Source organism: Pasteurella oralis, assembly GCF_042681465.1.
Lineage (GTDB): Bacteria > Pseudomonadota > Gammaproteobacteria > Enterobacterales > Pasteurellaceae > Pasteurella > Pasteurella oralis.
Genome location: NZ_JBHUFP010000015.1, coordinates 1 through 47428, shown reverse-complemented (window position 1 = coordinate 47428; position 47428 = coordinate 1). Strand labels below are relative to the sequence as shown.

General features: G+C 36.1%; 53 protein-coding genes, 1 tRNA gene and 1 pseudogene. 46 read left to right on the top strand and 9 right to left on the bottom strand.

Annotated features, from left to right (window positions below; all coding sequences use genetic code 11):
- Positions 1 to 28: 28 nt before the first annotated feature.
- From ACFSAV_RS08830 to ACFSAV_RS08760, 15 genes are all read left to right on the top strand, one after another.
- Positions 29 to 115, top strand: a tRNA-Leu gene (locus ACFSAV_RS08830).
- Between the two features lie 394 nt (positions 116 to 509).
- Positions 510 to 728, top strand: a complete 219-nt coding sequence (locus tag ACFSAV_RS08825; RefSeq protein WP_379098663.1) for a Flp family type IVb pilin — start codon at positions 510 to 512, stop codon at positions 726 to 728.
- A gap of 100 nt (positions 729 to 828) precedes the next feature.
- Positions 829 to 1017, top strand: coding sequence for a Flp family type IVb pilin (locus tag ACFSAV_RS08820; RefSeq protein WP_379098660.1), 189 nt, complete (start codon positions 829 to 831; stop codon positions 1015 to 1017).
- Between the two features lie 19 nt (positions 1018 to 1036).
- On the top strand, positions 1037 to 1468 hold the full coding sequence (locus ACFSAV_RS08815) for an A24 family peptidase (RefSeq protein WP_379098856.1): 432 nt from the start codon (positions 1037 to 1039) through the stop codon (positions 1466 to 1468).
- Between the two features lie 68 nt (positions 1469 to 1536).
- A complete protein-coding gene (locus tag ACFSAV_RS08810; RefSeq protein WP_379098657.1) occupies positions 1537 to 2340 on the top strand; it encodes a flp operon protein C in 804 nt (267 codons plus the stop codon).
- Positions 2340 to 3749, top strand: a complete 1410-nt coding sequence (locus tag ACFSAV_RS08805) for a type II and III secretion system protein family protein (RefSeq protein WP_379098654.1) — start codon at positions 2340 to 2342, stop codon at positions 3747 to 3749. Before ACFSAV_RS08810 ends, ACFSAV_RS08805 begins: the two co-directional genes overlap by 1 nt.
- Positions 3746 to 4249 carry a protein RcpB gene (locus ACFSAV_RS08800; protein ID WP_379098651.1) on the top strand — a complete coding sequence of 168 codons (504 nt, stop codon included), beginning with the start codon at positions 3746 to 3748 and terminating at the stop codon, positions 4247 to 4249. Before ACFSAV_RS08805 ends, ACFSAV_RS08800 begins: the two co-directional genes overlap by 4 nt.
- A gap of 18 nt (positions 4250 to 4267) precedes the next feature.
- The gene (locus ACFSAV_RS08795) at positions 4268 to 5392 is read left to right on the top strand and encodes a pilus assembly protein (RefSeq protein ID WP_379098648.1); all 1125 of its coding nucleotides are present in this window, start codon (positions 4268 to 4270) and stop codon (positions 5390 to 5392) included.
- Between the two features lie 14 nt (positions 5393 to 5406).
- Positions 5407 to 6684, top strand: a complete 1278-nt coding sequence (locus tag ACFSAV_RS08790; RefSeq protein WP_379098645.1) for a CpaF family protein — start codon at positions 5407 to 5409, stop codon at positions 6682 to 6684.
- Positions 6685 to 7569: a type II secretion system F family protein gene (locus ACFSAV_RS08785; RefSeq protein ID WP_379098642.1), complete on the top strand. Its 885-nt coding sequence runs from the start codon at positions 6685 to 6687 to the stop codon at positions 7567 to 7569.
- Positions 7566 to 8420 (top strand): type II secretion system F family protein, encoded by an 855-nt coding sequence (locus ACFSAV_RS08780; protein ID WP_379098639.1) that lies wholly within the window; start codon positions 7566 to 7568, stop codon positions 8418 to 8420. The genes ACFSAV_RS08785 and ACFSAV_RS08780 overlap by 4 nt, the downstream gene beginning before the upstream one ends.
- Positions 8410 to 9171, top strand: a complete 762-nt coding sequence (locus tag ACFSAV_RS08775; RefSeq protein WP_379098637.1) for a tetratricopeptide repeat protein — start codon at positions 8410 to 8412, stop codon at positions 9169 to 9171. The genes ACFSAV_RS08780 and ACFSAV_RS08775 overlap by 11 nt, the downstream gene beginning before the upstream one ends.
- A 19-nt stretch (positions 9172 to 9190) precedes the next feature.
- Complete coding sequence (locus ACFSAV_RS08770; protein WP_379098634.1) at positions 9191 to 9769, top strand: TadE/TadG family type IV pilus assembly protein; 579 nt, start codon at positions 9191 to 9193, stop codon at positions 9767 to 9769.
- 63 nt (positions 9770 to 9832) lie between these two features.
- Complete coding sequence (gene tadF, locus ACFSAV_RS08765) at positions 9833 to 10396, top strand: tight adherence pilus pseudopilin TadF (protein WP_379098631.1); 564 nt, start codon at positions 9833 to 9835, stop codon at positions 10394 to 10396.
- A gap of 19 nt (positions 10397 to 10415) precedes the next feature.
- Positions 10416 to 12182 carry a TadE/TadG family type IV pilus assembly protein gene (locus ACFSAV_RS08760; RefSeq protein WP_379098628.1) on the top strand — a complete coding sequence of 589 codons (1767 nt, stop codon included), beginning with the start codon at positions 10416 to 10418 and terminating at the stop codon, positions 12180 to 12182.
- A gap of 280 nt (positions 12183 to 12462) precedes the next feature.
- Here the strand turns inward: ACFSAV_RS08760 and ACFSAV_RS08755 are convergent, their stop codons facing one another.
- On the bottom strand, positions 12463 to 13065 hold the full coding sequence (locus ACFSAV_RS08755; protein ID WP_379098625.1) for a peroxiredoxin C: 603 nt from the start codon (positions 13063 to 13065) through the stop codon (positions 12463 to 12465).
- A gap of 157 nt (positions 13066 to 13222) precedes the next feature.
- On the opposite strand from ACFSAV_RS08755, the gene metC reads away from it, so the two are divergent.
- Positions 13223 to 14425: a cystathionine beta-lyase gene (metC, locus tag ACFSAV_RS08750; protein ID WP_379098622.1), complete on the top strand. Its 1203-nt coding sequence runs from the start codon at positions 13223 to 13225 to the stop codon at positions 14423 to 14425.
- Positions 14426 to 14513: 88 nt separating this feature from the next.
- On the opposite strand, the gene ACFSAV_RS08745 is transcribed toward metC, so the two are convergent.
- Positions 14514 to 15863 (bottom strand): GntP family permease, encoded by a 1350-nt coding sequence (locus ACFSAV_RS08745; protein WP_379098620.1) that lies wholly within the window; start codon positions 15861 to 15863, stop codon positions 14514 to 14516.
- A 253-nt stretch (positions 15864 to 16116) separates the two neighbouring features.
- Between ACFSAV_RS08745 and ACFSAV_RS08740 the strand changes: the two genes are divergently transcribed.
- On the top strand, positions 16117 to 16635 hold the full coding sequence (locus ACFSAV_RS08740) for a gluconokinase (protein ID WP_379098617.1): 519 nt from the start codon (positions 16117 to 16119) through the stop codon (positions 16633 to 16635).
- Positions 16636 to 16700: 65 nt separating this feature from the next.
- Here ACFSAV_RS08740 and gntR read toward each other — a convergent pair whose 3' ends face one another.
- Positions 16701 to 17699, bottom strand: coding sequence for a gluconate operon transcriptional repressor GntR (gene gntR, locus ACFSAV_RS08735; RefSeq protein ID WP_101775987.1), 999 nt, complete (start codon positions 17697 to 17699; stop codon positions 16701 to 16703).
- Between the two features lie 113 nt (positions 17700 to 17812).
- Between gntR and selD the strand changes: the two genes are divergently transcribed.
- Entirely contained in the window at positions 17813 to 18868 is a 1056-nt protein-coding gene (selD, locus tag ACFSAV_RS08730) for a selenide, water dikinase SelD (RefSeq protein ID WP_379098853.1), read from the top strand.
- Positions 18869 to 18927: 59 nt separating this feature from the next.
- On the opposite strand, the gene hemH is transcribed toward selD, so the two are convergent.
- The 3 genes from hemH to ydiJ are packed head-to-tail and all read right to left on the bottom strand — an operon-like array spanning position 18928 to position 23394.
- Entirely contained in the window at positions 18928 to 19893 is a 966-nt protein-coding gene (gene hemH / locus ACFSAV_RS08725; RefSeq protein ID WP_379098613.1) for a ferrochelatase, read from the bottom strand.
- Complete coding sequence (locus ACFSAV_RS08720; protein WP_101775989.1) at positions 19886 to 20305, bottom strand: hotdog fold thioesterase; 420 nt, start codon at positions 20303 to 20305, stop codon at positions 19886 to 19888. The genes hemH and ACFSAV_RS08720 overlap by 8 nt, the downstream gene beginning before the upstream one ends.
- A 2-nt stretch (positions 20306 to 20307) precedes the next feature.
- Positions 20308 to 23394 (bottom strand): D-2-hydroxyglutarate dehydrogenase YdiJ, encoded by a 3087-nt coding sequence (gene ydiJ / locus ACFSAV_RS08715; RefSeq protein ID WP_379098610.1) that lies wholly within the window; start codon positions 23392 to 23394, stop codon positions 20308 to 20310.
- Between the two features lie 548 nt (positions 23395 to 23942).
- Here ydiJ and ompA point away from each other — a divergent pair.
- The 8 genes from ompA (at position 23943) to hrpA (ending at position 32128) form a co-directional block, all read left to right on the top strand.
- On the top strand, positions 23943 to 24953 hold the full coding sequence (gene ompA, locus ACFSAV_RS08710; protein WP_379098607.1) for a porin OmpA: 1011 nt from the start codon (positions 23943 to 23945) through the stop codon (positions 24951 to 24953).
- A gap of 97 nt (positions 24954 to 25050) precedes the next feature.
- Positions 25051 to 25632, top strand: coding sequence for a LemA family protein (locus tag ACFSAV_RS08705; protein ID WP_379098604.1), 582 nt, complete (start codon positions 25051 to 25053; stop codon positions 25630 to 25632).
- A 22-nt stretch (positions 25633 to 25654) separates the two neighbouring features.
- Complete coding sequence (locus ACFSAV_RS08700; RefSeq protein WP_379098601.1) at positions 25655 to 26104, top strand: TPM domain-containing protein; 450 nt, start codon at positions 25655 to 25657, stop codon at positions 26102 to 26104.
- Positions 26097 to 26843 (top strand): TPM domain-containing protein, encoded by a 747-nt coding sequence (locus ACFSAV_RS08695; protein WP_379098598.1) that lies wholly within the window; start codon positions 26097 to 26099, stop codon positions 26841 to 26843. The genes ACFSAV_RS08700 and ACFSAV_RS08695 overlap by 8 nt, the downstream gene beginning before the upstream one ends.
- An 84-nt stretch (positions 26844 to 26927) precedes the next feature.
- On the top strand, positions 26928 to 27257 hold the full coding sequence (gene grxD, locus ACFSAV_RS08690; RefSeq protein WP_379098596.1) for a Grx4 family monothiol glutaredoxin: 330 nt from the start codon (positions 26928 to 26930) through the stop codon (positions 27255 to 27257).
- 104 nt (positions 27258 to 27361) lie between these two features.
- Positions 27362 to 27814, top strand: a complete 453-nt coding sequence (locus ACFSAV_RS08685; RefSeq protein WP_101775996.1) for a DUF441 domain-containing protein — start codon at positions 27362 to 27364, stop codon at positions 27812 to 27814.
- A 19-nt stretch (positions 27815 to 27833) separates the two neighbouring features.
- Entirely contained in the window at positions 27834 to 28211 is a 378-nt protein-coding gene (locus ACFSAV_RS08680; protein WP_379098593.1) for a DUF423 domain-containing protein, read from the top strand.
- Positions 28212 to 28216: 5 nt separating this feature from the next.
- Positions 28217 to 32128, top strand: coding sequence for an ATP-dependent RNA helicase HrpA (gene hrpA / locus ACFSAV_RS08675; RefSeq protein ID WP_379098590.1), 3912 nt, complete (start codon positions 28217 to 28219; stop codon positions 32126 to 32128).
- Positions 32129 to 32721: 593 nt separating this feature from the next.
- Here hrpA and ACFSAV_RS08670 read toward each other — a convergent pair.
- On the bottom strand, positions 32722 to 33084 hold the full coding sequence (locus ACFSAV_RS08670; protein WP_101775999.1) for a hypothetical protein: 363 nt from the start codon (positions 33082 to 33084) through the stop codon (positions 32722 to 32724).
- A 1027-nt stretch (positions 33085 to 34111) separates the two neighbouring features.
- On the opposite strand from ACFSAV_RS08670, the gene ACFSAV_RS08665 reads away from it, so the two are divergent.
- The 4 genes from ACFSAV_RS08665 to lysC are packed head-to-tail and all read left to right on the top strand — an operon-like array spanning position 34112 to position 35352.
- Positions 34112 to 34330: an HP1 family phage holin gene (locus ACFSAV_RS08665; protein WP_379098587.1), complete on the top strand. Its 219-nt coding sequence runs from the start codon at positions 34112 to 34114 to the stop codon at positions 34328 to 34330.
- A complete protein-coding gene (locus tag ACFSAV_RS08660; RefSeq protein WP_379098584.1) occupies positions 34327 to 34863 on the top strand; it encodes a lysozyme in 537 nt (178 codons plus the stop codon). Before ACFSAV_RS08665 ends, ACFSAV_RS08660 begins: the two co-directional genes overlap by 4 nt.
- Positions 34833 to 35165, top strand: a complete 333-nt coding sequence (locus ACFSAV_RS08655; RefSeq protein WP_379098581.1) for a DUF2570 family protein — start codon at positions 34833 to 34835, stop codon at positions 35163 to 35165. The genes ACFSAV_RS08660 and ACFSAV_RS08655 overlap by 31 nt, the downstream gene beginning before the upstream one ends.
- Positions 35071 to 35352 carry an Rz1-like lysis system protein LysC gene (lysC, locus tag ACFSAV_RS08650; RefSeq protein WP_101776002.1) on the top strand — a complete coding sequence of 94 codons (282 nt, stop codon included), beginning with the start codon at positions 35071 to 35073 and terminating at the stop codon, positions 35350 to 35352. The genes ACFSAV_RS08655 and lysC overlap by 95 nt, the downstream gene beginning before the upstream one ends.
- A 30-nt stretch (positions 35353 to 35382) precedes the next feature.
- Here the strand turns inward: lysC and ACFSAV_RS08645 are convergent, their stop codons facing one another.
- Together ACFSAV_RS08645 and ACFSAV_RS08640 are read right to left on the bottom strand one after the other, a co-directional pair.
- Positions 35383 to 35817: a type II toxin-antitoxin system HicB family antitoxin gene (locus ACFSAV_RS08645; RefSeq protein ID WP_379098575.1), complete on the bottom strand. Its 435-nt coding sequence runs from the start codon at positions 35815 to 35817 to the stop codon at positions 35383 to 35385.
- Positions 35818 to 35845: 28 nt separating this feature from the next.
- Positions 35846 to 36031 (bottom strand): type II toxin-antitoxin system HicA family toxin, encoded by a 186-nt coding sequence (locus tag ACFSAV_RS08640; RefSeq protein ID WP_379098572.1) that lies wholly within the window; start codon positions 36029 to 36031, stop codon positions 35846 to 35848.
- 326 nt (positions 36032 to 36357) lie between these two features.
- Here ACFSAV_RS08640 and ACFSAV_RS08635 point away from each other — a divergent pair, with 326 nt between their 5' ends.
- The 16 genes and pseudogenes from ACFSAV_RS08635 to ACFSAV_RS08560 form a co-directional block, all read left to right on the top strand.
- On the top strand, positions 36358 to 36837 hold the full coding sequence (locus ACFSAV_RS08635; RefSeq protein ID WP_379098569.1) for a DUF1441 family protein: 480 nt from the start codon (positions 36358 to 36360) through the stop codon (positions 36835 to 36837).
- Positions 36837 to 38948, top strand: coding sequence for a phage terminase large subunit family protein (locus ACFSAV_RS08630; protein ID WP_379098566.1), 2112 nt, complete (start codon positions 36837 to 36839; stop codon positions 38946 to 38948). The genes ACFSAV_RS08635 and ACFSAV_RS08630 overlap by 1 nt, the downstream gene beginning before the upstream one ends.
- Positions 38945 to 39169, top strand: a complete 225-nt coding sequence (locus tag ACFSAV_RS08625; RefSeq protein ID WP_379098564.1) for a hypothetical protein — start codon at positions 38945 to 38947, stop codon at positions 39167 to 39169. Before ACFSAV_RS08630 ends, ACFSAV_RS08625 begins: the two co-directional genes overlap by 4 nt.
- Before the next feature lie 83 nt (positions 39170 to 39252).
- Positions 39253 to 39414 carry a hypothetical protein gene (locus ACFSAV_RS08620; RefSeq protein WP_167383052.1) on the top strand — a complete coding sequence of 54 codons (162 nt, stop codon included), beginning with the start codon at positions 39253 to 39255 and terminating at the stop codon, positions 39412 to 39414.
- Between the two features lie 24 nt (positions 39415 to 39438).
- Complete coding sequence (locus ACFSAV_RS08615; protein WP_379098561.1) at positions 39439 to 40956, top strand: phage portal protein; 1518 nt, start codon at positions 39439 to 39441, stop codon at positions 40954 to 40956.
- On the top strand, positions 40895 to 42931 hold the full coding sequence (locus ACFSAV_RS08610; RefSeq protein WP_379098559.1) for a ClpP-like prohead protease/major capsid protein fusion protein: 2037 nt from the start codon (positions 40895 to 40897) through the stop codon (positions 42929 to 42931). The genes ACFSAV_RS08615 and ACFSAV_RS08610 overlap by 62 nt, the downstream gene beginning before the upstream one ends.
- 67 nt (positions 42932 to 42998) lie before the next feature.
- Positions 42999 to 43325: a DUF2190 family protein gene (locus ACFSAV_RS08605; RefSeq protein WP_379098557.1), complete on the top strand. Its 327-nt coding sequence runs from the start codon at positions 42999 to 43001 to the stop codon at positions 43323 to 43325.
- Entirely contained in the window at positions 43318 to 43620 is a 303-nt protein-coding gene (locus ACFSAV_RS08600; RefSeq protein WP_379098555.1) for a phage tail protein, read from the top strand. Before ACFSAV_RS08605 ends, ACFSAV_RS08600 begins: the two co-directional genes overlap by 8 nt.
- A 3-nt stretch (positions 43621 to 43623) precedes the next feature.
- Positions 43624 to 44151: a phage tail protein gene (locus ACFSAV_RS08595; RefSeq protein ID WP_379098553.1), complete on the top strand. Its 528-nt coding sequence runs from the start codon at positions 43624 to 43626 to the stop codon at positions 44149 to 44151.
- Positions 44151 to 44561 carry a phage tail terminator protein gene (gene gpU / locus ACFSAV_RS08590; protein WP_379098550.1) on the top strand — a complete coding sequence of 137 codons (411 nt, stop codon included), beginning with the start codon at positions 44151 to 44153 and terminating at the stop codon, positions 44559 to 44561. The genes ACFSAV_RS08595 and gpU overlap by 1 nt, the downstream gene beginning before the upstream one ends.
- Positions 44561 to 45211, top strand: coding sequence for a hypothetical protein (locus tag ACFSAV_RS08585; RefSeq protein WP_379098547.1), 651 nt, complete (start codon positions 44561 to 44563; stop codon positions 45209 to 45211). The genes gpU and ACFSAV_RS08585 overlap by 1 nt, the downstream gene beginning before the upstream one ends.
- A 57-nt stretch (positions 45212 to 45268) precedes the next feature.
- Positions 45269 to 45661 (top strand): hypothetical protein, encoded by a 393-nt coding sequence (locus ACFSAV_RS08580; protein ID WP_165544712.1) that lies wholly within the window; start codon positions 45269 to 45271, stop codon positions 45659 to 45661.
- A gap of 68 nt (positions 45662 to 45729) precedes the next feature.
- Positions 45730 to 45957 (top strand): phage tail assembly protein T, encoded by a 228-nt coding sequence (locus tag ACFSAV_RS08575; RefSeq protein ID WP_083005723.1) that lies wholly within the window; start codon positions 45730 to 45732, stop codon positions 45955 to 45957.
- Between the two features lie 260 nt (positions 45958 to 46217).
- Positions 46218 to 46736, top strand: a complete 519-nt coding sequence (locus tag ACFSAV_RS08570; protein ID WP_379098542.1) for a phage antirepressor N-terminal domain-containing protein — start codon at positions 46218 to 46220, stop codon at positions 46734 to 46736.
- Between the two features lie 133 nt (positions 46737 to 46869).
- Positions 46870 to 47025 carry a hypothetical protein gene (locus tag ACFSAV_RS08565; protein ID WP_379098539.1) on the top strand — a complete coding sequence of 52 codons (156 nt, stop codon included), beginning with the start codon at positions 46870 to 46872 and terminating at the stop codon, positions 47023 to 47025.
- A 71-nt stretch (positions 47026 to 47096) separates the two neighbouring features.
- A pseudogene (locus ACFSAV_RS08560) lies at positions 47097 to 47428 on the top strand (NlpC/P60 family protein); the annotation flags it as partial.

Here is a 47428-nt window from a genome sequence, read left to right as displayed (position 1 = left end):
GCTCCAAATATCATTATCTTATAGATAAGCCCGAGTGGTGAAATCGGTAGACACAAGGGATTTAAAATCCCTCGCTTTTCGAAGCGTGCCAGTTCAAGTCTGGCTTCGGGCACCATTTTATATTTTTTCATTTCTTTTTTATTTTAATATTTATTTTTAGGATTGTTTAGTTGATGTTACGCTAGATGCATTTCTTTTTAGGTAATGCTTTTAGGGTTGTTGTTATCTATTTAAACTGTGAGAATATTGAAATTTGAAGTAGTATTATTTTCATTCTGCTAAAACATCCTTCCTTATATTATGGTTTCCTTGTATCTCATCGGACCAGTTGTCTGTATTTGTTTTTTTATTTCCGTTAATCAAAAAAAGTGATTAAAATCTCCTAAGATTATTTAGTGATTAAAATAGTTTTCTTAATGCGATCTTGGTAGTCGCTAAATAACATAGACTCTCATATTGAGAGATTATTTAACATTTAATATTTAATTTAAACTTAGGAGCATATCAAAATGTTTAGTAAATTAACTCAAGCTTATATCACTGTGACTGAATCGATTCGTAACTTCAAAAAAGATGAGCGTGGTGTAACTGCAATCGAATACGGTCTAATCGCTGTTGCTGTTGCAGTATTAATCGTAGCTGTATTCTATGGTCAGGATGGTTTTATTAAAAACCTTCAATCAAAATTTAATTCTTTAACATCAACAGTTAAAAGTGCTAGTTTATAATTAAGTTATAAATTTGTTAGGCTAACTTCCTGTTATTAGTAGATGGTATGCAGGTAAGTTAGCCTTCATAGCTAAGTAATTTAATATTAGTATCTAAAGAATGAACCGTCTATTTAAGTTCAAAGAATGCCAGAGTGGTATTACATCAATTGAATATGGGTTAATTGGTGTTGTTGTGGCTGTTTTTATAGTAAGTGTTTTATATGGAAATAACAATTTTATTTCTGCTTTGCAAGAAAAGTTTAGTCTGCTTGCTTCTACAGTTATAAGTGCAATATTAACTAGTTAGGGAGTGAAGTTTGGAAATAATGAATGGACTTATTATTTTACTTGAATCTATCACAATTCTATTACTAATAGTTCTGTCATGGACAGATATTAAGCTAAGGATTATTAGTAATAGAATTGTATTTTTATTATTAGTAGTGGTGTTACCACTAGCTTGGTTAAAGCATGGACAGATTAATATTGTACCTGCTCTATGGGTGTTATTAATTGGCTTTATTTTGTTTACCTTTCACATTATAGGCGCTGGAGATATTAAACTCACTTCAGTATTGATGTTAGCTTTACCTAATGAACAAATAATTTATTTCTTCTTTTTTACTGCATTTTCTGGATTAGCTTTAATTATAATCGGTTTACTTTTTTTTCGAGCTTCGATCAGGAAAAATGCATTGCCTTATGGCGTGGCGATCAGTTTAGGATTTATAATCAATCTATTGCTATTTAGTATTTAATTGATTGTTAAAATCATGTAAAAAATAAATAAACAAACATAACTATATAAATAATTTAAGGGGTAATAATGAATTATAGAATGTTATTTATCATTTCTCTTCTGACTCTTGTTGTTGGTATTGGAGGGATTTTATTTTTGCCAACTGGCGATACAAACGCCATTAATGAATCTGGTGAATCTATAGTGACAGAACAGAAACCAGAAAAATTAATTGTAATTGCAGAATTAAAGCGTGATATTAATTCTGGTACTTTATTGCAAGTGGAAGATTATTCGTTAAGTGAAATTACAGTGACAGAAGATAATCCACTTGTAAATAATGATTTAACAGATGTGTTATCTCTTTCAAATGCAAAAAGTTTACAAGGTCATTTAGTTTCTCAAAATCTTAAGTCTGGTTCTTTACTTTCTAAATCTGTTGTTATTTCTCCAAATGATCCAAAGTTCTTATTGACTAGTTTAGATCCTAAACAAGAAATCGCATTTAGAGTTTATCTAAAACCAACGGAGCGTTATATTTTGGATACAATACAAACAGGGGATTATGTTTCCGTATATAATCAGAAAATAACCAATCGTTCACGTGAAGATAGTACTGAGAGATATATATTACTTAAACTTATTAATAAGCTCTTAGTTTTACAAGTAAAAGAATTCCAAACTATTGATGAAAATAATGAAGTAATTAAGAAAGATGAATTAGAAGATGAATATATTGGGTATATTAATCTTAAAGTGAATCCTGAGCAGGCTAAACTATTTTATTCACTTGAGAAGGGATCTCAATTGATTATATTGCCTGCTACTAATCAAGTAGAAAGTACAAACAACAAAGGTCTATTTATTAGAAAATTAAGAGGTAACGAATAATGGAAGATAAAAAAATAAAAAAGAGATTGCTTTCTGCATTATATATTGGATTTGGGGCATTTTTCTCATTAAGTACTTTTGCTCAGACGTTCAATTTAGAACAAGGAGGTACAAAATTAATTCGTACAGAGCAAAAAATTGATACTATTTTTGTTTCTTCACCTTCTGTCGCTGATTATGAAATTTTAGATGACAACAGTTTTATTATTTATGCAAAAGAAGAAGGTCGTGCAGAAGTGACAGCATTTGGTGAAGATGGTAAGCCTTTGACAACAGATTTAATTAATGTGAATTCTATTATTAGTAATATTAATGATATTGCCGATACAAATAGACAAATTAAAGCGCGTTTTCCTAATTCCAATCTTTCTGTCAAAAAAGTAGGACAAGCTTATGTGATAGAAGGTAAGGCTTTAACTCAAGAGGAGAGTGATGAAGCTCATCGTATTGTCGGTGAAGCCTTAGGTAAAGGTAAAAAAGTGACAGAAACAACATTTAGCAGAGGAGATGGTGCAAGTGAATATGTCCCTTTCTTGGATAAATATCAATTTGATGGAGTAATCAATAATGCTAATGTTAGAGATACTACTCAAATTAATGTGAAGCTTTCTGTTGCCGAAGTAAATAAAAAACTGACTGAAGCATTAGGTATTAATTGGGGGCGTATTGTTGGTGTTCACAATGGGACTCTATTAGGTGGTAGCTGGTCTGGAAGTGGTGGATTTGATGGTTCAAATTCAATTTTACGTTTAGATGCGACTGGAGTTTCTGCATTCCTCAATGCATTGGATAATCAAAGTAGTGGTAAGGTTTTGGCAGAACCAACTATTTCATTGTTATCTGGTGAAACCGCAGATATTTTAGTCGGTGGAGAGATTCCGTTTGCACAAAAAGATAAAGAAGGAAGTGCGAATATTATTTATAAAGAATTTGGTGTTAAGCTGGTTGTTGGTGCTAAAGTGCAAAAAAATGATCGCATTCGTTTAGCGTTAGATCAAAGTGTAAGTAGTATTGCTGGTAGTTATTCTTATGAAAATGTTGGTAATGTACCATTTTTTAATACACGTCGAGCGAAATCGATTTTTGAAGTAGCAAACGGAGAAAGCTTTATTATTGGTGGTTTATTTAGTTCTCAAGATGTTGAAGGAATTAATAAAGTGCCTCTTTTAGGTGATATTCCTATTTTAGGCTCTTTCTTCCGTAATGCTAAAACTGATAGAGAGGATAAAGAGCTAGTGATTGTAGCAACTGTGAATATTGTTAAGCCTGTTCAGGAAAGTGAAATTGTATATCCTACTTTTGAACAGACAGGAACAATGGAACGTTTCTTTAATTTAACACCAATTAAGAATGTATATCATAAGACATTAAGCTCTAATTTCTTGAGAAATGGGGGATTTATTCAATGAAAAAATTAGTTATTGGCTTAGCTTTTTTCATGACATTGGCTTCGACACAGCTCATGGCTTTTTCAAAAGATGAATTAGTTGATAATGTAAAGTTGGCTCAGCCAAACCAGCTAGATCAATTTAGCCAAACTCAACTAGTTAATCGTTATATTTTGTCTGAGTATTCAGATGTTGCTTATCATAATATTATTCGCTCAGTAGTTCGTGATTTAGGTAGTGATAATAGTAAACGCGTTCATATTATTTGGAATGATAAGCAATCGAAGCAAAATGCTGCGAAAATTCGTAATTTTTTAATTAAAAAAGGCATTGAAGCTAAATATATTAAGGTTATGCATAGTCAATATAAACGAGCAGTTTACCCACTTTATATAGAAGTGGCAAAAATTGGTTCTAAAAAGACACGTTGTGTAGTTGATACAGCGGAAGATATGATGAGTTGGGATGGAATTAATCCTTGTGCAACAAAAAGTAACCATCGTATACAGTTAAAGCATTAATATAGAAGGGGTTACTTTATGTTATTACTTGATAAAGAAAATATTACAGTTGACAGTGCCCGAAAGATTATAGTTGTTTCAGGGCAAGAACATATTCAAAATGATATTGCCCAGATTTTACGTACTCGTGGCTTAGAAAATTTAGAGATTATTAATAGTGATTTCTTTTTATCATCTGATTTGGCTTTTGCAGCCGAAGAAACATTAGGTGTCATTGTTGATATTGGGGCTGAAACCGATATTAAAGTTATTTCTGAAAATATTTATAGTGTAGTACCTCAAAACGTATGGTGCTGTGTTATTGGACAAAGTGATTCTATTTCTTTAGCACAAAAATTACTTGATGAAGGTATTCTTTATTTTCATTCTGATACACAGTTAAGCCAAATGGCGGAAAAAATTGTATCCGGTGTGAATATTCCACTTGTCCGCCATACTGTAAAAATTGCAGTATTAAGTTGTAAAGGTGGTTCAGGTTCAAGTTTAATTAGTTCGCATTTGGCAAATGAAATTGTTTTAAACAAAAAAGTACCAGTTTTATTAGCACAGGGACCAAATGGCTCTCAAGATTTAGATCTCTCTTTTGATAAAAAGTTACAAGGCGATATTGTGGAGTATATGCCTAATCTGGATTTATTCAGTGGAGATCCATCTCGTTTACCGACTTCTACAACTGATAAATATAACTTCATTATCTATGATCAGCCTATTTTTAATGTTAATAAAGATGACTTTGTTGAATTTTTAGAATATAGCAATAGTTTTATTTTAGTTGTTGAACGTAGTATTGTTGCATTACGAGTTGCTAAACAATTTTTAGATGAGTGTGAACGAGTAAGAAGTTCGACTGGTAAGCCAATTCGTACTTTTATATGTATATCTGATAATAGTCAAGAAACTTCTAAACTAATGGCTACTAATGATATAGAGGCTTTATTGAAATCACCTGTTGATATAGTGATTCCATTTTTGAAAAAAACAGATGCAAAAACAATTTTAGATGTCGATTTAGGACGTATTGGTAAGAAAGAAATTAATGCGTTAATGATGAAAGTGATTGGTGCAGTATCTCGTTCTAAACAAAAGAAAGAGAAACAAGGTTTATTTTTATCGCTACGAAAAGGCATAATGGGTAATAAATAAGAAGATCATAATATATGTTGACTAGAGAACAGCAGGTTTTTTTTAGAAATGAACTATTAAGTAACCTAGATATTGAAAAGATTGATGAAGTTCAAAGTGAAAGGGCTAAGCTTGTAGATGAATTAGTTCAAGTTGTTTATCGAGTTGCTGGTAAAGGGAATGTATATATTACATCAGCAGACGCTTTGTTTATGGCTGAGAATATAGCTGATGAAATTGGTGGTTATGGACCTATTAGAGAACTCATGGAAGATGAGACAGTCAATGATATTTTAGTTAATGGTCCTGATGATGTTTGGGTTGAAAGAGCGGGTATTTTAGAAAAAACAGATAAAGTTTTTATTAGCAATGAGCAGTTAACTGATATTGCAAAACGATTGGTTGCAAGAGTTGGACGTCGTATTGATGATGGAAGTCCGCTAGTTGACTCTCGATTACCGGATGGTAGCCGTTTGAATGTGGTAATTGCCCCTATTGCTTTAGATGGGACTTCAATTTCTATCCGTAAATTTAGTAAATCCAAAAAGTCATTACAAGAGCTTGTTAATTTTGGTTCAATGACACGCGAAATGGCTAACTTTCTAATTATTGCTGCAAGATCGCGTGTTAATATTATCGTTTCTGGTGGTACGGGTTCTGGTAAAACAACATTACTAAATGCATTATCGAATTATATTTCACCGCAGGAACGTGTAATTACATTAGAAGATACTGCTGAGTTACGTTTAGAGCAACCACATGTTGTACGTTTAGAGACTCGATTAGCTGGTGTAGAACGTACTGGTGAAATTACAATGCAGGATCTTGTCATTAATGCGTTACGTATGCGTCCAGAGCGTATTATTGTTGGTGAGTGTCGTGGCGGAGAAGCATTCCAAATGTTGCAAGCTATGAATACTGGACATGATGGGTCAATGTCTACTCTGCATGCTAATAGCCCGCGTGATGCTACGGCTCGTTTAGAAAGTATGGTAATGATGTCAAATGCATCTTTACCACTTGAAGCAATTCGCCGCAATATTGCTTCTGCTGTAAATATTATTGTGCAAGCTTCTCGTTTGAATGATGGTTCAAGAAAAATAATGAATATTACTGAGTTAATGGGAATGGAGAATGGTCAAATTGTAATGCAAGATATTTTCTCTTATCAGCCGAGTAAATATAGAGATGAAAATGGAAAGATTACAGGAGAATTTATTTCTCATGGTTTATTAACTCGCTCTATTGTATATCAAAATGCGCAGGTTTTTAATTTAAGTGCTGAACTACAAAGTATTTTTGAGGGAAATTAAATGGTCCTAATGTATTATTTGATTTTTGCTTTCGGTCTCGTTTTGTTTCTATATACTGCGACAGGTTGGAGGACAACAAGGAAAAAAATACAGTCTCATGATACTTCTCCAAATAGAAGTGTTGATACGATAGTAGGAATTAAGAGAAAAATTTTTTTATGGCAATATTATTTTATTGGTGGTGATAGAAAAAAATTGTCAAAAAATATTCTTATTAGTGTTGCAGTTTTCCTTGTTTTGTTTTTTGTTAATATTGCTTATATTCGTCTTGAAAGATGGGTATTCATGTGTATTTTTATTTTATTATTTATTATTTTTGTATGGAAATTTGGGCAATACCGCAATCAAAAAATGTTTAGTGCAATGTTTCCTGAAGTCATCCAAATAATGAATGCCGCAGCTACTGGTGGAGCTGGTTTGCTGCAAGCATTAGAACGATGTGGAAAAGATTTAACAGGACAGTTAGGCGAAGAATTTAAAAGTATACATAAGCGTTTAGCGCTTGGAGAGGAACCAATGTCTGTATTTGAAGATAGTTATAGCCGGTATCCATATAAAGAATTTTACTTTTTTATCACCATTATTAGGACTAACTTATCTAAAGGTGGACAAATTCGTGAGGTAATTTCTCGTTTAGGGCGTGTTATTGCTGATAGTAAAAAAATGGAACAAAAAAAGAAAGCGATGACTTCAGAAGCGAGAATGTCAGCTTTTATTGTAGCGATGTTTCCTATTGGTTTCTTTTTATTTATGCAATTTGCAATGCCAGAGAATTTTGATTTTTTACTTAATGATCCGAATGGTAAATTTGTTTTGTACTATGTTTTTGGCAGTGAAGCATTTGGTATGTTGATTATTTGGTGGTTAATGAGGAAGTCAACATGACATTTAAGATTCTCTTATTTTATATTTTACTAATTATATTTGGTATCTCAATTTTATTAATTACTTTATCTCATAAAAAGAAATTAGAGCGAACTAGAGAAATCTTAGCAGGTGAACGACCTAAAGAAAAGGATGAGGATACTGTTGAAAAAGGTAAAAGTAAACAACAAATTGAGTTAGAATTGTTACTTATTAATAATAATCCAATCCTCAAGTTTTTGGGGGTGATTGATAAGAATATAAGAGTTAAATTCTTACTTATTTTAGTTCTTTCAGGTTTGTATTATTTGTATTCAATAAAAAATGATGCTGATTTTGTTATTGGTTTAGCAGTTATCCTTGTTTTTATTATCGCTATTCCAGGGATTTTAACAAATAGTATCTTAAAAGCTAAAATTAAGAAAATTATGGTTGATTTACCAGGTTTTATTGATTTAGTTGCGGTGAATGTTCAAACTGGTATTAGTATTGATGCTGCATTAAAACAGGTTGCAACTGATTTTAAAAAACTAAATCCTGATCTTACTTATGTAATGTTAAGGATTATTCGAAAAGCTGAACTTACAGGGTTATCTCAAGCGTTGCAGGATCTTTCTATTTCTTTGCCTACAACTGAAATAAGAATGTTTTGTACTGTATTACAACAAAGCTTGAACTTTGGTTCTTCGATTTATTCACATTTAGTTCAATTATCATCAGATATTCGAGAACTACAACTATTAATTATAGAAGAGAAGCTGGGAACATTATCTGCCAAAATGAGTATTCCGTTAATTTTATTTATTATGTTCCCAATTATTATTTTAATTTTAGCACCAGGTATAATGAGGGTATTTCCAAATGTTTTCTAAATTAACAAAAAAAACAGCACTTTGTATTTTAGTATTGTCTGTTGTTGGTTGTTCGACAAATATAAATCAAAAAAGCATGTCACTAGAGAGTGTTATAGCAAAAGAGACATTATATGAAAGTACACAAAATTACTCAGCATTAATTTCTCTTTATAGAGATGTTTTAAAAGCTAAAGAGGATCCTTTAACTCGTTATAAGTTAGCACAAACATATTACCAGAAAGGTGATAGTAGTTCTTCTTTGCTGTATTTAGCACCATTATTGGCTGATGATACAAAAATTGGTACGCAAGCTAAAACGTTACAAGTAAAAAATTTAATTCAATTGCAAAAGTTTTCAGAAGCGATTTCTGTGGCCACTGATTTGTTGAATCAACATCCTAATGATGGTGAGGTCTATAATTTAAGAGGTATTGCTCATGCTCAAAATAGTAATTTATCTCAAGCTCGTGATGATATTAATAAAGCAAGAGAATTTTTTATTAATGATAATGTAGCTGTTAATAATTTAGCTATGTTGAGTATTATTAATGGTGATTTTAGTAATGCAGTATCTTTATTATTACCTCAGTATTTAAATGGTATTAGAGAGCCACGTTTGATTCATAATCTTGTATTTGCTTTAGTTAAAAATGGTGATTTTGATTATGCAAAAGATATTATTGTTAAAGAGCGGTTAAACACATCACCAGATGATTTAATCAATGCTTTGAAAAAGACCACACATACATCTAAGGGTGTACGTAGATAATATTAAAGAAGGATTTGATATGAAAAAATTTCTATCAAATAGTAAAGGAACGTCTACAGTAGAGTTTGCTCTCACTATAGCTTTCTATTTATTTATTGTAATGTTTATCTTTGAATTTTGTCGTTTAGCTATTGCGACTGCTTATTGGGATCTTGCAATTACAGAAAGTGTTCGTATTGCTAAGAATGAACAAGCAACAGCTGGTAATTATGAAGATGCTTTTAGGAAAGCTCTTCAACAACAGAAAAAATTTAATGATGAATCAACAATGGGGTATCTTGCTTTATTAGAAAAGAATGATTTTAAAGTTAAGGTAGAATATGTGGATTGTGCGAAAGAGAGTGAATGTATCCAGAATTTATTAGACGAAAAATTTCGTCAACCTAAAAAAGATAGCGAAGGTAAAATTATATCCCCTGATGGACGCTTAGCGACTTTAGCACGTTATTCATTAACTTACGAGTATAAATTTGTAATTCCATTATTATTCATGCCTAAATCGTGGTCAGAAGCAATATTAAATCGTGAATTTGTTGTTGTTCAAGAGTTTGAACGTTCTCGTTTTAATGCGAGTGGTAGTTCTAACTCACAAGGCTAATAATCCCTTGCAATTTAAATTTAGGAAAGCCTATCAATTATTCTATTTATAGTAGAGCTATATATGAAAGAACTTAGTTTATTTAGGATTAAAAGATTTTTACAAAATAAAGAAGGCTCTGTGACGATAGAGTTTTTGTTTATGTCAATGTTTCTTCTTATTTTGTTTGCATTTTTATTTGATTTAGTTATGTTGCGCTCGACATTAGGTAAATTAGATAATGCCTCATATACGATGGTCAGTATTTTGCGAGAACGTTCACAACTTTATAATCGTGTCCCTCAAATTAATGAAACTGATTATAGACAATTTGAAAGGCTTGCTAAAAAATTACTTTATGGAAATAAAGATAGTGATAGAAAAGTAGGTATTGTTTTAGAATATTGGGCGCAAGATGGTTCTGGTCGTAGAATTCCTACTACAGTAGGAGATTGTAAGCCATATAAAAAGCTTTCTGATTTAAGTTATTTATCACCACGTTCAGAATTAAATAATGAAAGAAAGATACCCCTCTATCAAGTAACTTTATGTGTTGAAACTCATAGTTTATTTGAATCTTTATTATTAGATGAATCTCAGCGTTCATCAGGGTTGATGAGATCATCATCAATGTCAGTATCACGATAATCTATCGTGGAGGAACTTTATGAAAAAATTGAATTTTACACTTTATTTTTATGATAAATTAAGACAGTTTTATGTTGATGAGCGAGGAGTTTATGCAGTAATGACGGCTTTACTTGCATTTCCATTATTGGTTTTAGTCGGTTTTACTGTTGATGGAACTGGTGTTTTATTAGATAAATCTCGCTTAGCACAGGGAATGGATCAGGCCGCATTAGCGCTTATTGCGGAGAATAATAATTATAGAGACAATAAAAAGCATTCTGATGTTAATAGACAGATTGTTTCTAAAGAAGAAAAAAGCAAGTTTGGCGGAAATGAATTTATGGCCAAACAAGAGAAGCGGAATCAAGAATTAATCCAAGGCATTGCCAAATTATATTTAAGATCAGAAGATAGTAGAGATTCTGAAGTTCCTGTTAAAATTAGTAAAGACTTTCAATATTTATGTGAAGAATTAGATTTACCAACAGGTAATGAATACTCACGCCGTAAACCTGTTGTTTGCCAGGTGCAAGGTAGCGTAGATCGTAAATTTTGGTTACCAGTAAGTGAGTCGCTTGCTAATGTGAGCTCTCTTAAAGATGGTCGTCTGACTCTAGATTCACAAACTACTTATGCTATCAAAGAAAAAGGTGTAGTAATTCCAGTTGAATTAATGCTAGTTTCTGACTTTTCGGGTTCTATGTACCAGGATCTCAATGGGAAATCTGTGGGAAAAAGTAAGATTTCTATTTTGAGAGAAGTTGTTGGTGAGATTTCAAATATTTTATTCCCAGCTAAAGAATCTGAAGAGGTCAGTCCTTTTAATCGTATGGCTTTTGCTGCCTTTGCGGGAGGAGTGAGACAAAAAAATGAATCTAGCACATGCACTTTACCTTATGAAGGTAGATCTTGGAGAAACCCTACTAATCTAACAATAGAAAGATGGATTAAAGGAAATAATACTCCTTTAAAATGGAATGATAAAGAAAAACGTTGGGACAATAGTTGGGTAAAATTTGATATCCATTATGAAGGTAAGTATGATGTTTTTGATGAAAAGACATGTAAAAAAGCATCTGAAAACTCTCCTACGCGTTGTCAAATATTAGCAAATCCTAAAACGATCATGGATTATGCAATAAAAATCAATGATTGGACAACAGTGATTAATATATTTAATACATATATAGATACAAATAAAACGATTAACCAAGTTTCTAATTTTGATGGTTCAAATAGAAAGTATGATTTAGTCTTCGATGATGAGGTCTATTGCCTAGGTGGTAATAAAGGTAAACAAACTACACAGTCATGGTTTGATCGTTCGAAGAAAAATATCTCTAATGAATTAAACCGCATTAACCCAACAGGAAGTACTTCAGCGTCGTCAGGATTAATTGTGGGGGCAAATTTGATTATGGATGCTAATAAAGACCCTAAAGCTCAACCATCGAAACTAGGCACAAATACACAAAGAATTATTATGGTATTGTCTGATGGGGAAGATAACTGGCCGAATAAAGATATACTTGTAACATTATTAGATGCAGGTATCTGTGAAAGAATTAAGGAAAGAGTAGATACATTACAAGATCCTAAATTTAGAGAGCTGCCAACTCGGATTGCGTTTGTTGCATTTGGTTATAGCCCGCCTCAACGTCAAGTTGATGCTTGGAAAAAATGTGTTGGTGATCAATATTATGTCGCTCACAGCCAGAAAGAGTTACTAGATACATTTAAACAAGTTATCGGATTTGAAGAAGAAGTTGGACGTTCTTCTTCTAAAAAGCCAAAGTTTAACTAAAACGTTAATGATGTAAAAAATCCCTTGTTTTCAAGGGATTTTTTGTTTATATCTATAGTTTTCTAACTATGACAATCCATAATACGCTGTGCATATGAGAATAGATTCTAATAAATGGCTCTTTAAATAAAGAATAAATTACCTAAAGCAGTTAAAGTTTTTAAGGAAAACAAATATATTGACAGAGCATTATTTATGTTTTTATTTTTTAATATAAAATAAAAGGATTAACTTAAAGTTAATCCTTTTCAATTTTTAAATAGCTATCTATAGCTTAAAATTATAGCTCGTCAGCATGTTGTTTTAAGTATTTTGCAACACCTTCAGGACTACCAGTCATCCCTTCTTTGCCTTTTTCCCATTGAGCAGGGCAGACTTCGCCATGTTCTTCATGGAATTGTAGTGCATCAACCATACGTAGCATTTCATCGATGTTACGACCTAATGGTAGGTCGTTAACGACTTGGTGACGTACGATCCCTTCTTTGTCAATTAAGAAAGAAGCACGTAATGCAACACCTGCTTCTGGGTGTTCGATGCCGAATGCTTGTGCAATTTCATGTTTGATATCTGCGACTAATGGGTATTTGACTTCGCCGATACCACCATTTTCTACAGGGGTTTTACGCCAAGCGTTATGGCTGAATTCAGAATCGATAGAAATACCAATGATTTCTACACCACGTTTTTGGAATTCTTCGTAGCGGTGGTCAAATGCGATTAACTCAGATGGACAAACAAATGTGAAATCAAGTGGATAGAAAAAAACAACTGCAGCTTTGCCTGCAATATGTTGTTTAAAATTAAAATTATCAACAATTTCGCCATTACCTAGCACAGCTGCTGCGGTAAAATCTGGTACTTGACGAGTTACTAATACCATAGTAATAATCTCCTATTAAAAATTAAACAAAAAACACTGCTAATAAGTAGCAGGATTTGCTTTTCTATTCTAAAGAAAGTTAACTGGTTTTGACAGTGGTTTTTTGTCTTTCATATAAATCATGTATGTTTTTTATTATCATAAGGAGCGAATTACCATGTCAAATCGTCATTCTTTGTCTACCACTTTTGTACATGCAGGGCGTAACAAAAGATTTTTGCAGGGAAGTGTGAATCCTATTATTCAGCGTGCATCATCATTAGTATTTGATAATCTAGCACACAAAAAGCAAGCTACTCTTCAGCGAGCTAAAGGCTCGTTATTTTATGGACGCCGTGGCACATTGACTCATTTTGCTTTACAAGAGGCAATGACAGAACTAGAAGGTGGGGCAGGGTGCTATTTATATCCTTGTGGCGCAGCTGCGGTTACTCATAGTATTTTATCTTTTGTGCAGAGTGGTGATCATATTTTAATGAGCGGTGCCGCGTATGAGCCTTCACAAGATTTTTGTAATTTGTTATTAAAGCGATTTCAAGTTGAAACGACTTATTATGATCCAATGATCGGTGAAGGGATTTCATCTCTCATTCAGCAAAATACCAAAGTGCTTTTTCTTGAAGCACCAAGTTCTCTTACGATGGAAATCCCTGATATTCCAAGCATTGTTAAAGCAGCACGCCAAGTTAATCCTGATATTGTGATTATGATTGATAATACTTGGTCTGCAGGAGTGTTATTTAAAGCGTTGGAACATGACATTGATATTTCAATTCAAGCCGGAACTAAATATCTAGTTGGGCATTCAGATGTGATGATTGGTACGGCAGTCGCTAATGCTCGTTGTTGGGATAAGTTACGTGAAAATTCCTATTTAATGGGGCAAATGGTTGATGCTGATAGTGCTTATGTCACCGCAAGAGGGATTCGGACATTGGGTATTCGTTTGAAGCAACACGAAGAAAATGCATTAAAAGTGGCACGATGGTTAACTTCACAACCTCAAGTAAAAGCAGTCTATCATCCTGCGTTAGCGAGTTGTCCAGGACATGCATTTTTCAAGCGTGATTTTACAGGAGCAAGTGGGTTATTTTCATTTGAATTGCAGCAAAAATTGACACAACAACAGCTTGAATGCTTTATGAATCATTTCAGTTTGTTCAGTATGGCTTACTCTTGGGGCGGCTTTGAGTCATTAATATTATATAACCAACCAGAAGAAATTATGGCTATTCGTCCAAGTATTGAGCGTAAATTGAGCGGTACTTTAATTCGTGTGCATATAGGATTAGAAGATCCAGAAGATTTAATTGCTGATTTACAAGCGGGTTTTGAACGTTTAACGCAGTGCGCTGATTGATTTGGATGTTTATGAGATAAATTGAGAAAATCGAACCGCACTCGGGGTGATTTGAAGTTGGGTCAAGTGCGGTCGATTTTTTTAAATTTTACAATAAGATGCTACCAATGCCAGCAATAGTGAAGCCCACAACACCAATCAGTGTTTCCATGACTGTCCAAGTTTTTAAAGTTGTTTTTTCATCCATTTCTAAGAAACGACTGACTAGCCAGAAGCCAGAATCATTCACATGTGATAATGCGGTTGCACCAGAAGCAATGGCAATCACAATAAAACATAAATCAAATTGGCTTAATCCTGATGTTGCTGCCACAGTTGGTGCAATGAGAGCTGATGCTGTAGTTAATGCGACAGTTGCAGAACCCTGCGCAACACGTAATGCTAGAGCAATGATAAAGGCGGCAACGATAACAGGTAAGCCTGTATCTGATAGCATTGCAGATAGTTCATTACCAATTCCACTTGCTCGCAAGACACCACCGAACATACCACCAGCGCCAGTAACTAGTACGATAGCGCAGATTGGTCCTAAAGCATTATCACAGATTTTTTCAATTTGCTCGTAACTGCGCTGGTCTTTCAATAAGAAGATTGCCACGATTAATGTGATTAATAGCGCAATTGGAGTTTTTCCTAATAAGCGTAAACCTGCTACCCAAGGTTGTGAGCCATCAATAACTTTAGCCACACTTAATGTATTTAAGCCTGTATCAAGCAAAATTAAACAAATAGGGAGTAGCAGAATCAATAATACATGATTAAAACTTGGTGGATTTTGTACTGCCGTTTCACTGATTGCGTTATCATTTAAAAATGCTTTTGGCAATTCTAATTTAATTTTTTTACCTGAATAGATACCAAATAAATAAGCTGCAATATACCAAGTCGGAATGGCACAGATTAAACCAACGATGACTAATAATCCCATGTTTGCTCCAAGAATATCACCAGAAGCCACAGGACCAGGATGTGGTGGTAAGAAAGCATGCATAACTGCAAATGCCCCTGCAGCGGGTAAGGCATAGCGTAATGTTGAGCCTCCAAATTGTTTTGCCACACTAAAAATGATCGGCAACATGACAACTAAGCCAGCATCAAAGAAAATTGGGAAACCAAATAATAATGAGGCAATCCCTAAGGCAAATGGCGCTTTTTGTTCACCAAATTTATTGATTAACGTATCAGCTAACACTTTTGCGCCACCCGTAATTTCAAGTAAACGACCGATCATTGCACCTAAACCAACAAGGAGGGCAACTGCAGCGAGCGTATTTCCAAAACCAGATAACAGGGTTGGTAAGATTTTATCGACAGGAATTCGGGTAGCTAATGCGGTTAATAAACTGACAATAATCAGGGCAACGAAAGTATGCACTCTGAATTTCATAATCAATAACAACAGTAATAATACTGATGCAATCATAATGAGAATTAACATTGTAAACCTCCTTTTGGCTTGTTGTTACTGGTAACATACTTTGCTCTGCTGTTTTGGTAAAGTGGATTTTCTGAATAATTTTCAAATTTGTGATCGCCTTCAAAGAATCTTGCCATTGCTTACAATAGTATCTATTTTTAATGATGAACGAGGATAAAATTTATGTGATATTTATCACAAAATTAAATGTTACCAGTAACGTTATACTGAAATTTTAGGTATGGTAAGTAAAAGGCAATAAGAGGGACTCATGATGTCAAAAGTAAAAGGTAAAGGTTTTATCTTAATGGGGGTATCTAGTACGGGAAAAACCTCGGTTGGGACTGCGGTCGCGCAACGCTTAGGTATTAAATTGATTGATGGAGATGATCTTCACCCAAGAGCAAATATCATCAAAATGGGACAAGGACAACCATTAAATGATCAGGATCGTGCACCATGGCTAGAACGTATCCGTGATGCCGCATTCAGTTTAGAGCAAAAAAGTGAAGTTGGGATTATTATTTGTTCGGCATTAAAAAAACAGTATCGCGATTTAATTCGTGACGGCAATGATGTGAAATTTTTGTTTTTACATGGTTCGTTTGAATTAGTCCTTGAACGGATGAAACAACGTAAAGGGCATTATATGAAAATCGACATGTTAAAAAGTCAATTTGATACATTAGAAGTACCGCAAGCAGATGAGCCTGATGTTATTCATATTAGTATTGATGGGACATTTGATGAAGTCGTAGAACGCTGTGTTAAGGCTCTTGAACCTTTAATTTAATGGGTAAAATTTGTTTAAAACTGACCGCACTTTTAATAAAGATCTTTGTCAAGTGCGGTCACTTTTTAGATACTTTCACCTAAGTGAATTTGATAACCTAGATTAATAATAGAACTTTGTTGTGGCATGCCCTGTATGCGATTTAATAGCTCTTGTGCTGCTATTTTACCAATTTCAAGTCGTGGAGTGATGACTGTTGCGAGCTGTGGTGTCATTGATTGTCCAACATCATGGCCATGAAAACCTGCAATAGCAACTTGTTTTGGCACTTTGATTCCTAAACGTTGACATTCAAATAGGGCACCGATTGCTAAGTCATCATTCGTACAAAAAATACCATTTAATTCGGGTTTTTGTTGTAACGCTTCATGTAATTGCTGTGCACCAAGACTAAATGAAGAAGGTTGTTCTGTTGTTAAACTATGGGGCTGTAAGCCATGTTTTCGCATGGCTTGTTCATAGCCTTGCATTTTTAGGCGTGTGCGTTTGTCCATACGTGCAGAGAAATAGACAACATTTTTATGACCTCGATTAATCATCGTTTCAACCATGGCTTGTGCCGCCGCAATATTATCAAAGCCAATCGCTTGTTGAATACCAATTTCACTGCACTCCATAATTTCCACTACAGGAATATTGGCAACTTCAAGCATTTTTAATGTGCGAGCAGTATGTTGATTTTCTGAAAGAATAAGCCCATCTACATTGTAAGAAAGTAAGCTTTCAATACGTTGTTCTTCTTTCTTTGCGCTATAACCATAGTGAGCTAACATAGTTTGATAGCCCATGTTATCACTAATCATTTCAATCCCTTTAATGACATCAGCGAATACTTGGTTGGTTAAAGATGGAACAAGGACACCAATCGCGCGGCTTTTGGCATTAGACAGAATATCAGGTGCTCGGTTAGGTATATAACCAAACTGTTCAATTGCCTGTGCGATTTTAGTTTGGGTGTCTGGTGCAACTGATTCTGGGTTACGTAAATAACGACTGATCGTCATTTTCGTAATACCGAGATGGGTGGCGATATCTTGTAAGGTTGGGCGTTTGCGCTTGCTCATTTTTCTCAATGTCTTTTTTGTGTAACTGGCGTATAATCAGGCTAAATTATTGGTTAGGAGATTAGAAAATGCAAGCCAAAATTGAACAGAATCTTACCGCACTTGAGCAAGAAATGAATGAAACGATTGCAAGCACTGTGCGTTTAACTCAATACAGTCATGGTGCGGGTTGTGGTTGTAAAATTTCACCCAAAGTATTAGAAAAGATCCTACATTCAGAAATGGAAAAATGGGTTGAACCGCATTTGTTAGTCGGCAATGAAACCAAAGATGATGCGGCTGTTTATGATATTGGTGATGGAATCGGGATTATTAGTACGACAGATTTTTTTATGCCCATTGTCGATGATCCTTTTGATTTTGGACGTATTGCATCGACCAATGCAATTAGTGATATTTTTGCGATGGGAGGAAAACCAATTATGGCGATCGCTATTTTAGGTTTTCCAATTAAAAAGCTCCCTGCAAAAGTGGCGCAAAAAATTGTTGATGGCGGGCGTTTTGCTTGCCAACAAGCAGGTATTGCGCTTGCTGGTGGGCATTCTATTGATTCGCCAGAACCTATTTTTGGTTTAGCCGTAACAGGGATCATTCATACAGATAGAGTGAAGAAAAATGCCTCAGCAGAGGCAGATTGTAAGCTATTTTTGACTAAGCCACTTGGTATTGGTGTACTGACAACTGCAGAGAAAAAAGGCAAGTTAAAAGCTGAACACAAAGGATTGGCTACAGAAATTATGTGCCAAATGAATGGTATTGGTGCTGAGTTTGCCGAAATTGATGGTGTGACTGCAATGACAGATGTCACTGGCTTTGGTTTACTTGGGCATTTAATCGAAATTTGTGAAGGATCAGATTTGAGTGCACATGTGTATTTTAATAAAGTGAAAACGTTAGAGGGAGTTGAACGTTATATTGAAAAAGGGTGTGTACCAGGAGGAACTGAACGTAACTTTGCGAGTTATGGTCATAAAGTGAGTACTATGACAGCGTTGCAAAAAGCGATCTTATGCGATCCACAAACCTCTGGTGGTTTATTAATTGCAGTTAAACCAGAAGCAGAGTCTGTGGTATTTGAAATTGCACAAAAAGCAGGAATTGAATTAATTGAAGTAGGAAAACTGATTACTACGAATGAAGAAAGTGCAGTCAGAATTCAAGTCATTTAATAAAAAATGGGTTAATGCCTTGCTAGCTTAGCATTAACCCATTTAAAATTAAATACAATTTATATTCTACTCAGAATCAAGTTTGCCATCATTTCAATATGTTTTGGTGTGGTATTTAATGCAGGAATGTATCGATAGGAAATACCACCATTTGTTAAGAAAATTTCTTTATTTTCTTCTTCAATTTCTTCTAATGTTTCTAAACAGTCAGCAGCAAAGCCCGGACAGATTACCGCGATTTTTTGAATATTTTGGCTGGGTGCTTGCATTAAAAATTGATCAGTATAAGGTTGCAGCCATTCTTCCTTACCAAAACGGGATTGAAATGATAATCCCCATTGATTTTCAGTGAAACCTAATCGATCAATTACTTCAAGTGCAGTTTGTTTACAATGTTCGCGGTAATAATCTCCCATGTTTTCGTAACGTAGTGGGATACCGTGAAACGAGAATAGTAAAAATTCATCAGGTTGGAACTGAATTTTGATGGATTCAACTAGCGCAGAAATATAATCCTCATTTATGTGGTAAGAATGGATGAAATCAAAGGGGAGAAAACCTCGTTGGGTATGGATAACTTTAGCAAACGCATCAAAAACCGCACCAGTTGTTGAACTACTGTATTGTGGATAGAGTGGTAATACAATAAGTCTTTCTACGTGTTTTTCTAGCAACTTTTGTACAGCGTTTTCGATCGATGGATTGCCATAAGTCATACCAATTTCAACAATAATATTTTGTTTTTGTTGAATAAAATATTCTTGTAATGCTTGCTGTTGTTGGCGTGTAATTGTGAGTAAGGGGGAACCTTGTTCTGTCCAAATAGAAGCATAATTTTTAGCAACACGTTTAGAACGTAAAGGTAGAATAATGCCTTTTAATAACGGAAACCATTTGTAGCGTGGTAAATCTACTACACGAGGATCTGTTAAAAATTGCCATAGATAATGAGAAATTGCTTTGGGCGTTGGGTTATCAGGTGTCCCTAAGTTAACTAAAATAACGCCTATTTTTTGTTTATTCATGATTGACCACTGAAAGAGTTAAACGAGCAATACAACAAAGTTTATTTTGTTGATCATTTATATGTATTTGCCATACTTGAATTTTTTTGCCTAAATGAACTGGCGTAGCCCTTGCTGTCACTATTCCTTCTTTGACTGGGCGGAGATGGTTGGCATTGATATCTAAACCGAGTACAGCTTGATTTTCATTTATACAACAAAAGCCTGCCATAGAACCAATCGTTTCTGCCAATGCTACTGAAAGTCCACCATGCAGAAAACCCATAGGTTGAGTAGTGCGATGATCAACGGGCATCGTGGCTTCAAGCCAATCATCACCTTGTGCACTAAATTTGATGGCGAGATGTTCAATTGCGCTACGTCGGCTGAGCTGATTCATTTGCTCAAGGCTATAATGCTTTCTCCAAATCATATTTATTCCAATAATGTTAATAAGGCTTGTACAGGATGTTTAGGTTGCCATTTTTCCATGCGCTTAACTTGGCTACGACAAGAATAACCTGTTGCTAAACAATATTCAGGATTTTTTCCTGCTAATTTAGTTGACCAAGATAAATCATAAATTTGTTTAGACATTGTGACGTGTTTGGTTTCATGACCAAAAGTACCTGCCATACCACAACAACCGACGTTTTCTATCTGTAATGTTTGTCCAAATAGAGTAAAGATTTGTTGCCATTCTTTGCTGCTGTTTGGTAAAGCGGTTGATTCAGTACAATGTGGGAATAAGTACCATTGGTGTGGCTTAAAAGTGCGGTCCGTTTTAACAAAATTTTGTAGCGCACTATGTTGATCGTTTAACTGTGCTTTTAGCCATTCTTGCGAGGTGGCTATATGGAATTCACCGCGTTTTTCAGCGAGTATTTGTCTGTATTCATCACGGTAAGTGAGCACGATAGCGGGATCAACACCGACCATTGCAATCTCTAATTTTGCTATACGAGCTAAAAAATCAGATTGATTTTTAGCCGTTTTAGCAAAACGGGTTAAGAAGCCTTTGATATGTTGGGCTTTACCATTAGGTTTAAAAGGGAGTAATACAGGGGTATAGCCCAATTTTTGTGTCAGCGCAACAAAATCAGCAACGACTTTCGCATCATAATAAGAGGTGAAAGGATCTTGTACAATGAGTAACGCTTTTTGTTTTTCGACTGCACTGAGCTGCTCTAATTGCTCTAATGAATACTCTTGATAGCCAATTTGTACTAACTGCTGTTGTAATGAGGGTACTGAAAGTAGTGGTAAATCAATGAGCCCTAACATTTTTTTTGTTGCAACTTGGGTTAATTTAGCTGTTGTAAAGAAATTAAAAAAAGTGGGTTTTTTAGCCATTAATGGTGCAATATATTCAACATTAGCGATCACGTGATCTTTTACTGGGCGTAAGTAGCGACTGTGGTACAAATGGAAAAACGTTGCACGGAAGTTTGGTACGTCAATTTTAATTGGACATTGGCTAGCACAAGCTTTACAAGCTAGACAATTATCCATTGCGGCTTTGACTTCATGTGAGAAATCATATTCACCACGCCATTTTTGAACAGTGTTTCGTATTCTTTCGATTAAATCTGTCAGTTTAATTTCGTTTTGGTGAAAATCTAATTGTGCAGGAGTGACATTTTCATTTGCCATTAAACGAAGCCATTCACGTAGTATTGCCGCACGACCTTTAGGCGAAAATAACCGATTTTGACTGATTTTCATCGAAGGACACATGGTGCTATGTACGTCAAAATTAAAACATAATCCATTTCCATTGCAATTCATTGCTCCGTTAAATACTTCGCGGATTTGTATCGGAATTTGCCGATCGTTATCTGCTCGCATTGGTGATAAAATTGAATAAAGCTCATCTTTGCTATGCAATGGCGTACAAATTTTACCAGGATTTAAGCGATTGTCTGGATCAAATAAAAACTTGATATAACGAAGCTCTTGCCATAATTCTGGGGTAAAGAATTTTTCACCATATTGTGAGCGCATACCTTTACCATGTTCACCCCAAATGAGCCCATCATATTGGCGTGTTAATTCAGCTACTTGATCAGAAATTTGTTTGAATAAAGTGACTTGTGCTTTATCACATAAATCCAATGCTGGGCGTACATGTAAGACACCTGCATCAACATGACCAAACATACCGTATTGTAGTCTTTGTTCATCTAATATCGCTCTGAACTTTGCAATATAATCTGCCAAATTTTCAGGGGGAACACAGGTATCTTCGACAAATGGAATGGGTTTTGCAGGACCTTTCGCATTACCTAATAAACCCACTGCTTTTTTACGCATCGCATAAATACGTTCAATTGAAGCTAAATCTGAACAAACTTGATAGCCAATAATTGCATCTTGTTGATGCGCAATTTTATTGTCTAATTCAGCACAAAGTGCGTTAACTTGTCGTTGGATTTTAGCCTTATCGTTGTCAGCATATTCCACGATATTTAAACCAAGGATTGGGTGATTTTCATCTTCAGTGAGTAATTCATTGACAGAATGCCAAATAATATCTTGCTTAGCTAAATTGAGCACAGTTGAATCGACAGTTTCGACAGAGAGTGCATTGGCTTTGACCATAAAAGGAGCATTACGTAATGCAGCATCAAAAGAGCTATATTTAACATTAATTAATGTACGGTATTGAGGAATGGGTGTAAGATTTAAAGTCGCTTCACAAATAAAAGCAAGGGAACCTTCTGAACCGGTGAGAATACGAGTGAGGTTAAATTCACTTTCGTCTTGATTAAACACATTTTTCAGATCATAACCTGTTAAAAAACGATTGAGCTGAGGTAAATCTTGGAGGATTTTGTTACGCTTTTCTTTACAGCGTTGAAAAACTTCTTGGTGCAGCTGATAAGCTGTTTTTGATAAATGGCGCTGTGCCAGATTTTCTAAAAATCCATCCGTTTTAACCGCACTTGTATCTAGAATTTCACCGTTCATTAAAACCGCACGCAAGCCCAATACATGATCAGAGGTTTTACCGTATTGCAATGAGCCTTGTCCTGAGGCATCGGTATTGATCATCCCGCCTAACGTCGCACGGTTACTGGTCGAAAGCTCAGGTGAGAAAAATAGCCCATAAGGTTTTAAAAATTGATTAAGTTGATCTTTGATGACGCCTGCTTGTACTCGCACCCAACGTTGCTCGACATTAAGCTCTAAAATTGCAGTCATATAGCGTGAAAGATCAACGATAATATTATTGTTAATTGCTTGACCATTTGTCCCAGTTCCGCCACCACGTGGTGTAAAGGTTAAACTTTGATAGCAAGTTTGCTGTGCAAGCTTTGTGATCCTTACAAGATCTGCAACATTTTTAGGGAATAAAATTGCTTGAGGTAATTGCTGATAAACGCTGTTATCCGTTGCTAAGGTTAAACGTTCAGCATAGCTAGTACTGATATCCCCACTAAAATGTTGGGTTTTTAAGTCGTTTAAATAATCACGAACAAGAGAGTTGAGCTGCGGAATATTCTTCAAACGGGGTAACATTTTAATCACTCTGTAAATTTAAAAAATAATATGTCAATTTTAAGTAAGTATTTGTAAGTGTTTCATCTAAAATAAATAATGTGAAAGTTTATCATAGTCATACTTTCTTTAGGCGGAAATTTTTTAAACAATAAGATTTTTATTTATATAAGAAGAGTTATTGTTATGCTAAATTAAGAGCATTTGATTAATCTTTGTTGTTTTTTTGAACTTTTTAATTGTAATTTAGGTTAAATAATAGACGCTTTAGCTAAAAACAGTTTGATTTTATAGTATTAAGATAGGATAATGTAGATACTTTTGAACATTCCTTTATATTATTTATTTAAATAAAGGAAAGAATTTGTCAAAAGCGATTAGGGCAAATTCAACCCTTAGCTGAATGTAAAGACTTAAACTCAGTAGCTTAAAAAGAGTTCACTTTTTAAATGAAAAAGTTTAAGATGGAAATGAACACAATTTTTTGTGTTTTGAGTTTTAATTAAAATAATTTAACTAAAACTTAGTTTTAATTTTAAAGATGACTAAATGATAAGAGGATCATCCAAATGAAAAAAACTGCAATCGCATTGACTATCGCTGCACTAGCAGCAGCTTCAGTAGCACAAGCAGCTCCACAAGCTAACACTTTCTATGTAGGTGCAAAAGCTGGTTGGGCTTCTTTCCACGATGGTTTAAACCAATTCAAAGAAGATGGATATGCTGTTAAGCGTAATTCTGTGACTTATGGTGTATTCGGTGGTTATCAAATTACTGATAACTTTGCTGTTGAATTAGGTTACGATGATTTTGGTCGTGCAAAAGTTAAATCAGAAAGTTTAACTCTAGCTAAACATACTAATCATGGTGCGCACTTAAGCTTAAAAGCAAGTTATCCAGTATTAGCAGGTTTAGATGTTTATGGTCGTGTTGGCGCAGCATTAATCCGTTCTGATTATAAAGTGTATGATGATGAAAATATAAGAGTTCATAGTTTGAAAGTATCTCCAGTATTTGCGGCTGGTGTAGAATATGCATTTATTCCAGAATTAGCTGCACGTATCGAATACCAATGGGTTAATGGTGTTGGTAAATTAAAAGATGCGGATGGCGACCGTTTTGATTATACTCCAGGCATTGGTTCTGTAACTGCTGGTTTATCATATCGTTTTGGTCAAGCAGTAGCTATGCCTGAAATCATCAGCAAAACTTTCACGTTAAATTCTGATGTGACTTTTGGCTTTGATAAAGCAGATTTAAAACCGGCTGCACAAACTGTATTAGATGGTATCTACGGTGAAATCGCACAATTAAAATCTGCTTCTGTAGCAGTTGCAGGTTACACTGACCGTTTAGGTTCTGATGCTTACAACTTAAAATTATCACAACGTCGTGCTGACACAGTAGCTAATTATTTAGTTGCTAAAGGTGTTGCACAAGATGCAATTAGCGCAACTGGTCACGGTGAAGCTAACCCTGTAACTGGTAACAAATGTGATTCAGTTAAAGGTCGTAAAGCGCTTATCGCTTGTTTAGCTGATGATCGTCGCGTTGAAATCGCTGTTAAAGGTAACAAATAATTAATTTGTTAAGCTTATAGCAAGAATTATTGAAAGACCTAAACTTATGTTTAGGTCTTTTCTTTTATCAATTGGTTTAAATTTAAAGGAACTTGAAATGAAAAAGTGGATTGCTATTATTTTAGTAGCGGTTGTTGCTGGTTTTACTTTAATGACTAGCTACAATGGCTTAGTCAAAGCAGAAGAAGAAATTGATTCTGTGTGGGCAAGTGTTGAATCAGCATACCAACGTCGTGCAGATCTTATTCCAAATTTAGTGAATACCGTGAAGGGACAAGCTAATTTTGAGCAAGAAACGTTAACAAAAGTGACGGAAGCGCGTGCTAAAGCATCACAAACAAAAATTGATCCTTCAAATCTTTCGGAAGAACAGCTTGCTAAATTCCAACAACATCAAAATGAAGTTGGCTCTGCTTTATCTCGTTTATTAGTCACAGTGGAACAATATCCTACGCTTAGAGCCAATGACGCTTTTATGAACTTACAAGTACAGCTTGAAGGGACAGAAAATCGTATTAATGTGGCGCGTAATAAGTTTAATGAAGCGGCTCGTGTATATAACCAAAATGTACGTCAATTCCCAACCAAACTTGCGGCTATGATATTTGGCTTTAAAGAGAAACCGTATTTTAGATCAGTAGAAGGTGCGCAAAATGCACCAACAGTGAACTTTAATTAATCATTAATTGAAAGAAAGTAATATGCCTTTGTTTTCACGAATTCCAATTAATAAAACACAAGTTGAGGAAGCTATTTCTCAACTTGAAAGTCAGACCTCAGCTGAATTACGCGTCTATATTGAACGAAGAATAGCACAAACATCACGGGCAAAAACAGGATTTGAGCGTGCATTACAAGTTTTCGATGAATTAAAAATGTATGAAACACAAGCAAGAAATGCCGTACTGATTTATGTCGCTTTTAAAGACCATCAGTGTTCAATTATTGGTGACCAGGGCATTCATCAATATGTCGGTGAGCAATTTTGGCAACAGCAATGTAACATTATGATCGGTTATTTTCGGCATGCACAATATACCGAAGGTATTGTGAGTGTAATTACAAATATTGGTCAAGAGCTAGTGGCTTATTTTCCAATTCAGCCTGATGATAAGAATGAATTAGATAACGAGGTAATTATTAATGACTAGATGGCTTAAAAGTGCGGTCATTTTTTTCGGTATTTTGTTCACTACAGCTGTTATTGCGGTGCAATTCCCAATGCTACCAACACCTTTCCAATATGTGAATGATTATACAAAAACATTATCTGCTCAAGAAAAAGTGCTATTAGAGAATAAATTAGTGGACTATGGGCGTGAAACAAGTTCGCAAATTGCAGTAGTGATTATTCCATCAGTAGGTGAATATGAGATTTCACAATATGCTTTTGAATTAGGCGATAAATGGGGAATTGGTCGTAAACAGCTAAATAATGGCGTATTAATGTTAGTGGCGAAAAATGACCGTAAGATTTTTATTGCAGTAGGGCAGGGATTAGAAGGAGTTTTACCCGATGCATTTTTAGCACAAGTTATTCGTAATACTATTACGCCCTATTTTAAGCAAGGACAATATGCACAAGGTATTAATCATGGCTTAGATTATATTATTGCAGCAAGTAAAGGCGAATTTGATCCAAACCAAGCAGATGAAGAAACATGGGAAAAATATATACCATTCATTATGGTCGTTTTTTTTATTTTGTTTGTTCTTTTTGGTGAATTCGGTGGGAAACCTTATATTAGTCCTACCAATAACCATCCAAGTAATGTGTTGCGTCGTCGTTCTTATCGTAATGGTAATGGTGGTGGTTTTGGCGGTGGTAGTTCTGGGGGCAGTTTTGGTGGAGGTAGCTTTGGCGGTGGCGGTGCTGGTGGAAGCTGGTAAATAGTTGATTATTTAGGTCGGGTTATTGGTCGCATCTTTTCTGTATGTTACAATATCACCGTTTACTTACTTTTGAGGAAAATTATGGAAACCTTAGATAAAATCAAAAAACAAATTAGTGAAAATCCTATTCTTATTTATATGAAAGGCTCACCAAAGTTCCCATCTTGTGGTTTTTCTGCTCGTGCAGTGGAAGCATTGATGCATTGTAAAGTCCCTTTTGGTTATGTAGATATCCTACAGCATCCTGATATTCGTGCTGAATTACCTGCTTATGCAAACTGGCCAACTTTTCCCCAATTATGGGTTGAAGGTGAGCTGATTGGTGGTTGTGATATTATTTTAGAAATGTTCCAACAAGGTGAGCTTCAAACTTTGTTAGCAGGAGTTGCCACAAAATATCCACAAGAGTAACAATTAATAGCCCGCAATTTGCGGGTTTTCTTCAATTCACATCACAAAAGTAGAATAACTTGTTATAATTCTCAGCTAAAATTTACCGCACTTTTGAGAGCATTATGTCTTTACAATTTAATTCAGTCGCACTTTTGCTTGTTGTATTAATTTTGCTTGGTGTTCTAAGTAATAATAGTTCAGTGACTATCTCTGCTGCAATTCTTTTATTAATGCAACAAACTTTTTTGTCACAATATATTCCTTTTATGGAAAAGCATGGCATAACCATTGGCATTATTATTTTAACGATTGGTGTGTTAAGTCCAATTGTATCAGGTAAGATCCAGTTGCCAGATTTAACTATCTTCTTAAATTGGAAAATGTGGCTTGCTGTTGCTATCGGATTATTAGTCGCATGGTTAGGGGGACGAGGAGTTGGCTTAATGGGAACACAACCTGTGCTATTAACAGGCTTATTAATTGGTACCATTTTAGGTGTTGCATTTATGGGGGGAATTCCAGTTGGTCCACTAATTGCAGCAGGTATTCTATCGTTGTTTTTAGGTAAATCATAAATATTTAATAGGTATGAAGATGAAAAATAAATGGTTGTTTATTGCGGCACTTAGTGGATTTTTTTGTATCGCATTTGGTGCGTTTGCGGCACATGGTTTGGAGAAAACACTTTCAGCAAAAGCATTAGCTTGGATTGAAACTGGCTTAAAATATCAAATGTTTCATACTATCGCACTAATGGTATTAGCAACTTTATCCTCTTATTTCAAATTAGAAACAGATAAATTTATTTCCATGATTGGGATAACTTGGTCTTTTGGCATTTTATTGTTTAGTGGAAGTTTATATTTATTAGCATTAGGTGTGGGCAAGATGATGGCTTGGATAACACCAGTTGGTGGCAGCTTATTTTTAATTGGTTGGGCGACATTAGCCTATCGAAGTATAAAAAATTAAGTAGTATGAAAACGAATCTTAGAAAAGCAGAATTTACAGCATTACAAAAATCCTTATTATCTGATCTTAATGAAGTGATGAATGTGGACTATCGTCAGCTTTTAGCTTGCATTAAAGGGATTAGTAAGATTAAAAGTGAGGATGCACAGCAAGCTGCCGTAGCCGAAATTCAGTCACAAATTCAATTAGCTCAAGCACGATTAAACCAGCGTAAAAGTGCGATCAAACTTATTGAATTTCCGGAAAGTTTGCCTGTTAGCCAACGTAAAACTGAAATCCAACAGCTCATTGCACAACATCAAGTGATCGTGATTGCAGGAGAAACAGGTTCTGGTAAAACAACACAATTACCTAAAATGTGCTTGGAATTAGGTCTTGGTGTAAAAGGCTTAATTGGACATACTCAACCTCGGCGTATCGCTGCACGAGCAGTGGCAACGCGTATTGCAGAAGAACTGAATACAGAGCTTGGTACTTTAGTTGGCTATAAAGTTCGTTTTAATGATCAAGTTAGTGATAATACGATGATTAAATTGATGACTGATGGTATTTTATTGGCTGAAATTCAACATGATCGCTTTTTAAATCAATATGATACATTAATCATTGACGAAGCTCATGAGCGTAGTTTAAACAATGATTTTATTTTAGGCTACCTCAAACAGTTGTTACCCAAACGTCCTGATCTGAAAGTTATTATTACTTCAGCAACTATTGATGTTGAACGTTTTTCTAAACATTTTAATCATGCACCAATTATTGAGGTTTCGGGAAGGACTTATCCTGTTGAAGTTCGTTATCGACCTATCGTAGAGAATGATGAACAAGATCAGCTACAAGCAATTTTAGATTCAGTAGATGAACTACAAGCTGAAGGGCGTGGTGATATTTTAATTTTTATGAATGGTGAGCGTGAAATTCGTGATACTGCAGAAGCTTTACAAAAACAAGATCTAAAACATACTGAAATCTTACCACTCTTTGCTCGTTTATCTACACAAGAACAGAATAAAATTTTTCATCCAACAGGATTAAATCGTATTGTATTAGCGACTAATGTGGCAGAAACATCATTAACAGTGCCAGGTATCAAATATGTCATTGATCCTGGTACAGCACGCATTTCTCGTTATAGTTATCGTACAAAAGTACAGCGTTTGCCTATTGAACCAATTTCGCAGGCTTCAGCAAATCAACGTAAAGGACGTTGCGGACGAGTAAGTGAAGGGATTTGTATTCGTTTGTATTCAGAAGAAGATTTTAACAATCGCCCTGAATTTACCGACCCAGAAATTTTACGTACGAATTTGGCTTCTGTGATTTTACAAATGACAGCATTAGGGTTAGATGATATTGCTTCTTTCCCTTTTGTTGATGCGCCAGATAAACGCAATATCCAAGATGGTATTAAATTATTAGAAGAGCTAGAAGCTTTTCATTTTATAAAAACAAAATTTGGAGAGAAACGCCAATTAACGCCGATTGGTCGGCAATTAGCGCAACTGCCTGTTGATCCACGTTTAGCCAAAATGTTGCTTACCGCAGTAAAATTTAATTGCTTGCATGAAGTCATGATTATTGTTTCTGCGCTATCTATTCAAGATCCACGTGAGCGTCCACAAGAGAAACAACAATCGGCTGATGATAAACATCGTCGGTTTGCCGACAAAAAATCTGATTTTTTAGCATTTTTAAATTTGTGGCATTTTATTCAAACGCAGCAGAAATCCTTGTCTAAGAGCCAATTCCGCCGTTTGTGTCAAAAAGATTATCTGAATTATTTACGCATTCGTGAATGGCAAGATATTTATCATCAGATCCGTTTAACTGTACGAGAGATGGGATTACCGATTAATTCTCAAGCGGCAGAATATGCGCAAATTCATACCGCACTTTTAAGTGGTTTACTATCGCATATTGGGATGAAAGAAAATGAAAAACAGCAATATTTGGCTGCACGAAATGCACATTTCGCGATTTTTCCAAATTCAGTTTTATTTAAAAAACAGCCTAGATGGGTAATGGCTGCAGAATTAGTTGAAACTTCAAAATTATGGGGACGCATGTTAGCCGATATTGAGCCTGAATGGATTGAACCGCTAGCTACTCATTTAATTAAAAAGTCTTATGCTGAACCTCGTTGGTCTAAATTTAAAGGTGCGGTAATTGCAAATGAGAAAGTGAGTTTATATGGTGTACCAATTGTGGCAAGTCGCCCTGTGAATTATGGCGCAATAGAACCACAGGTCAGTCGTGAAATTTTTATTCAGTCTGCTTTGGTTGCTGGAGAATGGTTCACTAAACATCAGTTTTTTCACCAAAATCGACAATTGATTCGTGAAATTGAAGATTTAGAACATAAAAGTCGTCGCCGAGATATTCTAGTTGATGAGCGTACTTTATTTGAATTTTATGATCAACGTATTGGAACAGATGTGGTTTCACAGCGTCATTTTGATAGCTGGTGGAAAAAGGCGAGTCAACAAAATCCTGAATTACTTAATTTTGAAAAAGCGTTTTTAACCAAAGATAATGTAGAACAAATCAGTGAGTTAGATTTTCCAAATTTCTGGCACCAAGGAAATTTAAAATTCAAATTGACTTACCAATTTGAACCTGGAACAGAAGCTGATGGTGTAACAGTACATATTCCTTTGCCGTTATTAAATCAAGTAGAAATGAGAGGTTTTGATTGGCAGATTCCGGGATTACGCAAAGAGTTAGTTATTGCTTATATTAAATCTTTACCGAAATCTTTACGTCGTCATTTTGTGCCAGCGCCCAATTATGCTGAAGCTTTTTTAAGTCGTGCCAAACCTGCTGAAAAACCACTTTTAGATAGCTTGATTTACGAGCTTCGCCGTATGACCGGTGTGAATGTTGAAGCAGGAAATTGGCAATTAGAACAGCTACCAAACCATTTAAAAATGACTTTTCGGGTGATTGACGATAAAGGTAAAAAAATTGCAGAATCGATGGATTTAGATAGCCTAAAATTCCAATTAAAAGATCAAGTACAACAAAGCATTTCAGCTGTGGCAGATGATGGAATTGAACAAAGTGGGATTCATATTTGGAATTTTGATCAGCTCCCACAATGTTATGAGCAGAAAAAACGTGGTTTTACTGTTAAGGCTTTTCCAGCTATTGTAGATGAAAAAGACTCAGTAGGAATCAAATTATTTGAAACAGAATTTGAGCAACAAGTGGCAATGCAGCAAGGGCTACGCCGCTTATTGTTACTCAATGTCCCTTCACCGATTAAATATTTACATGAGAAATTACCAAATAAGTCGAAGCTCAGCTTATATTTTACACCTTTTGGTAGAGTACTCGATTTAATTGATGATTGTATCGCTTGTGCTGTAGATAAACTTATCACTGATTTTGGTGGTGTTGTGTGGCAGGAAGCTGATTTTGAGAGGCTACGTGATTTTATTCGTGAACATTTAAATGAAACTACGGTAATAATTGCAAAGCAAGTAGAGCAAATTCTCACTTTAACGTATGCATTAAATAAACGTTTAAAAGGTAAAATGGATTTCACGATGGCGTTTGCGCTGTCTGATATCAAAGTACAACTTAATCATTTAATTTATCAAGGCTTTGTGCAAAAAACAGGTTATGCTCGCTTGAATGATTTACAGCGTTATTTGCAAGGTATTGATAAGCGTCTTGATAAACTATTACAAGATGTTAACCGAGATCGTGCGGCTATGTTAAGAGTAGAGCAAGTGAGTCAAGCATATCAACAGCTTATTACAAAATTACCGAAATCTAAACCGCATTCGGAAGAAGTCAAAGAAATTCCTTATATGATTGAGGAATTACGCATAAGTTTATTTGCTCAACAACTCGGTACTAAGTATCCAATTTCGGATAAACGGATTTTGAATGTGATTAAAGCGTTAAGTTAAAAAATAAAGGTAGCTCTCAGTGTTGAATATGCTACTTTTTTGCATGGCATTCAATATTCAATCATTACTTTTAAGAGATTCTTTTTTTAGAGAATGGCCAATTTTTAAGAGGATTATCATTACGTAATATTCTATATAAGCTACTTTCATTAATAGGAAACTTAATAATTGTTGAATTATTTATCAACAATACTTTTATCCTTGTTTTTATATCGCGCTTATTTCACTGACTTTTATTATCGTTGTAATTAGGACAGTAAGGCAACTAGATTTTTTTAGTGCTTAATTACTCTAAGCCTTTTACTTGTTTATGCTCCTTTCTTATTTGAAAGAGTGCCTATCAATAGTTCATTTTTTTTCATTGAATTAAGTTCAAATATTCAAAATATATTTTTAAAATTTTTCTATATCTATAACTCGTGGTATATAGATTTTTAAAACGTGTGAAATGTATTACAAAAAAGATATATATTAAGAAACGGAAGTGGAGCATTGATAACAAAAAAGCCTTTAAGTTAATTTAAAGACTTTTACGCTAATATATTTTTTATATTCTAACTTAGTTGTCAAAAACTAAAAGAAATGTTTGTTATTTAAATGGCGTGGAATTTCTTAATGAAATCACTGTAATTTTCTCGTACAGGCAAACCTACTGTTCCTCCTACAAAATAAACTGTTATGCCATACATTTGGACTCCATTCGGTTTTTCTTGTAAATAAGAAACATTATAGTCATGGATACCAATTTTAGCACCACTATTTGACGTTGTTTGTACAAAATTACTCAATTTTCCTTTAAGGCTTTCATAAGACTCATTTACTTCATGAGTTACACCATCACAATGTAGCAGTACTGTATTTGATGAATTAGTATTTTCTTCCATATAGAAAATTGCGGTTTTACTCACAGTTACCTTATTACCAGATATTAATGTTAAGTCAATAAATCCTGACATCATAAGCTCCTTTTACTTTAGTAATAATGCTATTTCTTGTACACAGTAAACTGTGTACATGTATATTAATAGCAATGATTATCATTATCAATTAAATTTTTGTTCTTTTATGGAAAGAACAGTAAAATAAAGGTAAGTCTTTTTACATTGAAATATGGATATATTTAGACAATGCTTCGTGAATTCTGTTTTACAATCCTTGTCTTGCATTTAAATAACAATCTGTATATTTTTGAGTAGATTGCTATTACTATATATTCAAGGTGTTAAAAAAACTCTCAAAATTTTTATGTTTAAATTTCGTTTTTTTTTATCAAAGAATTTAATGTGAATAATCATTTAATATCTATGAATGAGAATGCGATGAATACAGTACTGAAAAGAATAAGTTCGCTAGATTTTGGTTTCTTGATTACTCGAATATAATGTAGGGGGGCTATTAAAAACAAATTCAAACTATCAAATTCTATAATTAAATGTTGTCAAAATAGCATTTATTACGTTGCAATGCATTCGAGTTACGAAAATATTAGCTTAACTTAGAATTCTTGATATAAGTGAATTAAAATCAATTATTTTCATGAATAAAAATGACTGGATAGATAGTGAAGATGTCTAGATACTTTGCTTACTTATCAAATAATTAGCTGGTTGCTATTTATTGATGTCAAAACGGGTAAAGTTTTAAATTCGAGATTTTACTCAATAGCTAAATACCAACATACAAAAGATAAATCTATTTCATTTAATGCTTGGTATAAAAGAATCAATCAAAGCATAGATTCATCAGAATGGATAATTGCTAAGTTTCTTGATTATGCTCTTAAAAATCACAAAAATGCAGCTAAATTGCAAAAGTTTGCTTTTAACGTGTAAAAAGTATTGACTCTGGTGTAGTTTTCATATATTGTATAAATTAATGGTGGTCGTAGTGTAAGTATGATTCACCAAGTGAATTTTAATAGCCCTGTTCAAAGATGAATGGGGCTTTTTTATTGCCTCAAAGTCAGGGAGGCGGAGTATGAAGATGAAGGATACATTCAAAGATATTCCTATTGAATCACAGGCTTATGGCTGGATCACATCATTCTTTGGAATGCTCACGTTAAGCGAATGGGCGATTATTATTGGGATTCTTATGACTGTTTTCGGATATATCAGAGAATCGAGATATAAAAAGCGCTTGCTTGAAATTGAAGAAATCAAAGCAGGCATTCGTGATAAAGACGGGAAATTGATTAAATGAAACACTCTAAAAAACTCGCTGTGTGTGCTGTCGCTTCGATTATTGCGATTGTGCTTTCTAAAAATGACGGGCAGATTCGCACAGGGCAAAGAGGACTAGAAATCATAGGCAATGCTGAAGGTTGTATGCTAGATCCGTACAAATGTCCAGCGGATGTGTTGACAGTCGGGATTGGTAGCACAGAAGCAAGTGGATTGAAGATTGAACGCAATAAACGATATACAGAACAAGAAATTGCGGATCGCTGGGTTTATGATTTAAAAAAAGCCGAGCGTTGCGTAAATATGTTCGCTGGCGGTGTGAATTTACCGCAAGGGGCTTTCGAAGCTGCGGTATCGCTAACATTTAATGTGGGGTGCGGAAAGCTAAGAAGTTCAACGCTATTCAAGCACGCACGTAACGGCAATATTAAAGCGATGTGTGATCAATTTCCGCGCTGGAAGTATTCAGGCGGTAAAGTATTGCGTGGTTTAGTTATTCGTAGAGATAAAGAGAAAGAACTATGTTTAGCGGGCTTATCAGGCCAATACTAACACCAATCATTTTAGCGGTGAGTGTGGTGTTGTGGATGTGGATTCAATGGCAAGTTTATTCTGGGCTAAAAGCAGAAAATGCTACACAAGCCCAAACCATAGTACAACAAAGTGCAGTGATTTCTAACTTAGAAAAACAAGCAGAAATAAACAGGCAGCTTACACTTGAAATAAGTCGCTTAGAAAGTGAGTTAAGGAAACAGGAAGATGATGCGATTAATTCTATATCACATGATGAAAAGAGTACTGACGCTTACAATGCTAACGCTCCTCGTTCTATTATTGACTTCTTGCGCAAGTAAACCAGTAGCGCAAGTATGCCAAAGTATTCCATCTGCACTTCTCGCACACTTAGACAAGACGGGGTTTAATGGCAATACTTACGGTGACGTTTCAAAGTATGCCGTCATTCTTAAACGTGAGCGTGATGTGTGTCTTAATCGCATTGATAAGATAAGAGAATGGCAAGTAGAAAATACACAACACTAAAGGCATAGATATTTCACTATGCCTTTTTTATTATAAAGATGATGATAGCTCTCGCTGTGAGGCAATGGCTAAGAAATGACTGCGATCTTTGTAAGTTGGGTTATTAGCTACACGTTGGTCTATTCTATCAATTAGATATTGCGGTAATACAATATTAACACGCTGGCGTTTACCAAAGTAAGCAGTGATATCTACATCGATTAATAACCAACTATCGCAATATTGAAAATCTTCTTGTTCTTTATAGTGAAGAAAGCCCAAATCTTTAATTTGGGAAATATCAAAATCACCCTCAACCATCATTTCCAAGATGGTATGGATTGCGTCAGTTACCATTGGAACAATTTCTTCGACAGTATCCGCAGCACTAAAACAAGAGTAAGTTTCATTAAAAAGCGCAGGCACACATAAGCCAAACGCTTCATTTTCGTTTTTTGGCGTTTCAACGCCAATGGTAAATAACATATAACCTCCTAGATAGGACTCGGCAGAGCTATAAAAGCCCTGCCGATTTCTTTATGGATCTTAAAGTGCCAATTGGTAAATGTTGCTTGGGATGTGGAACGGGAAATCGTTTCCCTGTAATAGGAGATTCCCATATTTGATGACTTCCTTTCCCTTGACGAACCAAAAAACAACCAGCTTTTTTAAGTTCCTTGATTAAGTCGTATGAGTTCAAAAAATACCTCCTTTGTCTTAATCAAGTATTATTATACACACACATACACACAAGTCAAGTATTTTAAAAAAGGATTAACCACTATGCCAAAAAAAGACGAGGTTAAATCCACGTCTAAAGGGCGTGGTGAAAACTAAATTCACGGATAAACAAAAATGCTTATTTTTTTATTCATTACAAAATGTAAAAGGTACTCCTGACGGGAGTGGGCTTTCCACGGGGCTGGACGCGCGCGGTTTTCGGCAGTTTTTTGAATTTCTAGGCATCATCATCTTTCTGTAGTTTTACTGTTTTTTAGACGTTTCTATTTTTTATGAGAGGAGCAAATGGAAAATTTATTTGATCTGAAACTCAATATAAATCAGATCGCTGAAGTTACAGGATTGCATCGTCAAACAGTATCCCAACGTGTTGCTGGTTTAACTCCAGCTTTAGGCAGTAATAGCAAACTTAAACTATATAAGTTATCTGATTTGTTAAAAATGGGTCTACACGAAAAAATGTCAGCTGATGTCGATAGTCTTTCTCCAGTTGAGCGTCGTGCTTTTTGGCAAGCAGAGAATGAACGTCTTAAATATGAACGTGATACGGGCGAACTTATTCCGTCTTTTGAAGTTGCACAAGAAATGAGTTTTTTAGCTAAAGCAGTTATTCAGCAACTAGAAACATTGCCTGATATTTTAGAGCGTGATTGTGGATTACAATCGTCAGCCCTCGTGCGAGTTCAGCAAATAATTGATGATATTCGTGATCAAATGGCTTTACATATTCAATTAGGTGACACTAAAAACGAACTGGAGGAATAATGTTCGCATCAGCTAAAGATATCCGAAAAGATATAGCAAATGCAATTAAAGCTCCTCGTAGAATGAAAGTGTCAGAAGCTGTATCAGAATATATGCGAGTACCTGTTGGTGGAGGGAATTCAGTAAAGTGGGATAAGCATACTGCTGCTTATATGCTCGAACCAATGGACTGCCTTAATTCTCGTGAATATGATGCGGTGATTTTTGTTGGTCCCGCTCGAACAGGTAAAACGATAGGCTTGATTGATGGTTGGATTACCTATTCAATTATTTATGACCCATCTGATTTCTTGCTGGTACAGCTTACCCAAGAAAAAGCCAGTGAACATAGCCGTAAGCGACTTGACCGAATGTTCAGATGTTCGCCAGAAGTGGCAAAATGCCTTAGCCCGCGTAAAAACGACAACAACGTCCACGACAAGTATTTTAGAGCTGGCAATTTACTCAAAATTGGCTGGCCATCAATTAACGTGTTGTCATCATCCGATTACAAATATGTGGCATTAACGGATTACGACCGCTGGCCAGAGGATATTGACGGTGAAGGTGATGGCTTTTCATTGGCATCAAAACGTACTACGACTTTTATGTCAGCGGGAATGACCTTAGTCGAAAGTTCCCCTGGTAAAGATATTGTTGATATCAAACATCGACCTAAAAGCACTCACGAAGCACCACCGACTACAGGTATTTTGAGCTTATACAATCGTGGTGATCGCCGCCGTTTTTACTGGCAATGTCCCGAATGTTCAGAATATTTTGAACCTTCAATGGCAAATATGGTTGGTTATCGAGATGATAGCGATTTTGTCAAAGCAAGTGAAAATGCTCGTTTACAATGCCCACATTGCCAAGCATTAATTGCCCCCGAATTAAAACGAGAGTTAAACATCAAAGGTATATGGCTAAAAGAGGGGCAAAAAATTGATACAAGCGGCAAGATTTTGGGAGAAGGTCGTAAAAGCCGTATCGCTTCGTTTTGGCTTGAAGGACCAGCGGCAGCCTATCAAACTTGGGCACAGTTGACTTACAAACTACTTAATGCCGAACACGAGTACGAAATGACGGGCAGTGAAGAAATACTGAAAGCGGTCACTAATACTGACTGGGGATTGCCTTATCTGCCACGTTCAGCTCTCGAACAACGTCGCTCTGATGAATTGATGGAACGCCGTGAAGAAATTGACGAAAAAACCGTACCACCGCAATGTCGCTTTATTGTGGCAGCTGTGGATGTACAAGGTGGGAAAAATCGTCGTTTTGTGGTGCAAATGGTCGGTTATGGAGAGAATGGCGAACGTTGGTTAATAGATCGTTATAACATTTCACACACATTGCCTGATAGTGATGGTGTAATTGAGAAAATAGACCCTCGTATACCTGATGATTGGAATATTTTAATCTCAGACGTACTGAAGAAATGCTATCCGCTATCAAACAATCCTAACCACTTTATGCCAATTTTAGCAATGGCGGTGGATAGTGGTGGCGAAGAAGGAGTCACCGATAATGCTTATAAATTCTGGCGAAAATGTCGTCGTGATGGTTACGCCAAGCGAGTTTATCTAGTTAAAGGTGATAGCACCAAACGGCAAAAGCTAATCACGAAAACCTATCCTGATAATACCACTCGTTCTGATCGTCATTCTTCAGCTCGAGGCGATGTGCCATTGTATTTATTGCAAACGGACTATCTCAAAGATCGTATTAATAATGCTCTAGCTCGAGATACTGTTGGGGCTAATTACATTCACTTTCCTGAGTGGATCGGAGAATGGTTTTTTAATGAATTGGTTTATGAAGAACGTGGTGCTGATGGTAAGTGGCGGAAACCAGGGAAAGGCAATAACGAAGCCTTTGACTTGTTTTGCTACGCTCACGCCATTGTTATTTTGCGTGGTTATGAACGGATCAAGTGGGGTGATGAAAAAGACGTGCCAAGTTGGGCAAAACTACCTGACATCAATCCGAATATTATCCGCGAACAAGCGACTACAACAGAATCAACGGTCGAAGTTGAAGAAAAAACAGTAAAAACCACACCAAAACAGACCAAATCAAGCAGTAGCTGGTTAAGTGGTGGTGGAAGAAAAACAGGTGGGTGGTTATGAGTATTTACTCAATTGATGAACTTAAACAAAAAATCCGTACACTTGATGAAAAAATCGAAACCGCTCAAAGCCAAGTGAGCTTTAATGGGCGGTCGGTATCTTATCAGGTGGCGGAACTAACAAAACAGCGTGATCGCTACCAAACGATGCTTGATGAACAGCTTGCGAGTAGCGGACAGCGAACTAAACGGCACCGTATTAAATATGTGAGATTTAATTAGGTATAAAAACAAACCCCGAAAGACGGCAATCTTTCGGGGTTTTTCTTTACCCCTTATCCAAGTTTAGCAACTAAGGAGCAATCGTGATCAAGTATACACCAAAACATCAAGTAAAGGTAGGTGGAAAAATGAGTGAAAAAGATGCAGGTATTGTTGGAAAAAGATTAGCCACTTCAGCGATGATTATAGCTATTTGTTGGGGGATTAGTGCCTTAATTTTTGCGAGTGCTTATTTCATCAAATAATTTTACTAAATAAAGGTATTCATTATGAACCTATTTGAAAAAGCAATTGCCGTAGTGTCGCCAAAATGGGCGGCACAACGATCTAAAAATCGCTATGTACTAAATGCCTACGAAGCGGCATTACCAAGCCGCATTCATAAAGCACAGCGAGAAGGCAAGGGGGCAAATACCACCATTCGTCAAAGTGCGGTCAGTTTGAGAGAACAAGCTCGTGCTTTAGATCAAAATCACGATATTGTGATCGGCATTTTAGACAAAATGGAAGAACGTGTTATTGGCTCAAAAGGTATTCATATCGAGCCACAACCGCTTACTTTAGCTGGTGATGTTCACGAAGATTTGGCAAGTCAAATTCGCAAGCTCTGGGCGGAGTGGTCGGTAAAACCTGAAGTGACAGGGCTATATACTCGACCACTCTTAGAACGAATGCTATTGCGAACTTGGTTACGAGATGGCGAGGTTTTTGTACAGCTTGTTAAAGGCAAAGTAACTGGGCTTGAGCACGGTTCACCCATTGCCTTTTCGCTGGAAGCCTTAGAGCCTGATTTTGTGCCGCTGCAGTCGGACGAAGCTAAAAACGGATTAGTGCAAGGTGTATATCTTAATGCTTGGCGGAAACCAACGGCTTATCAAGTTTATTTGGATAATCCGCAAGAGAGCAATGGAATGTACAGTAAGGTTAAAACGGTGTCGGCAGAAAATATGCTACATCTCGCCTTTCGTAAACGACTACATCAAATTCGTGGTGTAAGTATGTTGCATGGTGTCATTGTGCGTTTGGCGGATCTAAAGGAATACGAAGAAAGCGAACGAGTTGCTGCACGTATTGCAGCGGCAATGACGATGTACATTAAAAAAGGTGATGCTGCACTCTATGGCGATGAGGAGCAAAACGATGAACCACGCCTGTTTGATATTGCCCCAGGTGCAGTGATTGATGATCTGAAACCGGGCGAAGATATTGGGTTAATTAACTCAAATCGCCCCAATACTAACTTGGAGAATTTCCGTAATGGACAATTAAGAGCGACTGCTGCAGGTACAAGATCAAGTTATTCAAGCATTGCTCGAGATTACAACGGCACTTATTCTGCACAACGGCAGGAACTTGTAGAAAGTTCTGAAGGCTATGCGGTGCTACAAGATGCCTTTGTAGCTGCAATTAGTCGTCCAATTTATCGCGAATGGCTGAAAATGGCGATTGCTTCACAAGCGATTAAATTACCAAATGATATTGACCAAAATTCGCTATTTAATGCGGTTTATTCAGGACCAGTAATGCCATGGATTGACCCAATTAAAGAAGCAAATGCATGGAAAGAGCGTATTAGAGGCGGTCTAGCAACCGAAGGACAAGCCATCCGAGCAAGCGGAAACAACCCAGCCGAAGTCAAACGACAACGGATCGTGGAAGTGAAAGAAAATGCTCGTGAAGGCTTGAAGTTTGATACTGATTTAACCAATACACAAGGAATTATCGATGGGAAAAACAAAAATGATTTTAGCACCGATGGCGATGGGAATAGCAAGCAAGACGAATAATCAGTCTTGGTTTACCATCAAAGCGGCTGCGAATGATACAGCTGAAATTTCGATTTATGATGAAATTGGATTTTGGGGTGTCACTGCACAGCAATTTGCCAAGGATTTGAAAAATCTTGGGAACAATTTAAAACAAATTAATCTACACATCCACTCACCGGGAGGTGATGTATTTGATGGCATCGCCATTTACAACTTACTAAAAAATCACCCAGCTAACAAGACCGTCTATATCGACGGTCTTGCTGCATCTATGGCAAGCGTAATTGCAATGGCGGGTAACGAAATCATTATGCCCGAAAATGCAATGATGATGATCCATAAGCCTTGGGGTATTCAAGGTGGTGATGCAGATGACATGCGTAAGTATGCAGATTTACTAGATAAAGTGGAAAGTACGCTGATTATGGCGTATGTCTCGAAAACTGGTAAATCTGAAACAGATTTAGCAGAAATGCTGAAAGAAGAAACTTGGCTCACTGGCAAAGAGTGTGTTGAGCAAGGTTTCGCCGATAAACTAGCCGAACCACTTGTGGCGATGGCTTGTATCCAATCCAAAAAACTAGAGGACTATACTAATATGCCTGAAACAATCAAAAATATGTTATTCACGCCACAAGGCAACGCTAAACCGCAACAACCAGCTCAAACGACACCACCTGTCGTAGAAGAGCAACCAGTTGCAAAAAATCTCGAAAAACCGACTGCTGTTCAGTCCAGTATCGATCCTGTTGCTGCATTAGCAGAACGCAACGCTAAAATTAAAGCCACCTTTGCCGCTTTCGGCGATAAATACGATGGCTTAATGGCAGATTGCCTTGCTGATGTGTCAATGACCGCAGAACAAGCCAAAGACAAGCTACTTGCCAAATTAGGCGAAAACACCACGCCAAGCGTACCACAAAATCATATTTATGCTGGCAATGGTAATCTTGTGGATGATAGTGTTAAGTCTGCTTTACTTGCTCGTGCTGGTGTTGATAAAACAGAGAAAGACAATGCTTACAACGCAATGACCTTGCGTGAATTAGCTCGTGCTTCATTGGTTGATCGTGGTGTTAGTGTATTAAATTACAACCCAATGCAAATTGTAGGTATGGCGTTCACGCATTCTACAAGTGACTTCGGTCAAATTCTCATTGATGTAGCACATAAATCTGTGCTTCGTGGCTGGGAAGAAAGCAAAGAAAACTTTGAAAGCTGGACGCATAAAGGCACCTTAACGGATTTCCGTCCTGCCTATCGAGTAGGCTTAGGTGGTTTTGATAGTCTACCAATGGTGCGCGAAGGGGCAGAGTACACTTATGTAACACTGGGTGATACAGGTACTCACGTATCTTTGGCAACCTATGGTGGCTTATTTAGCATTACACGTCAAACTATCATCAATGATGATATGAATATGCTAACAGCCATTCCATTCAAGCTTGGTCAAGCGGCACGAGCGACTATCGCAGATTTAGTGTTTGCCCAATTAACTGGTGATCCTGTAATGAACTACGACAGTAAGAAATTGTACGATACAGCTCATAAAAACACCTTAACCAATGGCAAGATTGATGTGGCAACTATTGATCAAGCAATTCAATTAATGAATGCTCAAAAATCTTTTGATGGCAAACAATTAGCTATTGAGCCAGATGTTTTACTCACACCAACATCTTTATTCACCAAAACCAAACAGGTATTAGGTTCTAGTTCTGTTGAAGGTGCGGATATTAACGCAGGCATTATCAACCCATTGCAAAATGTGGTGCCTGTGACTAAATCACAACGTCTACAAGGTATCAATCCTAAAGTTTGGTACTTACTCAACAAAGAGGCTATTGAAGTATCCTACCTCAACGGCGTAGAAACACCATTTATCGATCAGCAAACTGGTTTCACTGTAGATGGCGTGACAACCAAAGTGCGTATTGATGCTGGTGTAAATGTACTAGATCATCGTGGTATTGTACGTGTAACAAATGCGTAAATTCTCCCAAAACTGACCGCACTTTAATTAGTGCGGTTTTTTATTATCAAAAATAAGGAAAATTCTTATGGCTAAAAACTTTATTCAAAATGGTGACACTATTGATTTTGTTGCGACAAAAGCAATTAAAAGCGGCGATGTTATACAAATCAATGACCTCAACGCTATTGCAGTCACAGATATTGAAAATCAAGCAACGGGCACAGGTATTGTAGGTGGCGTATGGCGTGTGAAAGCCAAGCAATCAGACAATATTCAGCAAGGTACAGTTTTATATTGGGATAGTGGCGCTAGCGAAGCAACAACTGCAAAAGGTTCTCATAAACGCCTTGGCGTTGCTTGGTCAAATTCAGGCACATCATCTGATGAAGTTGATGTGAAGATTAATGTCTAGCCCTTTTGAACAGGCGTTATCACTGGCAGATCAAACCATTGAAAAAACGATGATGTCGGAATGGCTAATCAATGATAAGCCTTATCTAGCAACTTATGATGAAGCCCCTCGCATTATGGAGGGATTTCATTCTTATGAGGAGCAAGCACTAAATGGCACATTGAGAACATTAACGTTATTTCGTACATCAGGTTATAAACCACGTTTAGACGATAAAGTAGTCGGAAATAGCAAGAAATATCTCGTTAAATCCTACCACTTTGTTGATAGAATGATTGTGCTGCAATTGGAGTAAAGGATGAGCAAAGTCACAGGCGAACGAGAATTACGCCAAGCCATGCAAAAACTGCAACGTGACGTGAATAAGCAAGCGGCGAAATCTATCCGAAAAATTGCAAAATCAGTGATGAAAAAAGCCACCAAAGGCGTTGCTCAACAGATTGGCGTAAATATAAAAACGGTGCGCGGTAGAGCAAGGCTAATATTCTCACCAACGGCAAGTAACCCGAAAGCAGTTATTAGTGTTAATCGTAGTCATATGCCATTAATTCGAGTGTTGGAAAGAAAACGTAACCGTATTTCTGCTCGTAAAGGTGTGTTGCGGGTAGGACGACATTCGGTGGCTCGTGGTTTTATTCAGCGGCTCGCTAATGGCAGAACACACGTAATGTTTCGGCAAGGGCGAGAGCGTTATAGCATTGATGTGGCAAAAATCCCACTGGCAACGCCTTTAACTAACGCTTTTCAAAAAGAGTTGGTGGATTATCCTGAACAACTTAGACAGGAATTATCCAAAAATCTCTCAGCTTCATTACGGAGAAAATAATGAAAATCCATTCTCAAATTCGAGAGGAAGTCCTCACATTTCTGAAAAAGAAAATTAGCGATGTTGAGTATTTCTATAACGGTAGCCCTTCGTTCATCAATATTGATGAAGAACAAAAGGCGATTGCTGTTTTTATTGATGATGCATTTTGCCAAGAGGCTACTACTTGTTGTAGCCAATGGCAAGCCAAACTCAACGTGGCGATTTACATCAAATCTATCGACAATGGTGAAAATGAACTGGATGAGATTGCTCAGCAAGTTGCCGATTGCTTAGAACAAGCAGAATTTATACACCTAGATAGTCTTGCATTGACAGCATATAGCTATGAGCAAGATCAACAACAACGTACTTGGTACATTTCACAAGTTCAATTTAATATCGAATATGGATTAGAAGGAGAAAACTAATGGCTAAAACAACCCCGTTCCAAGGAACAAAATTTTATCTCGGCACTGGTGTCGAAGCTGAAAAAGCAATTACGACTTGTGAAGTTTCACCTAATGCCAAAATCACAGTAGCAAGTCACGGTCTGAAAAAAGGTGATTGCATTAAAATCACAGGACTAGGAGCACTTGATGGTTATTACCCTGTTAAAGGGGTGGATAACAATACTATCACCCTCGCCGACGAGGTGGATTGGTCAAACCAAGACAAACCAACGGATTTTGCGAATGCTAAAATGGCAAAAGTAAAATGGTCATCTAATTTCTGCGCAATCAAGAACATCGAAAAAGACGGTGACACCTTGACTGAAGAAGATGTGACGACTATGTGCAGCGAAGGGACTGAAACAGAACCAGGGGATATTGAACTCGGTTCGGTGAAGTTAACCTTCTTTTATGCGCCAGCAACAGTGATGCAAGCCGACTTACGTAAGAAGTTCTACGGCAAAGAAACGTTCCCGTATTTGATTGTATTCAAAGAGAATCAAGGCTCACTCTATGGCACAGGATTCATTCAAACTGGCGCGAATATTAGCGGTGAAGTCAAAGGCAAGTTTGAATCAGGTATTACGATCAAGCAATCAAAACGCGACTACTTATTACCAGTCGCTTAATCTATATCAGCCCTCAATCGAGGGCTTTTTTATTGTCTAAAATAAAGGAAATAGTCAATGAAAGGCACACGCGAAACACTTTTGAAAAATAAACCACGCTTAACAAAACTGGAAATCAACGGTGCAGAATACTATGTACGTGAATTTAATGTAGGTGAAGTCAACGAACAGCTTTACGGGCAACAACAACGTTTAGTTAAAATTGCACAATCACAAGGGATTGAATTAAATTTTGATGATACAGAAGAATTAACTAAGCAATTAGCGAAAATTTACGATCCCCATACATTAACCCGCACGTTAGCAATTCGTTTATGCGATGAAGATGGGAATAATCTGTTTAATGCAGAAAATGAAGAAGATTTAGCCGCACTTTCGCAGTTAGACAAAGAAGTCTTTGAAAAATTAACTGCAGTAATCAACCCAAAGGAAGAAGAAACAAAAAACTAACGAACCGACGCAAGTTCCAAATCAATCTGTCGCTTGCGTTGGGCAAAACGTTAGTAGAAATCGAACAAATGCCAGAACGGCACTTGGAAGAATACCAACAATTCTACAATGAACAGCCGTTTGGACTTTGGCGTGAAGATTATCGCACGGCTCAAATATCACATTTACTCGCAATGATTAATCGTGATCCAAAATCAAAACCAATGGAATTAACTGACTTTATGCCGTTTTATAAAGAGCAGAAAACAGAAGAATTGGAAGATGACGGAAGTGCAGAGTTTTTGGCGAGTCGATAAAAGAATCATCATCTCAAAAATAAGGTTAATATTTGGGGAGAGTATTAAAAATTGACTGCTTATTATTTTTGCAGTAAGATTTCCCAAAATAGCCAAATTGTAACTAATTACTTTTTGGCTTTTTTTATGTCTAAAATTCCTTAAACATCTTTAAATTGGTAGATACTAAGCCGAAAGGTAGGAACGTTGTGGGCAACAAACAACCTCGATCAGAAATGGTCGGGGTTTTTTATTACTCAAAATTTAACAGGAGCATCTTTATGCAAGCATTAAAAACAGAATTTTTAGGTCAAGAAATTACCTTAATTGATAACAACGGCGTAGCTTATGTAACAATGCGTGAGGTTGTGTTAGGGATTGGGTTGGAATGGGCTAGACAAGCTCAGAAACTCAATAAACAAAAGGAAAAATTCAGTTGTGTACATATGCCTACAACTGGAAAAGATGGCAAACAATACGAAATGCTGTGTATGCCAATCAAGAAATTAAATGGTTGGCTGTTCTCAATCAACCCAAATAAAGTACGTTCAGATTTAAAAGAACGATTGGAAAACTACCAAGAAGAATGTTTCCTTGCTTTATGGGATTATTGGACAACAGGTATTGCTCGTCGAGATGAAGTGAAGAATAAAACAGAGGCTTGGCGAGCTAAAATGGCAGATTACAAAATGCGATCTAGCCAAAAAGGAAAGGCGTTAAACGAATGCAAAAAAGAAAAGGCTGAACTTGAGCGAGAGTTTGCAGCGATTCAGCAAATGGATTTATTCCTAGAAATCTAAGGCATGGTCATAACAACCATGCCTTTTTGTTATTACCAATATTTGAAGCATACTCCAAAAAAACAAACCCCAAACATTCGCAGTGTTCGGGGTTTTTTATTATCCACTTAATCTGACTAAGAGGACATAAATTATGATGAATTTTAATATAGAGGTGGCAAAAATGCTAGAAGTTATTTCAAAAGATGCAACAGCTCGCCGTTTTGCTTACGTTGTTGTGATTTTAAGTTTTATTTTTGGTATGTCGTGGGTACTACCTGATTTGATTAATGCAATTCGCTGGTGGTAATTGTGAATAAAACAATGAAGTTTTTGGCGAGTCGATAATTTGAAGTTCATCACAGAAAAACATTCTCCAGTCATGGTGAAATGGATTGTTACACGCTATTCCGCGATTTTTATCGCTTGGCTGGAGTTGATTTCCCTGATTTTGAAAGAGATGATTTCTGGTGGGAAGACGGTCAGAATCTCTATCTAGATAACATGGAAAAGCACGGTTTTGAACGAGTAAAAGACGAAAGTGCGGTACAAGTTGGTGATGTGATTTTAATGCAAGTTGGGGCAGATGTACCAAATCACGCAGCGATTTACATTGGCAATCAGCAAGTGTTACATCATAGTCCTAAACGTTTATCTAAACGTGATTTATATGACGGATATTGGCTTAAACATACACATAGTATTTGGAGATT

Bases quoted from the DNA above. Each gene is read 5' to 3' on its own strand.
- ACFSAV_RS08825 (WP_379098663.1), top strand. From the start codon at position 510: ATGTTTAGTAAATTAACTCAAGCTTATATCACTGTGACTGAATCGATT.
- ACFSAV_RS08820 (WP_379098660.1), top strand. From the start codon at position 829: ATGAACCGTCTATTTAAGTTCAAAGAATGCCAGAGTGGTATTACATCA.
- ACFSAV_RS08815 (WP_379098856.1), top strand. From the start codon at position 1,037: ATGAATGGACTTATTATTTTACTTGAATCTATCACAATTCTATTACTA.
- ACFSAV_RS08810 (WP_379098657.1), top strand. From the start codon at position 1,537: ATGAATTATAGAATGTTATTTATCATTTCTCTTCTGACTCTTGTTGTT.
- ACFSAV_RS08805 (WP_379098654.1), top strand. From the start codon at position 2,340: ATGGAAGATAAAAAAATAAAAAAGAGATTGCTTTCTGCATTATATATT.
- ACFSAV_RS08800 (WP_379098651.1), top strand. From the start codon at position 3,746: ATGAAAAAATTAGTTATTGGCTTAGCTTTTTTCATGACATTGGCTTCG.
- ACFSAV_RS08795 (WP_379098648.1), top strand. From the start codon at position 4,268: ATGTTATTACTTGATAAAGAAAATATTACAGTTGACAGTGCCCGAAAG.
- ACFSAV_RS08790 (WP_379098645.1), top strand. From the start codon at position 5,407: ATGTTGACTAGAGAACAGCAGGTTTTTTTTAGAAATGAACTATTAAGT.
- ACFSAV_RS08785 (WP_379098642.1), top strand. From the start codon at position 6,685: ATGGTCCTAATGTATTATTTGATTTTTGCTTTCGGTCTCGTTTTGTTT.
- ACFSAV_RS08780 (WP_379098639.1), top strand. From the start codon at position 7,566: ATGACATTTAAGATTCTCTTATTTTATATTTTACTAATTATATTTGGT.
- ACFSAV_RS08775 (WP_379098637.1), top strand. From the start codon at position 8,410: ATGTTTTCTAAATTAACAAAAAAAACAGCACTTTGTATTTTAGTATTG.
- ACFSAV_RS08770 (WP_379098634.1), top strand. From the start codon at position 9,191: ATGAAAAAATTTCTATCAAATAGTAAAGGAACGTCTACAGTAGAGTTT.
- tadF (WP_379098631.1), top strand. From the start codon at position 9,833: ATGAAAGAACTTAGTTTATTTAGGATTAAAAGATTTTTACAAAATAAA.
- ACFSAV_RS08760 (WP_379098628.1), top strand. From the start codon at position 10,416: ATGAAAAAATTGAATTTTACACTTTATTTTTATGATAAATTAAGACAG.
- ACFSAV_RS08755 (WP_379098625.1), bottom strand. From the start codon at position 13,065: ATGGTATTAGTAACTCGTCAAGTACCAGATTTTACCGCAGCAGCTGTG.
- metC (WP_379098622.1), top strand. From the start codon at position 13,223: ATGTCAAATCGTCATTCTTTGTCTACCACTTTTGTACATGCAGGGCGT.
- ACFSAV_RS08745 (WP_379098620.1), bottom strand. From the start codon at position 15,863: ATGTTAATTCTCATTATGATTGCATCAGTATTATTACTGTTGTTATTG.
- ACFSAV_RS08740 (WP_379098617.1), top strand. From the start codon at position 16,117: ATGTCAAAAGTAAAAGGTAAAGGTTTTATCTTAATGGGGGTATCTAGT.
- gntR (WP_101775987.1), bottom strand. From the start codon at position 17,699: ATGAGCAAGCGCAAACGCCCAACCTTACAAGATATCGCCACCCATCTC.
- selD (WP_379098853.1), top strand. From the start codon at position 17,813: ATGAATGAAACGATTGCAAGCACTGTGCGTTTAACTCAATACAGTCAT.
- hemH (WP_379098613.1), bottom strand. From the start codon at position 19,893: ATGAATAAACAAAAAATAGGCGTTATTTTAGTTAACTTAGGGACACCT.
- ACFSAV_RS08720 (WP_101775989.1), bottom strand. From the start codon at position 20,305: ATGATTTGGAGAAAGCATTATAGCCTTGAGCAAATGAATCAGCTCAGC.
- ydiJ (WP_379098610.1), bottom strand. From the start codon at position 23,394: ATGTTACCCCGTTTGAAGAATATTCCGCAGCTCAACTCTCTTGTTCGT.
- ompA (WP_379098607.1), top strand. From the start codon at position 23,943: ATGAAAAAAACTGCAATCGCATTGACTATCGCTGCACTAGCAGCAGCT.
- ACFSAV_RS08705 (WP_379098604.1), top strand. From the start codon at position 25,051: ATGAAAAAGTGGATTGCTATTATTTTAGTAGCGGTTGTTGCTGGTTTT.
- ACFSAV_RS08700 (WP_379098601.1), top strand. From the start codon at position 25,655: ATGCCTTTGTTTTCACGAATTCCAATTAATAAAACACAAGTTGAGGAA.
- ACFSAV_RS08695 (WP_379098598.1), top strand. From the start codon at position 26,097: ATGACTAGATGGCTTAAAAGTGCGGTCATTTTTTTCGGTATTTTGTTC.
- grxD (WP_379098596.1), top strand. From the start codon at position 26,928: ATGGAAACCTTAGATAAAATCAAAAAACAAATTAGTGAAAATCCTATT.
- ACFSAV_RS08685 (WP_101775996.1), top strand. From the start codon at position 27,362: ATGTCTTTACAATTTAATTCAGTCGCACTTTTGCTTGTTGTATTAATT.
- ACFSAV_RS08680 (WP_379098593.1), top strand. From the start codon at position 27,834: ATGAAAAATAAATGGTTGTTTATTGCGGCACTTAGTGGATTTTTTTGT.
- hrpA (WP_379098590.1), top strand. From the start codon at position 28,217: ATGAAAACGAATCTTAGAAAAGCAGAATTTACAGCATTACAAAAATCC.
- ACFSAV_RS08670 (WP_101775999.1), bottom strand. From the start codon at position 33,084: ATGTCAGGATTTATTGACTTAACATTAATATCTGGTAATAAGGTAACT.
- ACFSAV_RS08665 (WP_379098587.1), top strand. From the start codon at position 34,112: ATGAAGGATACATTCAAAGATATTCCTATTGAATCACAGGCTTATGGC.
- ACFSAV_RS08660 (WP_379098584.1), top strand. From the start codon at position 34,327: ATGAAACACTCTAAAAAACTCGCTGTGTGTGCTGTCGCTTCGATTATT.
- ACFSAV_RS08655 (WP_379098581.1), top strand. From the start codon at position 34,833: ATGTTTAGCGGGCTTATCAGGCCAATACTAACACCAATCATTTTAGCG.
- lysC (WP_101776002.1), top strand. From the start codon at position 35,071: ATGATGCGATTAATTCTATATCACATGATGAAAAGAGTACTGACGCTT.
- ACFSAV_RS08645 (WP_379098575.1), bottom strand. From the start codon at position 35,817: ATGTTATTTACCATTGGCGTTGAAACGCCAAAAAACGAAAATGAAGCG.
- ACFSAV_RS08635 (WP_379098569.1), top strand. From the start codon at position 36,358: ATGGAAAATTTATTTGATCTGAAACTCAATATAAATCAGATCGCTGAA.
- ACFSAV_RS08630 (WP_379098566.1), top strand. From the start codon at position 36,837: ATGTTCGCATCAGCTAAAGATATCCGAAAAGATATAGCAAATGCAATT.
- ACFSAV_RS08625 (WP_379098564.1), top strand. From the start codon at position 38,945: ATGAGTATTTACTCAATTGATGAACTTAAACAAAAAATCCGTACACTT.
- ACFSAV_RS08615 (WP_379098561.1), top strand. From the start codon at position 39,439: ATGAACCTATTTGAAAAAGCAATTGCCGTAGTGTCGCCAAAATGGGCG.
- ACFSAV_RS08610 (WP_379098559.1), top strand. From the start codon at position 40,895: ATGGGAAAAACAAAAATGATTTTAGCACCGATGGCGATGGGAATAGCA.
- ACFSAV_RS08605 (WP_379098557.1), top strand. From the start codon at position 42,999: ATGGCTAAAAACTTTATTCAAAATGGTGACACTATTGATTTTGTTGCG.
- ACFSAV_RS08600 (WP_379098555.1), top strand. From the start codon at position 43,318: ATGTCTAGCCCTTTTGAACAGGCGTTATCACTGGCAGATCAAACCATT.
- ACFSAV_RS08595 (WP_379098553.1), top strand. From the start codon at position 43,624: ATGAGCAAAGTCACAGGCGAACGAGAATTACGCCAAGCCATGCAAAAA.
- gpU (WP_379098550.1), top strand. From the start codon at position 44,151: ATGAAAATCCATTCTCAAATTCGAGAGGAAGTCCTCACATTTCTGAAA.
- ACFSAV_RS08585 (WP_379098547.1), top strand. From the start codon at position 44,561: ATGGCTAAAACAACCCCGTTCCAAGGAACAAAATTTTATCTCGGCACT.
- ACFSAV_RS08580 (WP_165544712.1), top strand. From the start codon at position 45,269: ATGAAAGGCACACGCGAAACACTTTTGAAAAATAAACCACGCTTAACA.
- ACFSAV_RS08575 (WP_083005723.1), top strand. From the start codon at position 45,730: ATGCCAGAACGGCACTTGGAAGAATACCAACAATTCTACAATGAACAG.
- ACFSAV_RS08570 (WP_379098542.1), top strand. From the start codon at position 46,218: ATGCAAGCATTAAAAACAGAATTTTTAGGTCAAGAAATTACCTTAATT.
- ACFSAV_RS08565 (WP_379098539.1), top strand. From the start codon at position 46,870: ATGATGAATTTTAATATAGAGGTGGCAAAAATGCTAGAAGTTATTTCA.